Genomic DNA, 57,671 nt, shown 5'->3' with positions numbered 1-57,671 from the left:
TTAGGCAACCATTGGCTCAGTCTATTATTGCTATTTTCACTATGAAGCTTCGCTTGCATTGCGGATAAAGACTCTGCTGACATTCTTGAAACATAGGCAGGAATAAAAATAATCGTGGCAATAAATGCCAGTAAAATACCGCTTCCCACAAAAATACCAAAAACTTGCACTGGCGGAATGGGAGTTAAAGCCAATGAGAAAAAGCCCGCCGCAGAGGTCACCGATGTAAACAGCATCGGTGTAAATAACCGAAGCGTTACCTGTTTAATCACTTTTTTAGCTTGGCTACCCGCTTTAAACTCGTCGGCAAATTCACTCATTAAATGCACCGAATCTACAACCGCAATTGGCATTAAAAATATCGGAATCATTGAGCTCATAATATGAACGGTAAAACCCATACCAATCATACTGCCCATAATGATTATCACTGTGGCCATTGCTACTATCATTGGCGCAGTCACTAGCGCGGCACTTCGAAAAAAGTACAACATTAAAAGGTAAATAACTAAAGCAGCTAAAGGTGCAGAAATTCCCATTTGAATAAACATTTCTACCCCAAAGGTATCTTCCGCAACAGGTAACCCAGTAATATGGTACTGGTTAACTAGACTTAGTTCGCTAGTTGCCGCTCTAATTTCATTGGCAATACGATAACTTTCATCTTTGTCGAGTATAGGAACGTAAATTGTTGCCGCTTTTTCATCACCAGACACTAAACTATTGACAACAAAAGGTAATCGCCTTGTTTTTTGTTTAAGGGTATTGGCTTGTGATTGCTGCGTCGGCGCACTCGCCATCATCCACTCGAAACGTATTGCCCCTTCTCCGGCTTGTTCAATATTATCTATGGTTGATAAACTATTGACATCGGCTTTTACAACGCCGTTAATATTTAAAATGTGATCGCTTAGCTTTTTAATATCTCGTAAAGATTGCGGATTAAAAATGCTTTCATTTTGAGCAACAACACCAACTACGATGATGTCATTCAGTGAAAACTCTTGCTTTATTTGATTATGATAAACTCTGGCAGGCGCAGCTTTATCCAACATGTTTTCGGGATCGGTATCAACCTGAATTTGAGTAATAAACCCGCCGCATATCAGCGTTAAAGTTAAAAACAAGGCGTAAACCCACAACGGGCGTTGTAACGAAAACTGAATTATCGGTTGACCCATATTAGAAATACCACTTAATGATTGAGTTAAAGCTTTAATTGGCAGCCATTCTATGTCAGAATCACAATATTAGCAACATCTAATATAAAGAGTGTATATTTAACCGAGGTGAATATGAAAAGTCCGATAGACCTAGTCAAACAAGCAAAACAGCAGATTAACGAATGCTCGGCGAGCGAGCTTAAACAAGCATTAAACCCAAATACAATATTAATTGATGTGAGAGAGCCTAATGAATATGCTCAATCGCAAATCCCGCACGCAATTAATATTCCCCGAGGATTACTCGAGTTTACTATTTTACAACACCCGCAAGTAACACAAAAAGCTGGAGAATCTTTAGCAGATACTCGCATATATGTTTATTGCAAGTCTGGTGGACGATCAGCGCTGGCTGCACAGTCGCTACAAAACTTGGGCTTTAACAATGTTCAGTCATTAAATGGCGGTATTGATGAATGGCAAAAGCACTACCCCGGTTAATTAACCATAGCAAATTGGTTGTAAAGGCTTTTGCTACGCTTATGATAATTAAAGTATTAATTCCTTTTTAGTCTTTTTACTGGCAAGCTTGGCACAATTTAAAAATTGAGTGGTAAATAAGGCTGTTATGGGTGCTGGAGAGATTTACGCATTAGCAAGTGCTGTAGTATGGGCATTTGCTGTAATCATGTACACTCGCATTGGCGATCACATGCCAGCGTTTGAGCTTAACTTAGCGAAAAACACTTTAGGTTTGGTGTTAGTAACGCTAACCGCCCTAGCTTTTGAGTGGATGCAGCTTCCGGCAATGCCCGCTCAAGACTGGTTTATTATTATTTTTAGTGGCGTGATAGGTATTGCAATAGCCGACACACTCTATATGAAAGCGCTTAACACCATTGGTGCGGCAAGTACCGGAATAATTGCTGCGCTTTACAGCCCATTCGTTATTTTATTATCAATTATTTATTTAAACGAAACTTTAAACTTTATTCAAATACTCGGCTTATTACTTGTTTTTGGCGGCGTTATTTTAGTTAGTTTAGTTAAGCACTTTAAAGTCATACCAGCGGCTCTAAAATTTAAAGGCATTGGTTACGGTGTACTCTCGGTTTTTCTCACCGCTCTGGGCGTTGTAATTGTTAAACCAGTACTAGAACAACAGCCCTTTTTTTGGACCACGGCAACCCGAATTTTAGCCGGCGTAGTAGCAATGATTGTTTATGCCAATATTATTGGCGCTTGGCAAAAAACCATTGCCGAATATAAAAAGCCCCACAACTGGTTCGCGATTGGAATTGCGAGTTTTCTTGGCGCTTACTTAGCAATGTCACTTTGGCTAGCTGGATATAAATATGCAGATGCTTCAATCGCGGCAATTTTAAATGAAACTACCTCGATTTTTATCGTATTATTGGCGTGGCTTATTTTGAAAGAACCGCTAAACGCAAAAAAGATTTTGGGTATTATTTTGGCGCTTAGCGGAGTTACTTTAGTAGTGCTTAATTAGCTACTGACTTGCATGGCTTGTTATAAAGTATTAAAACGAATCACCTGGAATGAGTACCCACCCTTCCATTAAAACTCTTGCGCTGCGGCTCATTACAACCTTTTCTACTTGCCAGTCGCTGTTATGTTTAATTGCTTTTGCGCCCACTTTTAAAGTACCAGAAGGATGGCCAAAAACTACCTGGCTTCTTTCACCACCGCCAGCAGCAATATTCACTAAGGTTCCTGGAATTGCCGCTGCGGTTCCTATAGCGACGGCCGCGGTTCCCATCATCGCATGGTGTAATTTTCCCATCGATAAAGCTCTAACATTTATATCAATGCAATCACCAGCAATAGCCTTACCGCTCGAAGCGACATAATCTTTTGGCTCAGCAACAATAGCAACTTTGGGCGTGTGTTGGCGCCCAACAGCGTCCGATACACTTTCAATTAATCCCATTTTTACCGCACCATGCGCGCGAATGATCTCGAAGCGCTCTAACGCGGCTTCATCATTATTAATGTCATCTTGTAACTCAGTTCCAGCATAACCCAAAGCTTTTGCGTGCATGAAAATAGTCGGAATGCCTGCATTAATTAAGGTGACTTCAAAGCGCCCAACATTGGGCACATCTAACTCATCAATTAAGTTTCCAGTTGGGAACATCGCAGAATCGCCGTCGGCAGGATTTATAAATTCAACTTGAACCTCAGCCGCTGGAAAGGTCACGCCGTCTAGTTCAAAGTCGCCTATTTCTTGCACTTCGCCATTTATCATAGGAACTTTTGCGACAATCGTTTTTTGTATATTGGCTTGCCAAATTTTAACTTCTGCAATGCCATTTTGGGGAATTTTAGCTGAGTCAACAATACCATTTGATATTGCGAATGAACCTACTGCGGCAGTTAAATTCCCACAATTACCGCTCCAATCAACAAATGCTTTATCTATTGCGACTTGACCAAACAAATAGTCTACGTCGTGGTCTGGCTTTTCACTCTTAGACAAAATAACGGTCTTACTAGTACTTGAAGTTGCTCCCCCCATTCCATCGGTTTGTTTAGCATAAGGGTCGGGACTACCAATAACTCTCAACAATAATGCGTCTCTTGCCGCACCGGGTTGTTGTGCGCTAGCAGGCAAATCCTTTAGGTTAAAGAATACCCCTTTACTCGTACCGCCACGCATATAAGTGGCGGCAATTTTAATTTGCGGTACATAAGTCATAATTTAAAGTTGACCTTTATTATCAATTGAGTGATGTGTTTATTCGCGTTGCATTACCAAAAAATCACAAAAAATATTTACTGCTTTGATTCTAAAAAATCTTGCGCAAAACGTTGTAAAACTCCGCCAGCAGTATAAATAGAAACCTCTTCCGCTGTATCTAAACGACATTTAACCGAAACTTGGGTTGTTGCACCGTCGGCTTTTTTAATTACTAAGGTTAAACTAGCACCAGGTGCAGGCTCGCCAATTACATCGAAAGTTTCGGTTCCATCTATGCCATAGGTATGGCGCGTCTCACCATTGACAAATTCTAGTGGTAAAATTCCCATTCCAATTAAATTAGTACGATGAATTCTTTCGAAACCTTCCGCTACAATTACCTCAACACCTGCTAAACGCACCCCTTTGGCAGCCCAGTCACGTGATGACCCTTGTCCGTAATCTGCGCCCGCAATAATAATTAATGGTTGCTTGCGCTGCATATAAGTTTCAATCGCTTCCCACATTCTTACGACTTGACCTTCTGGCTCTATCCTAGCTAACGATCCCTGTTTAACCTGGCCATTTTCTAAAACCATTTCATTTAAAAGTTTAGGGTTTGCGAAAGTGGCTCGCTGTGCGGTTAAGTGATCGCCTCGGTGAGTCGCATAGGAGTTAAAGTCTTCTTCTGGTAAGCCCATTTTAGCTAAGTATTCTCCCGCTGCACTACTCGCTTGAATGGCATTTGATGGAGACAAGTGATCGGTGGTTATATTATCGCCTAGCACCGCTAAAGGTCGCATTCCTTGCATTGTTCGCTTACTTGCTAATGCGCCTTCCCAATAAGGCGGGCGACGAATATAAGTACTCTTTTCTCGCCAATTGTAAAGCGGATTAATTTTTTCAGCATAGTCGACTTTAATATCAAACATTGGGTTATAAACTGAAGTAAATTGTTCAGGCTTAACGCTTTGTTTAATAACTGCGTCTATTTCTTCATCACTTGGCCATATATCTTTTAAAGTAATTGGAGTGCCATGTTCGTCAAAGCCTAAAGTGTCTTTTTCAATGTCAAAACGAATAGTACCCGCAATCGCATAAGCAACAACTAATGGTGGCGATGCTAAAAATGCTTGGTCAGCATTAGGATGAATGCGACCGTCAAAGTTTCTATTGCCCGACAATACTGCCGTGGAATACAACTTACGTTCTTCAATTTCTTGTTTTATTACTGGGTCTAATGCACCACTCATACCATTACATGAAGTACAAGCAAAACCAACGACTCCAAAACCTAAGGCTTCTAATTCCGGTAGTAGCTTTGCTTCTTCTAGGTATAGTTTTACGGCTTTAGAGCCCGGTGCTAATGAGGTTTTTACCCAAGGCTTACGTTGCAGCCCTAACTTATTCGCGTTTCGTGCTATTAACCCAGCGGCAATCATATTACGAGGATTACTGGTGTTTGTGCAGCTTGTGATAGCAGCAATAATACAAGCCCCGTCTGGCATTTTGCCGGGCTCATTTTCAACCACGCCACTTATTCCTTTACTGGCTAAATCACTCGTTGCAACTCGGTTATGCGGATTAGATGGCCCAGCGATATTTCTCACGACACTAGATAAATCGAAACTTAATACTCGTTCATATTCTGCATTTACCATAGCGTCTGCCCACAACCCCGTTTGCTTGGCGTAGGTTTCAACTAATTTAACTTGCTCAGCTTCGCGGCCAGTTAGGGTTAAATAATCTATCGTTTGCTGATCAATATAAAACATTGCAGCAGTCGCTCCAAACTCAGGAGTCATATTTGAAATTGTTGCTCTATCACCGAGTGTTAAATGCGAAGCGCCTTCACCGTAAAACTCGAGATAACTAGACACTACTTTAGCGTTTCTTAAAAACTCAGTTATGGCTAAAACAATGTCCGTACTGGTAATACCCGGTTGCGGTTTACCGGTAAGCTCAACACCAATAATATCCGGTAAACGCATATAAGAAGCGCGCCCTAACATAACACTTTCTGCTTCTAGCCCACCAACGCCAACAGCAATCACTCCTAACGCGTCAACCATTGGTGTATGGCTATCTGTGCCGACCAAAGTATCCGGAAATGCAACCCCCTCTCTGGCTTGAATAACCGGTGACATTCGCTCTAAATTAATTTGATGCATAATGCCGTTACCCGGTGGAATTACATCAACATTTTTAAATGCTTTTTTAGTCCAGTTAATAAAGTGAAATCTATCTTCATTACGACGATCTTCTATCGCTCTATTCTTTTCAAAGGCATCTTTATCATAGCCACCATGTTCTACCGCAAGCGAGTGATCGACAATTAGTTGTGTTGGTACAACCGGATTAATTTGTGCAGGATCACCGCCTTTTTCGGCAATCGCATCGCGCAGACCGGCTAAGTCTACTAATGCGGTTTGCCCCAAAATATCATGACAAACAACTCTTGCTGGATACCAAGGAAAATCAAGCTCGCGTTTTCGTTGAATAATTTGTAACAAAGCATCATTTAAATCACTCGGCGCACAGCGTCTTACCAGGTTTTCTGCAAGCACTTTAGCGGTGTAAGGAAGTTTTGCGTAAGCGCCACTTTGCAAAATTTCAACTGCTTGTTCGGTATCAAAATAGTCAAGTTGAGTTCCGGCTAATGGCTTTCGAAATTGAGTGTTCATTTAAAGATTCCAAATTGGTGTGGGTTTAAAAGTAATCATTAATGTCATGTTAAAGCAAAAACTAAACCTATCAGTTAATTTTTAATTCAGTCGAGTTCAAGCTTTTGTTGTAAGTTAATTCGCGTATATTGAATATGACGCCTCATCAGCATTTCAGCTAACTCTGGGTCTCTATTAGCAATCGCATTGACAATATTTTTGTGTTCATCAAAAGCAGTCGTCACTCTTGGCCCTGCCATTCCTAGTTGAACGCGATACATTCTAACTAAATGATATAGGCCATCGACTAGCATTCTAATTAGGTGAGCGTTTTTACTCCCCTGAATAATTCGATAATGAAAATCAACATCACCAGCTTCTTGATAATAGCTATCTCCGCCTTTAATCGTGTGAAAATGGCTATTGAGTAAGCTTTTTAAATCAGCGATTTCGGCGTCACTCATGTTTTCAGCGGCAAGCCGCACGGCCATTCCCTCTAAAGACTCGCGAACTTGATATAATTGCTCTAGACCGACCGCTGTTAGCGCAACCACTCTAGCGCCTACATTGGCCTTACGCTCGACTAAGTGACAAGATTCCAACCGGTTAATCGATTCTCTAATCACCGCACGGCTTACGCCGTATTTTGCTGCAAGCTCGGTTTCACTTAGCTTTGAGCCAGCTTGGATATGACCTTCAACGATATCTTGGCGCATTTGCACAAAAGTTTTATCGGTCGCAGTAATCGGTTTTTGAATACTAATCGCTTGCATAATACTCTATTGTAAAACACGCCAATACGGGTGCAAAAAATCAAATAACGTCAAATATTGTCGACAATACTAGCACCTCTCTCTAAATAATCAAATGAATTGGCTTAAATTGTCGACATTTTTAAAGCTATGAGTTCAGGGGGATTGCAACCAGAAAATCAATAAAATCTACTACCTTTGCACACATCACAAAAATACTGCTAAAAATCATTTACAATTTGCTACTTTCCCTAGGCCGTGCAACTCGGTATGGTATAGCCCTAAAAAAACAATAGACAAATATAAAAATTTAGCCAACGGAGACTTCATCCAATATGAAAACCACAAAAAACCCCAGTTTTAAATTATTGACCTCTTCCCTTTTAGTTTCGAGTTTACTGTTAGGTTGTGGAGAATCAAAAGAAGCCGCACCACAACCAGAAAATGCTGCCGTCTCTAAACCTGCCCCGGCCGCACCCGTTAAAGCGGCAGAGCAAAATACCCTATTGCAAGAGTGGACTGGGCCTTACCAAGGCGTACCAGCTTTCGACAAAGCCAAACTTGAAGATTTAAAACCAGCGCTAGAAATTGCAATGCAAAAAAACCTTGCTGAAGTAGAAGAAATCGCTAATAACCCAGCCGATCCTACATTTGAAAACACCATTGTGGCGATGGAAAAAGCCGGTAAAGAATTAAGCCGCATATTTACTTACTGGGGAATTTGGAGTGCCAATAAATCCACGCCAGAATTTAGAGCAATCCAAGGCGAAATGGCACCGAAGTTATCGGCTTTCTTCTCGAAAATAAACCAAAACGAAGCCTTATTTAATCGCATTAAAGCTATCTATATGAGTGACGAAATGAAGTCGCTCAGTGCCGATGAAAAACGCATGGTAGAACTTCGTTATCAAGGCTTCGTTAGAAACGGCGCAACCTTAGAAGGTAAAGCTAAAGAGCGATATGCAGAAATTAACCAAGAGCTAGCCAAACTCCATACACAATTTGGAAATAACGTACTACATGATGAAGAAAATTACGTTACTTACATTAATAAAGACCAGCTAGCTGGATTACCAGAGTCATCAATTAAAGCCGCTGCCGCAGCCGCCAAAGAACGCGGGAAAGAAGGTGAGTTTGCAATTACGAATACACGTTCTTCTATGGATCCATTCTTAACCTATTCTGAAGAAAGAGAGCTACGTAAGAAAGTTTGGGAAACCTACTACAATCGCGGCGATAACGGCGATGAGTACGATAATAATGAAATTATCACTAAAATCTTAAAGCTTCGCGACGAGCGTGTAAAACTTCTAGGCTATAAAAACTATGCTTCTTGGCGCTTAGAAGATCGTATGGCGAAAAAGCCAGAGAATGCGGTCAACTTAATGGAATCAGTTTGGCCGGCAGCAATTGCTAGAGTTAAGCAAGAAGTAGAAGATATGCAAGCGATTGCCGACAAAGAAGGCCTTAATGACAAAATCAAACCTTGGGACTATCGTTTTTATGCCGAAAAAGTAAGACAAGCTAAGTACGATTTAGACTCTAATGAAGTTAAGCAGTATTTACAGCTTGATAAGCTTAGAGATGCCATGTTTTACGTTGCCGGGCGATTATTTAACTTTAAGTTCACCCCTATCACCGATGGTAGTGTACCTGTTTTTCACGAAGACGTTAAAGTTTGGGAAGTTACCGATAAAACCAGCGGCAAAAATATTGGTTTATGGTATTTAGACCCATTTGCCAGACAAGGCAAACGTTCCGGCGCTTGGGCAACAAGCTACCGTAGCCATAGTACTTTCGACGGCAATAAAAATGTGCTTTCGTCAAATAACTCAAACTTTATGAAAGGTGCACCTGGAGAGCCTGTTTTAATCTCTTGGGATGATGCAACCACCTACTTCCACGAATTTGGTCACGCATTGCACGCGTTATCTTCAAAAGTAAAATACCCAAGCCAAAATGGCGGCGTGAGAGACTACACTGAATTTCAATCTCAGTTGTTAGAGCGCTGGTTGTCTACCGACGAAGTTATTGATCAATTCTTAGTTCACCACGAAACCGGTAAACCTATGCCTAAATCGTTAGTCGCTAAAATTAAAAATGCGGCAACTTTTAATCAAGGGTTTAAAACGACCGAGTATCTGGCGTCAGCAATCATCGATATTAAGTTACATATGACTGATCCTACCGATCTAGATCCAGACGCCTTTGAGCGCGAGACATTAGAGAAGTTAGGTATGCCTTCTGAGCTAGTTATGCGCCATCGCACCCCACACTTTGGACACATTTTTAGCGGCGAAGGATACTCTTCAGGCTACTATGGTTATATGTGGGCAGAAGTTTTAACTTCTGACGCAGCAGAAGCGTTTGCAGAAGCGCCCGGCGGTTTTTACGATAAAGAAGTTGCGGATAAATTAGTGAAGCACTTATTTAGCGTTAGAAATGCAATAGACCCAGCCGAAGCTTACCGTTTATTTAGAGGAAGAGACGCCAATGTCGACGCCCTAATGAGAGATCGCGGTTTTCCTGTGACTAAGTAAACTTAAGCAATCATTAAGCGAAACATTCAGTTTCGCGCACAAAAAAAGCGACTTAAATGTCGCTTTTTTTGTGTTTAAATTTTAAGACTATTTAAATCTTGAAATACTGCGTTTAGTTGCATTAATGGTCTTCCAACCATATGCTTTACCGGTAATGCCAAATGGTTGACCACCAACACTCCAGTTAGGGTTAGCAAAATAGTCATACTGAGTTGCACTTCCAAATACATGTGGATACGCCATGATACTCGCAAACGAGTTTTGTACGCCATGCCCCATGCCATCGACATAGACTCCACCACTCGTATCACCTTGCTTTCTAGAGTGTGCATTACCTTGGTTATGCCCTAGCTCATGAACAAAAGTAGTGGCTCCACAGTCAACTGCAGTAATACTATACATTTTACCATTTTGCGAAGAGTATAAGTTTCCATTTGCACCTTGACCAACCCAAGCAATACCGCAAGAAATTAATCCAGGTTGACCCGCAGATTGGCCTACCCCCAGCACTGCAACCATGTCAGCACGCCAATCATTTCTCATTCCTTGTACCCAAGAGCTGTTGGTGACAGAGTTAAGCCAAGAGCTAGACGGTGTAATTGTGTAGTTACCTAAGTTTTTTGTCCCAACTAAGCGCAAAGTAATATTAATACCGTTTTGACTATACACTTGGTTACTAAAAGAAATTAACTGGTTTATTTTTGTATTAATGTTTCCAGTTTTAGCAACCGCGCTATTATCATACATAATACCGATATCAATCGTTTCCGCTTGAGCTCCAAAAGCACCACTCGCTAATGCCAATATACTCGCGGCTTTTATTAATTTTTTCATTGTTATTCTCCTAATTATAATGGTGTGTCACTCGCCTGAGCAGGCTCTGGCTCTATGACGATTAGCTCATCCGCAGGAACTGGGACAGCCTCCGATTCGATATGGCTTTGATAAAGGTCGCGTTTTGCTGCGATCCACCCATACTGCTCCTTAGTTTCAAATACATAATTCCCTGATGGCGCGGTAAGTTGACCATAAAGTGCATCGGCCCCAACGGTTAGAACGGTAGTGTGTAACACACCATCGGAACCCACTAACCGACCAAAAACACTTTTGTCACCATTGTCGAATATTGTGGTATTAGTCACTTCCGCAGAAAAAGTTTCTGATGTTTGCGGAATATCTAAATTAAAAGTATCGCCTATCTCAAGCGCTCTTAAAGCCTGTAAGTCAAATTCTACGTAAGCTTCACCATTTAAATCTTGCGGTAATACACCAGCAGCTTCTAGGTATGCTTTTGCTTCAGTAGAAGTTCGCGAAATTCCTGAAAAGGCTGCTTGACTGTTTGTTTCTTGGACTAATTCGCGAGGCGTTTCAGCTTGCTCGTTTTCAGTTATTTTTACGGTTAAATCTTGATGCTCAATTGGCTCGTTAGAATCGACTGGAGTAATTAATTGGGATGAACTTTGTAACAGCTCACGAGGAATTTCGGTGGTTTCGTTTTCACTTAAATAGATATAAGCAAATAGCAATAAAGCGGCACTAATAGCGATAATTATTTTTGTTTTCATTGTTACCTCTAACTTGTTATTTTTTTAGGTCGTGGCTTAATGGCATACAATAATTTAGGTTTTAAGAAATCCTAAGCAATTACCTGTTCATTTTTCGAACAACGAGGCTATGCCTAATATTTTTAAGATGCAATAGTAAAAAGTGTGAAAATTAACAATATCTCAAAAATGATTTTTTAAAACACTGAGACAAGAATTATTTTATAAAATATTGGTAAAACCACAGCCAAAATTCACCAATAAAAGCTGTATATACAAGGACTTAGCCTTATCATGAAAAATTATAAATAGGTTAGCTTTTTGGTTTTTTTAAGGTGATTTTTTTCTAACTGAAGTGATAAAAACGGCTATTAGAATTAATTATAATGGTGAAAAATTTTGTATTACCTGCAATAACCAAGAAACTGTTTTGTATACTAACGGCTACCTAAAATAAGTTAATAAAAGTAGCCAAAAGGATTTTTTCTAGACGAAAAAAAACCTTACGAAAGTAAGGCTCTTTAATTTGGTACCAGAGGCCGGACTCGAACCGGCACACTATCACTAGCGGGGGATTTTGAATCCCCTGTGTCTACCAATTTCACCACTCTGGCATCAATTTGAGGGGCAATTATAACTGATGTTTGGCCTATTGCAATCAATCAAACCTGATTTTTAAGATTAATTCTGGTTTAGTATAAATATTAACCTGAGCTAAAATTTACAGTGACTCAAAATCTTCTGGAGAGCCCCCTCCCCGACGTTTTATTACTGGGTAACCATCTAACATATCAATCACTGTTGTCGGCACATCACTTACCCAGCCGCCGTTAATGACCATATCAACTTTGCCTTGTAATACGTCAAAAATATCTTCGGGATCTGCTAATGGAATTTCTTGATCTGGCATAATTAAGCTTGTTGTCATTAAAGGCTCACCTAAAGCTTCTAACAATGCCAATGCAATTGGATGTTCAGGCACCCGAATACCAATTGTTTTCTTTTTAGGGTGCTGCAAGCGGTTAGGCACTTCAGGAGATGCTCTTAAAATAAAGGTATAGGGGCCTGGAGTATGGTTTTTTAAAACTCTAAAGGAAGTATTATCCACTCGCGCAAAAATGGCGAGTTCTGAAAGATCACGACAAACTAAAGTAAAGTTATGAGACTTATCTAATTTTCTTATTTTACGGATTCTATCAAGTGCTTTTTTATCGCCAATATGACAACCGAGTGCATATCCTGAATCAGTAGGATAAACAATTAAGCCGCCATTACGAATACAGGCAACCGCTTGAGTAATAAGCCGAGCCTGTGGATTTTGAGCATGTACTTCTAATAATTGAGTCATTAATTGACGGCTCCTGAGCAATTATCCTTGTATGACCATGGATCAGTTTTTTATGTGAAATACTAAAAGCTGCAGTATATAAAATTTTCCAACAACCTATCAGCTTTTATTTGAGTTAATCTGTGATAATCGACAAACTAATTCAACAGTATTTCTTTCACATGAGAAATTTCACTATCTAAATATGGAAAGCGCCCTAAATCAGTCCATTTTAAATTAGGGTAATGAAAGTCTGAACCAGAAGAAGCTAACAACTGGTTTTCGTTTAGTTGAATTTTTAACCAATTCATTTTATCTGGCGTTAAGCTTGGATAAGCTAGCTCTATTGCGTCTCCGCCTGCCTGACTAAATGCTTTAATAAGATAACTCAATTTCCTATTTGATAAAGGGTAGCGCGTTGGGTGAGCCAAAACTGAAACTCCGCCAGCTTGCTTAATCAAATGAATGGCATCTTCTAAACTCATCCACTGCTTGGGAATTTTTATTCTGGCTTGCTTTCCAATATATTTTTTAAAAGCTTGCTGCCTATCTTTAACAAAGTTTAACTCTACCATAATTTGAGCTATGTGGCTGCGGGTGACTACTTGTTTGACCGATGCTTTACACGCCTCAAGAACACCTGTAACTCCGGCTTTAACTAAGCGCTCTTCAATAAGCGCTGCCCGTTGCCAGCGTTCATTTTGTTGAAGTTTAAGCGCTTCGTTTAACACGGTATTGCTGGGGTTGATTTTTAAACCAACAATATGAACTTCACCAAACTCAGTAAGTGCCGATATTTCTACGCCTGCAATAATTTGAATGGGTCTATCACTTTTTTCCGCTGCAGCGAGTGCTTCATCGATGCCAGAAACCGAGTCATGATCAGTTAAAGCCAAATAATCGATTTCTCTAGCAACGGCATACTGGACTAAATCGGTCGGAGTTAAAGCACCATCTGAAAAGTTGCTATGGCAATGAAAGTCAAATCGTTTATTCAATTAGAGTCCTAGGCGTGCGCTGTTACGGGCTATTGGGGTAAATTATAACAAACCCTCAGCTAAAATAATTTTTATTCCTGCAGTTTAAAGTCAACACAACTAAAAAATGAGCGTTAATCTGGATTAAATATTTTACTTTTATTAAAAATACGCCTGAATCACCCGATACGGATTATTTAGATAAGCCTAATTGAGCTAGCTTCATACTCTTAAACTCGCTAATATAACCGCATATTTTTTAATAAGGTTTGAATAGATGAAACTCTTTTTTGACTACTTGCCGATCATTGCTTTTGTCGGTATTTATTTTTATATCGACTCAGATACGCCTTTATATCCAGCAGTTCAAGGATTAATGGTTGCTTCGGTAATACAAACCATTGGTGCGAGACTTATCACCGGCAAGTTTGAAAAGCTCCATTTATGGATGCTAGTTGTAACTTTGGTTTTCGGCGCTTTGACTTTAGCTTTTAGAGCACCCGAGTTTGTACAGTGGAAAGCGAGCATTGTAGTTTGGATAATGGCGGCGGTTTTCTTATTCCGTCAACTTGTACAAAAAAAATATTTAATTAAAGACTTATTAAAAGCAGCTCTCGATGAAGGCCTTAGTGTCCCTGAAAAGGTTTGGCGTCAAACTAACTTAATATGGCCTATTGGTTACTTTTTATTTGGTTTTCTCAACTTGTATATTGCATTCAACTTTTCTGAAGCATTTTGGGTAAAGTTTAAGCTTTTCGGGTTGATGGGTTTAACTTTCGCTTTAATGGCGTTCACCATTTACAAACTCTTTCCTTATTTTGCGATTGAAGATTCACCTCAGAGCCCTAACAAAGACAGCCAACAGTTAGATGATAAAAGCCACACAGAAAATTAGTAAAAGAAATCCACGGAGCCCACTTGAATATGTTTTACGCTATTATTTCAGAAGATATAGAAAACAGTTTGTCTAAAAGACAAGCTAGCCGACCTGCTCATTTAGAAAGATTACAAAATTTACAAGCCGAAGGACGCTTGTTATTAGCCGGACCTCATCCGGCAATCGACTCTGATGACCCTGGCCCTGCGGGCTTTACCGGTAGCTTAATAGTTGCTGAGTTTGAAAGCCTAGAAGCTGCAAAAAGCTGGGCAGACTGCGACCCTTATCTGTTGGCAGGTGTTTACCAAAAGGTAACAGTTAAGCCCTTTAAGAAAGTACTTCCTTAAATATAAAAACAGACTTTTAAAATAAACTTTAAAAATTTATCAGCGGAAAAAATTAATCTATGAATCAAGCAAGAATCAATAAAATGCAGTTGTTGTTAGAGCAGGCTTTCCAACCGTCGGTCTTAAACATCAACGATGACAGCCATTTGCACGCTGGGCATGCTGGCGCACAAAGCGGAAAAGGACATTTTAGCTTAGAAATTAAAAGCAAGGCTTTTGAAGGGCTACGTCCAATAAAACAGCATCAACTGATTTACGCAGCGTTAGGTGAAATGATGCAAACCGACATTCACGCTCTGGCCATAAAAGTCTTAAACTAACTTCACAGCGTGTTTTTAAAGAAATTTAAACGAAAAAAAAGCGCGTAATACGCGCTTTTTAGATTTAGCATTAAGCTACACATTAAAGATACTAGAAAGGCTTAACCCTTGACGTTCTAACATAAAGCGTAGTCTTCTTAATGCTTCAACTTGAATTTGGCGTACTCTTTCTCGTGTTAAGCCAATTTCCATTCCAACGTCTTCTAAAGTCGCAGCTTCATAATTCAATAAGCCAAAACGTCGCGCTAATACTTCTTTTTGCTTTTCACCCAGTTGATCTAACCAAAACTCAATGCTTTGCTTTAAATCTTCTTCTTGTAAGCGTTTAGACGGACCGCACTCACGTTCATCAGCAATAGTATCGAGTAAAGGCTTGTCGTTGTCGGCACCAATAGGGCAATCAACCGATGAAATTCGTTCGTTTAAGCCTAGCATTCTTGCCACTGTTTCAACTGGCTTGCCTAACTTTTTGGCAATGTCTTCGGCAGTTGGCTCATGATCGAGCTTTTGAGCTAATTCGCGCGAAGCACGTAAATAAACATTTAATTCTTTTACTACATGAATTGGCAGGCGAATTGTACGCGTCTGATTCATTATGGCGCGCTCTATGGTTTGTCGTATCCACCATGTCGCATAAGTAGAGAACCTGAAACCACGCTCTGGATCAAACTTTTCAACAGCTCGAATTAACCCTAAATTACCTTCTTCAATTAAATCAAGCAAAGCAAGACCGCGATTATTGTAACGGCGAGCAATTTTCACTACGAGTCTTAAGTTACTTTCAATCATGCGCTTACGAGACGCTTCACAGCCTTTTAAGGCTTTACGAGCGAAATAGACTTCTTCTTCTGCGGAGAGTAACGGCGAGGCACCAATTTCGCCTAAATACATTTGAGTGGCGTCAAAACCGCCTTCTCTTTTACTAGCGGTATCTACTTTAAACTTCTCTTGAACTTCAATTTCTTCTAAATGGGCACTTTCTGGCTCGGCTAAATCTAAATCACTAGCCACTATCTTAGCTTTCTTAGTGTTTTGTTTTGGCATTCTTTTGCTCTCCACCTTAAGGACGGCTGTCCTAGAATATCAAAGTCAGAGTACGTTGCATAACTGACTCGCTTCACTGCTGCCTGACTGCTTTTAATTGGCTGATAAATAAGCCTAATTAAGCGGTTCTTCATAGCTATATTAAGTTTATCGACACTATTTAATATAACTTTAGGTTTTTAAAAAATATTTTTAATTTTTCTCAGGTAAATAGTTTAATGGGTCAACTGGCTTACCTTTATAACGAATTTCAAAGTGCAATTTATCACTTTGAGTTCCGCTACTACCTACATCAGCTATTCTTTGTCCAGCGTTTACAAATTCATTTTCAGACACATGGATTTTTTCGTTATGAGCATAAGCACTTAGGTAATTGTTATCGTGTTTAATGATAACTAAGTTACCGTAACCTTTTAGTCCATTGCCCTTATAGACAACTTGACCAGGTGCTGTTGCTCTTACCGGCTGACCTTTTTTAGCAGCAATGTCCAAACCTCTATTTGCATTCAAGCGGCTTGAAAACTTACCTACTATTTGTCCGTCAGTCGGCCAAATCCAATTTATTGACGCATTAGCGCGCACTTGTTGCGATTTCGCTAAGGCTTTTGTTTGTTTTGATTGTTTGCCATGCTGAGACTTTCTCGCATGACTCACAGCCAATTTTTGTTGCGGTCCCTTTCGGGAAGAACCTTTATGCTGCTTATTCGCATAAATGTTTTTTGTATTCGATAAATTTATATTACTCTTTTTTGATCCAGTTGCAAGCTCTCTGGCAGAATTTTTGCGAGTTTTTCCCGGATTTTCATTTAGGTTTATTGGGTGCTGCAATATTTCTTGATTTAAAGCCGCAATAAGCGATTGATGATCATAGAGTTTTTCATCAACGGCTCTTTCAAATTGAAGTTTTTGTCCAGGGTAGATCAGGTTATTTTTGAGTTGATTAATAGCAATTAGCTCATCCACATCAATCGCATTTTCCCACGCGATTGAAAACAAGGTATCGCCAGGCACTACCGTATATTCATTAGGACGCACGCTTATAGTTTCTAAGTGAGAAACGGCTTGAGAGATGTTTTGTTTAGATTCCAGTGCCGAGTCGCTAGCATACAAATCATACACAGGCGCAGGCGCATGTGTACCACACCCTGCCAAAACAGCGGCGAAGAGTACAGAAGTCTTGTGGTACCTAAATAGCAATGACCGACTCACGCAAATTCCTGAAATTACGGTTAGACTTAAAGTCTGAACAAACTTGTCAAAGAACAAAACTAATCTAAGAACTGAAATTGTCTACGAAACTACATAGGCGCCAGAATGATCGATTAGTTAACCGAGCGATTAGTTAATAAATTAATTTAACTATCACCCTTAAATAACTGTTTTTCAACACTTTAAATATATTTGTACAACAAATAACCGCAAATAGCAAGAATCACAATGGACCAACCGATATAATCTACAATTTGGTGTAGCTTTTTCTCCATTTTCTCACCGCCTAGCTTCATTAAGCCTGCCACTAAATAAAAACGACCGGCTCGACCAAACAAAGAAGCGATAATAAAAGGAATGAGTGCCATATTTAAGGCACCGGCTGAAATCGTAAACACTTTGTAAGGTATTGGCGCAAAACCCACAATAAAAACCACCCAAACACCATACTCAGCAAACCAAATTACTGATTTAGCATAGGTGTCCATATAGTTAAATTGAATTAATAAAGGCTCAATTAGGCTATCGAAAAAGTAAAGCCCCAAAAAGTAACCGAAAACACCGCCTAAAACGCTGGTCACGGTTGCGACTAATGCGTAATGCCATACACGGTCAAGCCGCGCTAAACACATAGGCGCCAGCATAACATCGACAGGTATAGGAAATATAATTGACTCGGCAAAGCTCATTACCCCGAGATAATAAACAGCGTAACGATGCTTAGCCCACGCCAGACAGGCTTCATACATGCGAGTAAAAATTTTCACTGAATAGTCCCCCCAAGCAAGGGTACAAACTTTACTTCTTCTACGATCATGGAAGAGATCCCTTCTTCGTCTTTTTCTAATAAATGTAATTGTTGATCACCATTTTTCATAGTAACCGGTATAACCATTCTGCCGCCGACCGCTAATTGATCGATTAGGGCTTGAGGAACTTGGTCTGGCGCTGCTGTGACGATAATTGCGTCAAACGGAGATTGATCTTCCCAGCCTAAATAACCATCTCCGTGACGATGAGTGACATTGTGTAAGTTCAACAGTTTAAAACGCTCAATCGCTTGCTTTTGAAGGGGTAAAATTCTTTCAATTGTGTAAACTCTTCGCGAAACACCAGACAAAACGCTGGTTTGATAGCCGCAACCAGTGCCAATTTCTAGTACATCATTCATTTTGCCGCTCATAACTAATAGCTCTGTCATTCGCGCGACAATATAGGGCTGAGAAATTGTTTGCCCCATGCCTATAGGAAGAGAGGTATCTTCGTATGCTCGATGCGACATTGCTTCATCAATAAATATATGGCGTGGAATAGTTTCCATTACTCGCAATACTTTTTCTTCGACAATGCCTTTATCTCTAAGTCGCTGAATAAGACGACTGCGTGTTCTTTGTGACGTCATGCCGATGCCGGCAAGGTTTTTTGTTATCATAATTCTGACATCCACTCTTTTACTGAGTTAAAGCTTTGGTAAGCAGTAACATCGACTACAATTGGTGTGATAGACACAAACCCTTGATTAACCGCGTTAAAATCGGTCCCCTCTCCAATATCTTGCGGCTCACTAGGCGGCCCTAACCAATAGATGTCACGGCCTTTAGGATCTTGCGCAGGCACTATAGTATCAGCTCTATGCCGACTTCCCAAACGAGTAAGTTGAAATCCTTTAATTTTTTCTAACGGCAAATCGGGAACATTAACGTTTAACACAATATTAGACTCTAAGCTTGAGCCAGCTAACTTTAACATTAAGGTTTGAACAATTTGAGCCGCGGTGTGATAGTGCTGACACTGTTTGCTGGCTAAAGACACTGCGATAGCCGGAAAACCTAAACTTCGACCTTCCATCGCTGCAGCCACTGTACCAGAGTAAAGCACATCATCGCCTAGATTAGCCCCGCGATTAATTCCAGCGATAACGATATCAGGGGGTGATTGCATTAATCGATGAGAGCCTAAATGGACACAATCACATGGGGTTCCGGTAACAGAAAACTGTTGCTCTCCAATATGATTAACCCGAAGGGGCCTATCTAAAGTTAGCGCGTTGCTAGAAGCACTTCGGTCGCGATCAGGTGCAACCAATGTGACAGCATAAGTCGCCCCTAACTGTTTAAATAGTGTTTGAATACCTGGAGCATCAGCACCGTCATCATTACTTAGTAGGATGTTTATCATTTAATTTCAGCTATTTGCTGTCTCCTAGAGCTCATATTTAAACACTTTTAATGTCAGTAAATTGAGCTAATTCCCTCAAAAAACTGGTTGCAAAAGAACCACTGGGTAAACTAAAACTAAACTTTAATATCGTGTCTGCTGGCTTTGTAAGCTCTATATTATCTGCAAAAGCTCGCATAGAGCGTCGTGCTGAGTCAACTCGTTTGCTAACTAAACCATCAATCATAAACTGAAAGTCTGCTATGGCTTCTAACTCTAAAAGTGCAGCTTGAGCGCTCGCTTGAGAGCTTACTTTTCCCGGGAGCCACCCACTAATGTGAATATCTGCTGCGTTGAGTCTATCTTGAATTTCATCCTTAACCTGGGCTTCGTGAAAATAGGAATGTGAGCCGTTTAAGTGAAAGCAGTCGCCATCTAATGCGGTTAACCAATTGCTTCTCTCAAGTCTTTTGGCGACTTGTAAATTAAACAGAAAAGCTCGCGCAGCACTCAGTAACATGCCTTTTTTATCGCGCGATTTTATTTTAATTTCGCCCTTTAAAAATTGCTCAGCTTGAATAAGATTATTGGCGCAATGTCCGAAGCGCTGATAACCAAAGTAATTGGGGAAACCTGAGGATTTAATATTTTCAAGGGTGACCTCAGAAATGCTACCTTGGACTTCACGCATCACAATCTCAAAATGATTTGAAGCAATACTGCCCTTCCTCAGTTTCTTAGCATGTAAACACTTTGCTACCACCTTAAAGCTTTCATTTTCTGCTGGTAAAGGATGATCTTTTAAACCAGGTAAATGACAACTAAACCATTGAGTGGAAACGCTATGCCTATCTTTTTTACCGGCATAACCAATGTCTTGAGAGCGCAACCCATAAAATTTTTGTAACTGCTTTGCAACCCATTCTGTATTGCAGCCACGCTTTTCAATGCGCAAAAATAAGTGCTCCCCTGCTCCGCTGGGTTCGAAAGATAGCGTCTCATTAACAATAAAATCTTCTAACTTTTGACGAATCACCCCTGTTACCTTTGGCATGGCATTAAAGCGAGGTAGGCTGCTTGAGTGTTCGCGATATTGCGCTGAAAAGTCATCCATTAGGAGTATTCATCAGCGGTCGATTCAATTAACGCGACGCAATGAACCGCTATTCCTTCTTTTCTTCCCACAAAGCCTAGTTTTTCAGTTGTTGTGGCTTTAACATTGACTTGTTCAATTGACACTTGTAAATCGGTCATCAATACTTTGCGGATGGCCTCAATAGAATCTAGCATCTTTGGGGTTTGCGCGACAACAGTGACATCGATATTACCAACTCGATATTGTTTTGCTTGGATTAGCTTAATAACGGTACGTAACAGTACTCGGCTATCAGCACCGGCAAACTCTTTTTCTGTATCGGGAAAATGCCGACCAATGTCGCCCAGCGCAGCAGCACCTAAAAGCGCATCGCAAACCGCATGCAACAATACATCTCCATCTGAGTGCGCAACTAATCCTTGATGGTCTGGAAATTTAACGCCGCCCAGAATTAATGGGCTAGTTCCACCAAATGCGTGCACATCATATCCGTGACCAACTCTTATCATTGTTGCCTCTTTGCAAATAATAGCTTTTTCAGCTATTTATAACTCTTAAAAACTGCATTTTAGTCTTTCATCAACAGCTATTCAATCAGACATTCGCGCTAACCCGAGTCGCTGTGAAAATATAATTGCCTGTACTATTAGCATTTAACACATTTATTTAATTTTAAAATAGAACTTTTTGTTAGTGGATGTGATAAACCCCCTAACATTACTGGCAAAACTAGCGCGTTACAGAGTACAATTAGCGTCAATAAAAGTAGTCGCACTTTGCGACTTTTTAACCAAATATAATAGCAAAACGGAGTTACTTAATGTTTGACCAACTTAGCGCGTTACCAGCCGATCCGTTACTTGGACTCATTGGGCTATATAGAGACGACCCAAACCCTAACAAAGTGGATTTAGGTGTGGGGGTTTATAGAGACGAATCTGGTCATACGGCGATAATGACCGCCATAGAAAAAGCAGCGCAAGAACACTTAGCAACCGAAGATAGCAAAACATATATTGGCCCAGGTGGCGTAGTTGGCTTTGTTGAAGGAATACAATCCCTCGTGTTAGGTCAGTCATCTAGCGTACTTAACGACCAGCGTGTAGCTGGCTTACAAACACCAGGGGGCTGTGGTGCACTTAGAGTCGGTGCAGAGCTATTAATGCGCTTAAAGCAAGACTTAACTGTTTGGGTAAGTGAGCCGACTTGGGCAAACCATATTCCACTAATTAAGTCTGCAGGATTATCAATTAAAACTTACCCTTACTTTGACAGTAAAACTGGCGCAGTTAATTTTGATGCTATGGATGCTCAGCTGGCTCAACTAGGACCAAATGATGTGGTTTTACTACACGGTTGCTGCCATAACCCAACTGGCGCAGACTTGGCATTTGAACACTGGAAAAAAATTGCAGAGCGAGCGGTAAACCAAGGCTTTATTCCTTTTGTTGATATCGCATACCAAGGTCTAGGCGACGGTTTAGAAGAAGACGTTAAAGGCGTCAGGTATCTTTCTGAGCAAGTCGAAGAAATGATTATAGCAACCTCGTGCTCTAAAAACTTTGGACTATACCGAGAAAGAGCCGGAACTTTATTAGTACAAACTAAAAACCAAGCTCAAGCGCACGCAATACAAACCCAAACCCAAGATATTGCCAGAGCAATATATTCTATGTCTCCTGCCTACGGTGGCTTTTTAGTAGACAAAGTACTGTCTAGCCCTACTTTACGAAGTGAATGGGAAACTGAACTAAACGCAATGGCCACCCGTATTAAGGCTTTACGCAGCGGTCTTTTAAATGAGCTTGAACAGCGCGGCGTTGGCGACAACTTTCAGTTTATTACCCAACAAAAAGGAATGTTTACTTACTTAGGTATAAACCAAGAACAAGTTGCTAAACTGCGTGCGGAGTACAGTATTTACATGGCAGACTCTAGTAGAATTAATGTTGCCGGTCTAAATACTCAGTGTTTAAGCTACGTAGCTGATGCCCTTAAAGCAGTATTATAAAAAGCAATTTGCCGTAATTTTTTAGCGGAAGTTACGGCAAATATTGATTTAAAATAACAATAAAAGTATGACAATAATAATCTAACCTTTTTAACTTAAATGAATTTGGGAAAATAAAATGATCTTAATTAATCATTTACCACTATCTAAAAAAATCCTGAGTAGCATCATTGCGGTCAGCTTGATAGGCGCATGTAGCCAACAAGACGCCCCCGCAGAATCAAACAACACCAGTCCTCAAGAAGTCCAACAAACCGTTGCTCAAAAAAGTCCACAACAACAGCTACAAGATTTATATATAAAGGCCAACCAAACATTATTTCAGGCGCGAGTTTTTTCTGCGACCTTGTTCGGTTTAAGTGCAGAACAGGTTGGAAAGAATTTCTTTAATAGCACTGAAGATTACTCGCCAAAAAATGAACAGCAATTACGCGCCGATCTTTTAGCTATTTCACAGCAGATAGCCAAAGTTAAATTACCACCTTCAGCGACTCCAAGTGATCATGAAAACCAGCAAGTGATGGCAAGCATTACTCGATATTTTGCCGGAAACCCCAAATTTAATGTTGGCTTTATACATACTTGGATGGGGTTATCGCCGTTTATTGTCAACCAAATAAATGGGCCCTTACTTGATATTCCGCGAATAATGCAAGGTGATCAACCGTTACTGGATGAAAATCATGCTCAAAACTATATAACACGTTTATCAAAGTTTGCGGCGTTAATCGATAGTATACAAGCAAAACAGAAACACGATATGGAGCAAGGTTGGATACCACCCAAAGTAATTTTAAAAGGAGCGCTGCGTTATTTTGACAAGTTCCTGGCTGAGTCACCGGAAAACCACCCGTTAATGACCAACTTTGAAGAAAAAGTTAATCTCATTGACTCGCTCAGCGAAAACCGCAAGAAAGAACTCATTGGTGAAGCACTAACTCAAATAAAGCAAACAGTTTACCCTGCATACCAAAAAATCGCCGAGCAAACGACAGCTTTAGTTAGTAAAGCAAAAGATGAATCTGGAATTTGGGCACAGCCAAACGGAGCGGCATATTATCAAGACGCTATTAAACAATTAGGCGATAGTGAATTAACTGCTGAGCAAATTCACCAAATAGGTCTTAATGAAGTAGCACGCATTTCAGCACAAATGGACAAACTGTTAACAGCTGCAGGATACACTCAAGGCAGCGTTGGCCAAAGAATGGTTGAACTTACCGAAGATCCTCAGTTTTTATATCCAGATTCTGAACAAGGCAGAGCTGAGCTACTGCAAGATCTAAACGGTTACATTGAAGAAATGAATGAAGCAATGGAGCCGCTATTTAAGTCAAAACCAAAATATGCGGTAGAAGTGCGAGCTTTTCCAAAAGAAATTCAGGATGGTGCACCTGGCGGCCAATATTCTCCGCCCTCTCTCGATGGTAGCAAACCAGGTGTTTATTGGATCAATTTGCGCGATATGAAAGCCAATCCAAAATTTAGTTTAAAAACTTTAACCTATCACGAAGCCAATCCTGGTCATCATTGGCAGATAGCACTCAATCTAGAACAAACATCACTACCATTTTTGCGGCGTATTGCACCTTACAATGCCTACATTGAAGGTTGGGCGCTTTACTCAGAACAAGTTGCCGCAGAAATGGGAATGTATAAAAACGATCCGCTTAGCGATCTTGGTAGGCTCCAAGCCGAATTATTTAGAGCGGTTCGCTTAGTCGTAGATACTGGATTACACCATAAGCGCTGGACACGCGAACAAGCTATAGCCTATATGGCTGAAACGACTGGCTCAGTTGAGTCAGATGTTATTTCAGAAATTGAACGCTATATGGCATGGCCAGGGCAAGCACTTGGTTATAAGCTTGGTATGCTTAAAATTTTAGAGCTACGTGAAACAGCGAAAGCCGCTTTAGGAGAAAATTTTGATTTAGCAAAATTCCACGATTTAGTGTTACTCGGTGGAGCAGTACCCATGGCCGTACTAAGTGATAAAGTCAACGCGTGGATAGAAAGCCAAAAAGAAATCCAAACCGAAACAAGTCAAGCTACTCCTAGCCAATCCTAACAGTCATTAATTAATGACTCTCAAAAGGCTATTTTAAATTGCCCTTGCCGAATAACGATTAATCAATCGTTTTTCGGTTAGGGTTTGTAAATATCAAGTCCTTAAAATCTATCGGCTTTGGTGTGATTCCAGCTTAATCCTTTTTAGGTTTTACACTTAATACGTCACGCTTTTTAGTCGCATTAGGGTTATGATAAACCACTTTGTTCGATGCTTTTGCTGGTTTGTGATTTGAGGCCGCTTTATTTTTATTGGGTTTACTTAAGTTTTGCTCTTTATCTTTACTGGTAATATATTTTGCAGGCCTGGTAACAAAAAATTTTAGCTCAACCCCTTTTATAAAGTTGCGCAAAAACTGATCATGGCACGGGCGGTAGTTTTTGTGATCCCGTTTACGGAAAAAAGCGCTGAGCTCAGCCTTATTAATCGGCAGATTAGTTTCACGCATTAAATCAACAATATCTTCTGCTTTTAAATTAAGGGCAATTTTTAATTTGGTAAGAATAATATTATTATTTAAACGCTTTTCTGGCGTAGGCTGTTGCCCTTCTCTTTTACCGCGTCTTTCATTAATTAAACCATTCAAAAAGATAGCAAGTTGAGTGTCGATACACTCCTCAAATAGTGGATCTTCATCTTTTTTTAACCATGCTATCACTTGCTTTGGTGTTACTTTAAGACCGCCCGACTCAAAAATATCCGCCATTTTGGCGTCATTAAAGTTAAAGGTGTAGCGCAGCCGTCTTAAAATATCGTTGTTGGTCAATCTCTTCTCCGCTTAATCTATCGTTGCCGTATTTATCCGGCTTAGCTTTGTTAACAATCTATTAATCACAATTTATATACTCCTCATTTAGGCTAAGCCTTGCGGCAAGCCATGAGAACTTATATTTGAGACTAATTATTGAGTAAATAATGTTGCGCTAATGCAAGATCTTCATTTAAGGTAATTTTAATGTTACTCGCGCTACCACTAACTAGATTTACTTGGTGACCGCTATAACTCAACGCAGAAACTTCGTCGGTTACAAAAACTCCATCTTCCCTGGCTTTTTTCAATGCATTTTTTAAATCAATAAAACTGGCCATTTGAGGTGTAAAGGCTTTTACAATATGACTTCGATCGAGACGTTTAACCACCTGTCCCACGTCATTAACTTGTTGAAGTGTATCATTCACCGCAGCACCTAAAAAGCAAGGCGCTTGATGCTGCTTAAAGTAGTCGATTAATTTATCAAGATCGGCCGTTAAAATGCAGGGACGCGCAGCGTCATGAACCAAAACAGGTGTATCGTCCGGTAAACCATTGTCGTACAAAAACTTAAGCGCGTTAAACACGGAATTGACTCTTTGCTCTCCGCCTTCTATCACTTCGATTTTATCGTTATTTAATGACTTTAAATTGGTATAGTGCTGGTCTTGTGCAGAAATGACTAAAACAACCTTGGCAACGTCTGCTCGGCTTAAAAACTTATTTAGCGTAATATCTAATATAAATTCGCCATTTATCTGTAGGTACTGCTTTGGCACTTGGGAGTTCATACGAGAACCAATACCGGCTGCCGGAATTATCACAACGTTGTTGGTCACTTCAGAAAAATCGACTGGCATAAGATCTCTTTTTTATTTATTGCTTTTCAGCTTCACTGGGAATTACTCGATAAAAAGTTTCATTTGGTTTAACTAAGCCAAGCTTTTCTCGGGCAATTTCTTCTAGTAATTCAGGGTTTTGACGTAACCGCTTTATCTCTTGCTTTAACTGAGTATTTTGCTCAAGAAGTAGGTCATTCTGCTGCTTTTGCTCAGTAATTCGACTTTCTAACTGGTTAATTTTATGCACACTGCCCTCTCCTAACCAAATTCGATATTGGAGGACAATAATTATAATGCAAAAAACTAAACCAAGAATTTTCATAAAAAAGGCTTTATCGCCTATAGTCACAAATCATGAAATCTAAATAAAACACTATTCAAATAAAAAAGGCAAGCTATCGCTTGCCTTTAAACCTTTCTAAACCTATAAACAGTTAAAGGCTTTCTTACCTGGATAAATCGCTTTATCGCCTAGTTGCTGCTCAATTCTTAACAATTGATTGTATTTGGCGACGCGATCGCTACGGCACAATGAACCAGTTTTAATCTGACCAGCATTGGTAGCAACAGCTAAATCAGCAATAGTGGTGTCTTCTGTTTCACCGCTTCGGTGTGACACAACAGCCGTGTAGCCCGCTTTGTGCGCCATTTCAATGGCAGCAATAGTTTCAGTTAGCGTTCCAATTTGATTAACTTTAATCAAAATAGAATTAGCAATGCTTTTTTCAATACCTTCCGCTAAAATTTTGGTGTTAGTAACAAACAAGTCATCGCCAACTAATTGAACTCTGTTACCTAACTTTTCAGTTAAAATTTTCCAACCGTCCCAGTCACCTTCATCCATGCCATCTTCAATTGAAATAATAGGATAGCGATTAACCCAATCTTCCAGATAACAAGCGAACTCTTCTGAAGTTAACGACTTTCCTTCGCTCTCTAAATGATATTTTCCATCTTTATAAAACTCAGAACTGGCTACGTCTAAACCAAGATAAATGTCTTCACCTAATTTATAGCCCGCTAGCTCTACTGCTTCAACAATAGCTTGTACGGCTTCTTCGTTAGAGCTTAAGTTGGGTGCAAAACCACCTTCGTCACCAACAGAAGTACTTAATCCTTTTGCTTTTAAAACTTGCTTAAGCGCATGAAATATTTCTGTTCCATAGCGTAATGCTTCTGCAAACGAAGGAGCGCCAACTGGCAAAATCATAAACTCTTGAATGTCGACATTGTTATCTGCATGAGCGCCGCCGTTAATGATATTCATCATTGGAACTGGCAGCATGACACCGTCGCCCATTTGTTTAAATAAAGGTTGTTTATTTTCTGCGGCGGCGGCTTTTGCAGCAGCTAAAGAAACCGCAAGAATTGAATTAGCGCCTAATGTCGCCTTATTCTCGGTTGCGTCAAGATCCAGCATTACTTGATCTATTTCTGCTTGCGCAGAAACGTCCATACCCAATAACTTAGGCTTAATTAGCTTGTTGATATTGTCGACCGCTTTTAACACGCCCTTGCCTAAATAGCGTGACTTATCGCCATCACGTAACTCTAAAGCTTCACGAGATCCGGTAGATGCGCCACTTGGAGAGCAAGCAATACCTAGCATGCCACTTTCTAAAACTACTTCAGCTTCTACCGTAGGATTACCACGTGAATCTAAAACTTCCCTGCCAATAATATCGACAATCTTCGTCATGTCTAACAACCTCAATTTATAAAATTTAATGCGAAACTATTTTAAATACTTTACTCTGCTTGAATACTTTACTCTGCTTGAATACTTTACTCTGCTTGAACACTTCGGCTAGCTATTTTTGAAGCGCCATTTCGGCAAAACCATTTGCCTTAACCACCTGGTCAATTTCTTTAAGCGTTTTTAACAAAGACTCAATCTCATACATAGGCCAAGAGTTAGGTCCATCACTTTTGGCTTTCGCAGGATCTGGGTGAGTTTCCATAAACAACCCTGCAATACCTGCTGCCATAGCGGCTCTAGCTAAAACCGGAACATGCTGACGCTGCCCGCCAGATGAAGCCCCTTGTCCACCCGGTAATTGAACAGAGTGAGTGGCATCATAAACCACTGGTGCAAGCGTGTTACGCATTTCAGCCAAGCTACGCATATCTGAGACTAAATTATTATATCCAAAAGATGCGCCACGCTCACAAACCATAATATTTTGGTTACCAGTAGCACGAGCTTTGTTGACAACATGCTGCATATCCCAAGGCGCTAAAAATTGGCCTTTTTTAATATTTACCGGTATTCCTGGCTCACAGACTTTCTGGATAAAATTAGTTTGACGACATAAAAATGCCGGCGTTTGCATGACATCAACAACCGCAGCAACTTCATGCATGGGGGTGTCTTCATGAACATCAGTTAACACTGGTACGCCAATTTGGCGTTTTACGTTTTCTAGAATCTTTAAACCATTTTCTAGGCCAGGACCTCTAAAACTATCATGAGAAGAACGGTTTGCTTTGTCGAAAGATGATTTATAAATATAAGGAATACCTAAACGGTCGGTCACTTCTTTCATATAACCGGCAGTATCGAGTGCTAACTGTTCGCTTTCAATTACACAAGGTCCTGCGATTAAAAAAAACGGTTTATCAATACCTACTTCAAATCCACAAATTTGCATACCTTATGCCTCCTCGCGTTCTCTAAATTCACGCGCAGCGTTAATAAAAGACGTAAACAATGGATGCCCGTCTCTGGGTGTAGAAGTAAACTCAGGATGAAACTGTACCGCTACAAACCAAGGATGGTCGGCTAACTCTACCGTTTCAACTAAGTTGTTTAGACTAGAACGCCCTGAAATAATCAAACCGCTTTTTTCTAGCTGAGGCACAAAGTTTTCATTTACTTCGTAACGATGGCGGTGACGTTCATTGATTTCTTGTGCATCATAAATAGCTGCTAGTTTTGAGTCTTTAACCAAATAAGCAGGCTGAGCGCCTAAACGCATGGTACCGCCCAAATCAGAAGCTTCCGAACGCTGCTCTACCGAACCATCTTTATTCACCCACTCGGTAATTAATCCAACCACAGGATTAGGCGTGTTTTTGGCAAATTCAGTACTATGCGCATCGCTAAGTTTTGCCACATTGCGCGCAAACTCAATCACGGCAACTTGCATGCCCAAACAAATGCCTAAGTAAGGAACATTATTTTCCCGCGCATATTGCACAGTTTGTATTTTACCTTCAACGCCACGTTCACCAAAACCGCCAGGAACTAGAATCGCGTCGGCGCTGTCTAGTAAGCCAACGCCTTTCTTTTCAATATCTTCAGCATCAACGTAATCAATATTAATCGTTAAGCGATTCTGCAGGCCGGCGTGCTTTAACGACTCAATTAAAGATTTGTAAGCTTCAGTTAAGTCCATATATTTGCCTACCATAGCGATATTCACTTCACCGTTAGGGTTGGCTTCAGCATAAAGCACTTGCTCCCATTCCGTTAAGTCAACTTCTTGCTTAGGGAGCTCAAACCTTTCGCTAATTAGCTTTTCAAGACCTTGTGCGTTAAGAATTGCTGGAATTTTATAGATACTATCCACATCTTTTAGTGAAATAACGGCTTTTTCATCAACGTTTGTGAACAAAGCAATTTTAGCTTTCTCTGACGCAGGCAAAGTTCGGTCTGAACGACAAATTAAAATATCAGGCTGAATACCAATCGATCGTAACTCTTTGACTGAGTGTTGCGTTGGTTTGGTTTTTAGTTCTCCAGCCACCGCAATATAAGGCAGCAAGGTTAAATGCATAAACAAAGCTCTTTCTCTGCCTAACTCGTATCCTAGCTGGCGAATGGCTTCTAAGAAAGGTAAAGACTCAATATCGCCTACGGTACCGCCAATCTCAACCATAGCAACATCGGCATCACCGGCACCTTGGTAGACTTTTTGTTTAATTTCGTCGGTAATATGCGGAATAACTTGAACGGTTCCACCTAAGTACTCGCCTTTACGCTCTTTTCTTAAAACATCGGCGTAAACTCGACCGGTGGTAAAGTTATTTGATTGCTTCATGCGGGTCCGAACAAAACGCTCGTAATGCCCTAAATCGAGATCGGTTTCTGCACCATCATCGGTCACAAATACTTCACCATGTTGAAATGGGCTCATTGTCCCTGGATCAACGTTTATATAAGGGTCTAGCTTTAATAATGTTACCTTTAGGCCACGCGACTCTAAAAGTGCAGCAAGAGAAGCAGCTGCAATGCCTTTACCGAGAGAAGAGACAACTCCGCCCGTCACAAAAATAAACTTAGTCATGTAATTTCGCCAAAATCAGTAATACACATTATTAGATAATAGCTCCTCGGCAGTGCTTAATATTAGAAATATTAATCGCTCTAGCGATTTTTCTTCAAAATTAACCGCAAAGTACACTTTTCAACACTTTATCGTTAATTCTAGCGCCTCAAAATCATTAGAAATTGAGCAAAAGAATTCAATGAATTGTGTCGATTTTAAGTAATTATGCTGCAATTGAGAACAAAACTACTGCCAACTGGGAGCAATCAGGACGGGGCGATATTGTAACAAAAAATTGTTGCTGAAGCACAGCTTTAAGTTATCAATTAGAGAAATTTCGCGATTATTTTTATATCCAACGCTAACACAAGCTAAATCAATCGACTATCAGCTTAGCTTGTTGCCATAATGCTTCTAATTCTTCAATGGTTTTGCCATTTAAATCACCATTTGAGTCGCTTTCTACTTGCCTAAAACGTTTTTCAAATTTTTGCGTGGCGCGTTTTAAAGCAACTTCGGAATCTACACCATAATGGCGAGTTAAATTAACCACTGCAAACATCAAATCACCTAATTCTTCCTCTAAATGGGCTTTATCACCTGACAGCGCTGCCGCTAAAACTTCGTCGCTTTCTTCGGCGACTTTACCCCAAACCTGCTCGACGCTACTCCAGTCGAACCCAACCTGAGCGGCCCGCTTTTGAATTTTATCGGCACGACTTAATGCGGGTAATGCCTTGGGCACGTCGGCTAACACGCTGTTATCTTGCACAGTAGAGCGCCCTAAAGCCTGCTTGGCGCTGCGCTCTTGTTGCTTTATTTGATCCCAAGCTTGCTTTAATTCGTCATCATTGGCATAGCAAACATTGGCAAATACATGCGGGTGACGTCGAACTAATTTCTCACAGATGACATCCACTACATCAAAAAACTCAAACCGGCCTTCTTCGGCGGCTATTTGCGCATAAAACACCACTTGAAAAAGCAAATCTCCTAGCTCTTCTTTTAAACTATCGAAGTCATTTTCTTCAATCGCCCCGGCAACTTCATAAGCTTCCTCTAGAGTAAAAGGAACCAAGCTCGAGTAGGTTTGAGCTAAATCCCAATCACAACCACCCTGAGGATCACGCAGCGCCTGCATAAGCTTGAGTATTTTATTAATGCCAGTCGCATTATTAACCTGATTCAGTAATCGCTCAGCATGGGGGTTTTTAGTGTCTTTGGGCGTCATAGTTTTATTGATAGCTTGATTTATTGATGAGTGAATCTGTTATAGATTAAAAAGAGGCAGCACGACCAAAAACTAGCTGGCGCGCTGCACACTAACCACTGTAGGCAACTGTTCTACTTTCGTCATTATTTTAGAAACCGTTGCAATACTCGGTACTTCAATTTGAATTTTAATAACAACCATAAGTCGCTGTTTGTTTACGTGCGTATTTAAAGAAGTCACACTAACCTTCTCTTCTGACATAAGCAATGTAATATCGCTGAGCAGCCCTTTGCGATCATAAGCTTTTATATTTAAGTCAATTAAATAGCTATCATTAACCGAGCTAGTCCACTCAACATTGAGTACTTTTTCTGGTGACGTCTGACGCGATGCCATCAAATACCGACAATCCTCTCTATGGACCATTATGCCTCGGCTTTGCGTGACATAACCGGATATTTCGTCGCCTGGGACAGGCTTACAGCATCCAGCCATACGGGTAAGTAAGTTACCAACGCCCTCCACTAACACATCACTAGAAGCACTTCTTTTGGCAACCGACGCGCGTTTTTTGATTACGGTATTTCTGTTAATTGGTTCAGGTTGATTGGTTAAAGTTCGCACCACATTGAGTACTTGATGAAGTCCTTTATCGCCTACCCCAATTCCTGCATACAACTCTTCTTCTTTGTTGTAGTTAAAGTGCTGTGCGGTTTTTAATATATCTGCCTGCTTAATGTTATGTTTAATTAGCTCTTTTTCTAGTAAAGCTTTACCTGCGGCAATATTTTTATCTTTATCTTGGTGTCTAAACCATTGGTTAATTTTGCTACGCGCTCGACTCGATCTTACATATCCTTGATGCTCGCTTAGCCAGTCTCTACTTGGCCCACCAGTTTTGCTAGTTAAAACCTCGACCTTTTGACCAGTCACCAAGGCTTGGGTTAACGGAATAATTCGACCATTCACTTTCGCACCACGACAGCGGTGGCCTACATCTGTATGTACTCGGTAGGCAAAGTCCAGCGCAGTCGAGCCTTTAGGTAAGTCAATTAACTTACCTCTTGGCGTAAACACATAAACTCTTTCTTCAAGAACTTGGTTGCGAAACTCTTCAACGATTTCGGCACTTTCAGTCACCTCGTCTTGCCATTCCAGTAATTGTCTTAGCCAAGCAATTTTTGCTTCGTAACCATCTGCGGCCGCTGCGTTGCCTTCTTTATATTTCCAGTGTGCAGCAACCCCCAACTCAGATTCTTGGTGCATATCGAAAGTGCGAATTTGAATTTCTAACGTTTTGCCTTCTGGACCAATTACTGCGGTATGTAAAGAGCGATAGCCATTCTCTTTAGGGGTGGCAATATAGTCATCAAATTCTTTGGGAATATGCTTCCATAAACCATGCACCACACCAAGTACCGAGTAGCAATCTTGAATTTCTGGAACTAAAACCCGCACCGCTCTTACGTCATATATTTCGTCGAAGCCAACTTGTTTACGCTGCATCTTTTTCCAAATGCTATAAATATGCTTGGCTCGGCCTTGTAAATCTGCAGTCACATTGATTTTGGCTAAAGCCGACCCTATAACTTCTAACACAGATCCCACATAGGTTTCTCGCGCAACTCGTTTTTCGTCTAGGCTTTTTGCAATTTGCTTGTATTCTTCACGGTGAATTAAACGAAAAGCGAGATCTTCCATTTCCCATTTAATTTGCCCTACACCTAAGCGATTAGCTAGCGGAGCGTAAACATGGCTAATTTCGTTGGCAAGTTTCAGCTGGTAAGCGTGCGAATGTCGATCAGCGACGCGTAATAAATAAAGTCGCTCAGCGAGTTTAATTAAAACGACTTTGACATCGTCAACCATCGCCAATAACATTTTGCGTAAATTATCAATTTGTGAAGCATCAGAGTCATCGACAAAATCATCTTGAAGCCCACGAATCGCGTCCATTGTAGTCACACCTTCGAGCAAGTTTGCTACACTCTTAGACACTTTAAGCGCGATTTTTTCTAAATCAATTAAACCTGAGTCAAGTAGCGGATATAAAATAGCCGCAATTAACCCTTTGCTATTTACATTTAGCGAGCTAAGTATATTGGCCATTTCAAAACATTGATGAAACAGCTCTCGTCGCTGCTCTATATGATTAAACTTAACCTGCTTAATCAAAGCCTCAGCGTCTTCCCATAACTTCTGGTTGTTTGCTTCATTTTCAGGGAGCAGAGACCGAGACCAACTCACGAAGCGTTGATCTTCTATATCTTTTGGCGTTTCTATTTGGTGTACTTTTACCATCAGCTTTCCGAATTTAATTCATTCTTAATGACTAAGCGACAAAACTAACAAACAATTAACCAATATTAAAATAACTAAACAATGCTAAAGCCAACTGACTAATTGAGTAAGTTAGCTAATTAAATTGAGCGCATTTATCCAAACTTAACGCTTTTCAAATAAGGCAATTGACTCAACATGAGTCGTTTGAGGAAACATATCCATGACTCCAGCTTTCACCAAAGTATAGCCTGACTTTACTAACTCACCGGTATCTCTGGCTAACGTTGCCGGATTACAACTAACGTAAACTATTTTCTCAGCCCCAAACTTCACGATATTATTAATGACTTCTAATGCTCCACTGCGTGCTGGATCAATTAATATCTTATTATAGTGGGCCTGGTTCCAGGCTTCGTTAGATAAATCCGTCGTTAAATCAGCCTGATAAAACTCAACGTTATTTAGCTTGTTGTGTTGCGCATTAAGCTTGCCACGCTCGACCATCTCTGGCACGCCTTCAATCCCTACAACATGCGCAGCTTTAGTCGCTAACGGGATAGTAAAGTTTCCTAAACCACAAAATAAATCTAAAACACGGTCATCTGGCTGGACATCGAGCAGTTGAATAGCGAAAGGCACCATTTTTTGGTTGATACTGGCATTGACTTGGGCAAAATCAAGCGGCTCTTGTAGTAGCTCCACGCCAAAAGCGTCTAATTTATAGCTTAATTGAGCGTCAGTTGTGTTAAGAGGCCAAATGCGATGCACCGTTGTTGGTCCTTTAGGCTGTAAATAAATAACCAAATCATGCTGCTCACCAAACTCAACCCATAACTGCTGATCTGACTCACTTAATGGTTTTAAATGACGGACTATCATAGCAATTTTAGCGTCTCCGCTAGCCACTTCTATTTGTGGAATGGAAAGACGCCCCTGCATTTGATCAATTAATTGACTCATTGGCATTAATAAGTCAGAGACTTTTTTGCGTAGTACTTGGCAAGATTTAATGTCAGCTAAAAAGTTAGAATGTTTTTCTCTAAAGCCTATTAATGTGCGTCCTTTTTTACTCACATATCGAACCCCCAGCCTCGCCTTACGACGATAAGCAAACAAGTCGGCTTGCAAAGGTTCAAGCCATTGTTTAGGCTCGGTTTGTGCAAAGTGAGTTAATTGTTCTTGTAAAATTGACTGTTTATGAGTGATTTGCGCCTCATGTGAAAGATGCTGCATACTGCACCCCCCACACACACCAAAATATTCACACTTAGGCTCAACTCGCAAAGGGCTTGCCTCTAAAACTTCAAGCACTTTACCTTCGTCAAACTTGCCTCGTTGAAAGGTGTATTGCATGACGACTTTTTCACCTGCTAGCGCACCATCGACAAAAGTCGTCTTGCCATCAATTCGGCCTACACCACGCCCTTCGTGAGATAAACTTTCGATATTAATTTCTACCGGTTCACTAGGAACTTTTTTGTATCTGCGCTGCTTTCTAGCCATTTATTTGTCCAATCTTACTGAGTTTACTAACTTAACTACGATAAATTTTAGTTTGCCAATACAACACTGCTGCGAGTACACAGTGTGTCAGGTACCAATATGCTGCGCATTATACTGCTTTTTAAGAAGATTATTTAATTTAAATAGGTTGTTAACTAAATCTTGTCACTAATTTACCAGAATCTTTAATAAGTGATTGATATTTATACTTATTATTGCTAAAAAAGGAGTGCATTATCAGGCTGCTTTATTTGCACTAGCTAATCAGGTTAAAATCAAACGCAGTAACCAGTAATTGCTGTGGGTATTCCATTCTGTAAGCCGGTTGCTAAGCTAGTATTTTCGCTCAGTTACTAAGTTTTGCATGTTGCCTGCTTTTTGAGCTGGCTTTTATCACTATACAACACACTAAACATTATTCACTTTTGAGTATTTTGGTTTCACTAATTTATGGTAGCAATGCGGCAACAAAAGCTAAAAATCTTGGCACTATTGCAAAACAATAGGCTGTGCTACTTTTGGCTACGCCAACTTATCTGCTTTACGGGTTTAGTCATGTTGGCCTGCAACAGCTTCGCTCGTGAGTCGAGCCAGTTATACCAACAACCTTCACAAGCTAACGACTTAATGTCGCTAAACCAAGCAGAGCGCGCTATTTTACCCGTATTTTATCAAGGCTCTCAGCCAGAACTATTAACCCTAGTTAAATCAATAGAACCTCAACTTAAACTTAAATTAACAGGCCACCAAGTTAAGCTAATTAATATAAAAGAGCTGACTAAAAAAGAAATTGAATCCTTATTTAATGGCGTCAATGATTGCGCAGTGACTATCGGCCCAATTGCAACTCAAAAGATTGCCTCTATTCGTAATAAAACGCCTTTATTTAGCTTGTTAGTCTCAAAAACTCAGTTAGATCAATTGCACCATGTCTATGCTCGACTCGGCGTTCCCATTAGTGGGATTTATCACGAACAACCGCCACTAAGGCAACTACTTTTAGCAAAAACCATCACTCCCGATTTAAACAAGGTCGCATTGTTTTTTGATCAAGCCGATAAATATCAACTCGCAAACCTTAAAAATATCGCCAGCCAATTGAATCTCGACTTAGCTTTTCAAATACTCTTTTCTTCTGATCCGCCGGAAAAGTTTTTGTCAAAAATTGTAGCTGACGAAGGTGTCTTGCTTATATCAAATAACCGCGATATTTATACCGAGTCTAAATTAGCTGCGGTGGTGTTATCTGCTTATTATCGCAATATAAAACTCATAGGAAACATATTTGAGCATTCTGAAATAGGTGCTTTAGCAAGTATTTACACGGCAACCACGGCGCTAAGTATTGAAGCGAGTAATCAGATCAGTGAAGAATGTCAGCTAAACCAGTTTTCGCCGCCACGGTACGCGAATAGTTTTAGTGTTGTTATCAACCATAAAATAGCAGAAAGTTTACGCCTTAAAAACAACAATGAAAACGAAATAAGTCGTCAAATCGCCACGGCGGAACTCAGGGAATTAAGTCATGAATGAATGGGGAATACGCGCCCGAGTAATTTTACTCGCACTAATACCAACCAGTTTGGTGGCAATTGTAATGGGTGCTTACTTTATTGCAACTCGAGTTCATGATTTAAATATTGCCTTAGAAGACAGAGGCCACACGCTAGTAAGTTATATCGCACAAACCGCAGAGTATCCTGTACTCGCCTCAAATACCAATACACTTCAACGCTTAGTTAACAGCGCCCGCAATGGCGACGAAGATATTTTAGCTTTGGCAATCTACGACAAAAATAGCCTTTTGTTTGCTAGCTCAGGGACACCCAAATTAGTTAGCCAACTGGCTACATCCGATAACATTTTACCAAGGCAAACCACGGTAGAACGATTAGCTGAAGGGATTATCGTTAGAACGCCAATTTATACCCAGCCCGATCCAAGCGACAGCCTGCATTTTAATCAGTCTCGGCAACAGCCTATATTAGGCTATGTTTCGGTTTATTTAACGATTAAAAATGCAACCTTGCGCCAATATCAAACAATCGCGACGGCGTTAATTATACTGGTCATTGGTTTAGGCCTAGGCGGTGCTTTAGCGCAAGGCATGGCTCGCTCAATCACTCTGCCTATTATTCAACTTGCAACAGCTGTAAAGCGTATAAAAGAAGGCCAACTAAAAGCCACCATAAAATCACAAGCAAGCGGCGAATTGAAAACGCTTGTAGATGGCTTTAACGATATGAGCCAAGCAATTTACGAAGCAAGAGAAGAAATGCAAGCAGCGGTAGAGCAAGCCACCTCTGACTTACACGAAACTAACGAAGCATTAGAGTTACAAAATGTTGAACTGGATATGGCGCGCAAACAAGCTGTAGAAGCTAGCCGGGTAAAATCTGAATTTTTAGCAAATATGAGTCACGAAATTAGAACCCCTATGAATGGTGTCATTGGGTTTACTAACTTATTGCTGCGAACCGAGCTTGGGCCAAAACAAATTGACCATTTAAATACCATTAAAAAATCTGCGACCGGCCTGCTTTCAATTATTGATGACATTTTAGACTTTTCAAAAATTGAAGCAGGCAAAATGGATTTAGAAAAAAGGCCGCTAAACATTAACGATTGCGTTGATGAAGTGCTCAATTTATTAGGACCGACCGCACGCGATAAAAATGTTGAATTAATTGGCATAGTCTACCAAGACGTCCCAGAGTATCTACTCGGTGATTCAGTTAGAATTTGTCAAATATTAACCAACTTAACCAACAATGCTATTAAGTTTACCCAACAAGGTAACGTACAAATCAGAGTTCTTTTAGAGGATGAGTCTCCTCAGTCTGTAAAGCTAAAAATTAACGTAATTGACACAGGCATAGGACTTTCAGAAGAAAAGCAAAAAGTTTTATTTAACGCATTCACTCAAGCAGACACAACAACAACTCGCCGCTTTGGCGGAACGGGTTTAGGCCTTGTAATATCCAAAAAACTCATCGAGTCTATGAGTGGGCAAATTGGTTTGCAAAGCGAAGAAAATGTAGGTTCAACTTTTTGGTTTACTTTAGAACTCGATAAGAATCCCGACGAAAACAAACAAGTGGACTTTGGCTTTCCTGGTCGCAAAGTTTTGTTACATGACTCAAGCCAAGTATCACAACTAGCGACCCAACATATTCTCACGCGATGGAATAGCGAAGTCACAAGCTTTAAGAGTTTAACCGAACTGATCGACATGGCTAAACTTTTCTCACAACAAAATAAAGATATTCACTTAATCATTGTTGGTGGCTATCATAGTTATGAATACCAGTCAGAGTTTAATCAGTTGGTTTCTATTGGCCAACAGTTAAACTGCCCTATTGCAGTCTTACTTAATACCAATGATGAAGCCGTCGTAAAACAATTTGCCGATATAGGCATATACTACCATTTAAGCAAGCCAGTTATTCGTAAGGGGTTATATAACGCTTTGTTTGACTGGTTCGAAATTGGAAAAGCGCCAGAAGAAGCTTCAAGCAAAAGCTTGCTCCCGCTTGAAGCCGGGCAACTTAAAATACTTTGTGTTGACGACAACTCTGCAAACTTAAAATTAATTGCAGAGCTACTCTCCGAATTTAGATTAGAAGTTAACTTGGCCACCAATGGTAAAGAAGCCGTTAACGCGTGCGAACAAAATCAGTACGACATTATTTTTATGGATATTCAAATGCCAGAAATGGACGGTGTGGAAGCAACCCGGCACATTCGAAAAATGAAAAATAATAGAGCTAGAACACCAATTATTGCGTTAACCGCCCACGCAATGAAAGGTGAACGCGAAAAACTTTTAAATGAAGGTATGGACGATTATCTAACAAAGCCAATCTCTCAAAGTAAACTAGAAGAAACCATTCGACAGTGGACCAGAAAAGAGCTAGTGACTATAAAACAATTAGCACAAGATGCAGTTCAAAATAAAAAACAAAACCAACGAGACAAGAGTAACAACTACTCCAACCGAGCTCGTACCATCGAAGGCGAAGCAAAAGAAATAAAAGAAAGTGGTGCAAGCTATAACGCAAGTCAAAATGCCGTAGACTGGGCGCTGAGTTTAAAGGCGGCTAACAATAAAGAAGACCTAGCCAAAGATATGCTAAGTATGTTGGTTGAAAGCTTTGACGAAGCAAAACCCTTAATTAACAAATATTACAAAGAATCAGATCTAAACGAGTTATTAAAACAGGTGCATAAACTGCACGGCGCTACCGCTTATTGCGGTGTTCCTAAGCTTAAAAAGCTCGCAAATGACTACGAGACTTATTTAAAAGAACATGGTATTAGCCAAGGCTTAGGTGAAATTCATGATGCTTTTATTCTCGCTATTGACGAAGTGCGCGAAGAATCTCAGGCATTTGTGTAGCCCTGGTAAGTTGGGGGGTAGCACGCCCCAAATTCACGTTAGCTGTGGCATACCATAAAAATAACCAATCGGTTTATTTATCAACCATCCACACCCAATAGTATCATCACTTAATTCAAGCATTGCTGTTGGGTTATCACCCTTTCCTACCGGGGTTTGTTGATTTCTTATTTATTTAATTTTTTATTTACAGCTGTACCTCTGACGGAATTTTATAGAGTCGTTTCCAGCGCCGTATAACGTTGGCCTCACTCCAGCCTTTGGCTTTGTCGTCATCGACTCTAAGCACAAGGTGATCGTGGTTTGACATAATGGCGTAACTCGCGACTTCAATGGCGAATGAATCTAATTGATAGGCTATTCGCTCGACAATCCAGCTTCTTCGATGCTCAAAATTCTTTCCAGAGAATTTATCTTCGCCACATAAAAATGCGCGCCTAACACAACGAGAGATACAGTGATAATAAGTGGTTGAAGCTAAATCAATTATTGAATTGCGAGCGCGAGTCATCGTTGAAATCCCTTCTAGTTTGATATCCTTTTAAACCAAACTAATAAAAACTCGCGCTGCCGTCAAATTTATCTTGAGATGTTTTTTTTAAAAGTTATGGGTGTCCCTTTTTTTCTCACTTTTTTTCTCAGTGGTAATAAGTGGTTGAAGCTAAATCAATTATTGAATTGCGAGCGCGAGTCATCGTTGAAATCCCTTCTAGTTCGATATCCTTTAAACCAAACTAATAAAAACTCGCGCCGCCGTCAAATTTATCTTGAGATGGTTTTTGAAAAAGTTGTGGGTGTCCTTTTTTCTAGTCCAACAACAAATTCAACAGCTAAGTAGTTTGCCAAAAGCGAAACAGCGATTTGTCAGCGATATGTTAGATACCGTTCTGCATCAAGCTAACGGTTAAATATTAAAATAAAATAGGAATTTTTATGACTTATAAAATGTTTAAAATAAATCAAGATGTTGAAGCCGTAGATATTGTAACAATGGCTGATATGTCAATGGATGACTATAAGCGTTACTTAGAATCAGATCTGCTATTAGTAGATACTCATGATGTTTTAAGATCACAACCAGCAGGATATCCACTAGCAACTAATGCAGAGCAAGTTGATACTCTAATAAACTACCTTAATAGTATTCGTTCAAAGGTTGGTTCAGCTTAAACAAGCCACTAAAAATTAGCTTCTAAAAATAAAAAAGCTCTGCCATTTCTGACAGAGCTTTTGGTGCTTCTTTTTCTCTATTATTTAAGAATAAAAAAAATCAAATGCTACGACCCTTTTGATTAATTTTTTAGATTATCTGAAATTAAAATCTAAAATTCCAAACTGAACTGTTCAAGAAGCGAACAATTCTAGCTTGAAATTTGTTAGTTACCATCTAACGGACATGCGGACAGGACAACACCGCCAAATCATTAACGGCGGCACAAACAAAGCCTAGCTAAATAGCTAGGCTTTGTTTTGGTGCAAGTAGACTGGACTAAGTTACAGATAAATCCAGTGGTTTATCTGAATTTACGAACAACCTCATTCCGTTTGTAAACTTAACTAAAATCTCACCCTCTTCATTTCTTATACACTCAAACACCTCATTACCTTTGAGTAGTTTGGTTAGCTGAGAGGCTTGTTCATCAAGTTCATTTTCTGTCATTTTTTAAACTCCTGCTTTAGTCTGCCATCTTCCCAAACCGCCCTATTACGCTTACCTTTGTCATAATTCTTCTTATTTTTGTAAACTTCATAATGTGGCTGATTTGTGTGGAGTAAATCCTTTTCCCAGATCTCCCCGGTTTTAATGTTGCAATTAGCTTTGCAACCTCTAACACTTCTAAATAACTTAGGGTCAGTAAGCGGTGTTTTCTCAAGCTTCTTAATTAGCTTGGCAGCGGCACCTCCGACTCCTGGAAAATAACAAGGACACCCATTTTCATCTCTTTCTAATACTACAATACCTCCGCATCACTTAAAAGCGCCCCTCTCGGCTTTAGACATAAATTTTTTATATCGTCTTGACTAAGTTCTTAACGATTGATTGCAAGATTAATGAATTCGAAAAACACTAAGCCTCAGCCAAGCTGATTATTGTATTTAGAGTTGATAAGATATGATTTAGCTAAAGAAACAATCGCTGACTTGTAGAAAGCCCTTTGATTAATTTTCTTTCTGCTACATCCATAAAATGCGTAATCGCACTGGGAGAGCCAATGACACTGAGTTGCGATAAATCGTCTTTTTGTTTCATCAATGAAACAAACTCATCAGCATGGAGATTAAGACGGTTTAGTATTGTCGGTGTATCGTGTTCAATATAATCTCGTTTTGTGGGAAGTATCGCGCGGCCTAGCCAGTCGACTAGCTCGATATAGTCTTGCTGGGTTACGTTAATTGCATTTTTATGTTTTTGTTTTGATTGGGTAAGTTTAATTAAGGGAATTGGGGTTTGAACTTTGGCTTTTTGTTGTTGTTTAATCCGCTGTTGAATTGAAGTGAATTCAGATTTTTCTGGCGTCTTCGCCATTTTCGCTCGGATAGGATTTAAATCGACATAGCTCATTGCGGTGATTACTGCGGCTTCATCTAACAGTGGTTGAGATTTGAAGCGTCCTTCCCACAAATTGGTCTGGAACCAAATTTGAACATCGGAGGAACGACGATGGCCCGAAGGGTGAATGCCATGGAAGGCATTCATAAAATCGACCTTTACATTCATCTTCTTTATTCGCTTCTCTGGCCAGATACTCATTTAAACCACGCATAAACCAAGAGATATCCATCAGTCGCTCTCGCCATTTTTGAATCATACCTTGAGCTACTTCAGCGATACCTTGCGCCTTTGGATTTTTAATATACTGCTGTACCACAGGCGGAATTTTATAGAGTCGTTTCCAGCGCCGAATAACATTGGCCTCACTCCAACTCTTAGCTTTGTCGTCATCGACTCTAAGCACAAGATGGTAGTGGTTTGACATAATGGCGTAACTCGCCACTTCAATTGCGAACGAATCTAATTGATAGGCTATTCGTTCGACTATCCAGTGTCTGCGATGCTCAAAATTCTTTCCAGAAAACTTATCTTCGCCACATAAAAATGCGCGCCTAACACAACGAGAGATACAGTGGTAATAAGTGGTTGAAGCTAAATCAATTATTGAATTGCGAGCGCGAGTCATCGTTGAAATCCCTTCTGGTTTGATATCCTTTTAAACCAAACTAATAAAAACTCGCGTCGCCGTCAAATTTATCTTGAGATGTTTTTTGAAAAAGTTGTGGGTGTCCTCTTTTTTCAGGGAGAATTACTAAACGGGGAGATCGTTATCTTAGAACATTACTTATCCATGGTGCCAGAGCCGCGATTCGCTTTTCAAAAAAACAAACAGGATAAACTGAGCCTTTGGATGGCTAGCCTGGTGAAACGTATTGGTATGAATAAAGCGGTCGTTGCTGTTGCTCACAAACTGGCTCGATTACTTTGGATATTGCTACAAAAGCAGGAAAAATACTCGCCACAGTACGGCAACTAACAGATAGAAAATGCATTAGCTATTGGTAATAATATTTAGCCTTTCAACATAGGTTGATTGAATGATGACTAACGGTTTTTCCGACCGGCTCTAAGTCTGGAAAGGACACGGTACAATTGACAATTCGTTGATACCGTTTGGGTGTTGAAGACGAGTCGGTACGGAATTTATCAGGGGACGAGATTGATAATAATAATCTCACAAAGATCCCGAATATATGTCAGTACCTATTTCGCTAAAACCGGCATCAGTAGATATCAGCTAAATTTGAAAAGTTAAAAAATGGAGCAACACAAAACATCGTGGTTAATTTTAGCCATGGTAAGGATAACTACACCTTGACATTATGGAGGCGTCCATATATGTCCCTTTTTTTCTATGATATCCTTTTAAACCAAACTAATAAAAACTCGCGCCGCCGTCAAATTTATCTTGAGATGTTTTTTGAAAAAGTTGTGGGCGTCCCTTTTTTTGTGGATTTAAAGGAGTCTAGAAATCGACACTGACCCCGAATATATATAAAATAACAAGCTAATTTCAAAATTAGTCAGTTCTAACTTCGCTGACTTTTAAACTAACTATTGCGTAAGCAACAGAAAGAAAAAACTCATGAAAATATATGAACTCTTTGTAAACCTAGTGCCAAATGAAAATAATGAAACATTTAATGATAAAGCTGGTGCTTATGTTCATCTATATGTTACCGCAATAGATCTAGAGCTCTCTATTGAAAAAATGAAAAAATATGTAGAGCTTGATAATTTTTCGGTAAAAGACATAGAGCATGTAAGGGTAATCGATCTCGATGACTGGGATGAAGAAAGAGATGACGATAGCCCAACTGTTGAGCAATTATCTCAACTCATCCTCAATAACAACTTCATATATGGAGAGTTTCACAGTTACGAGTTTGAGTATGAACATTGAAACTCAACCTCAACAACTGTGAAAAAATCTATTGCTTTTATATTCCTTACTCTTTTTTCTCGCAGACTAAAATACCACCATCATGATTAATAATTAGAGCCAACCTTAACGGCTCAATTATTACGATGCCTTCCAAAATATAGATTTCGGAATTAATTATTTCTGACAGCATAACATCTTGAATGCAGGCGTTGTCGTGCCCTAATCTGATAACGACACATATTCTATCAAGCTGCTTCTGAATTGAACTCAAATTTGTTAGATTATATATATTATCTTCCCAATCTAATTTTTCTTCAGTCGATATAAAATCATCTTCCCAAAATTGCCAAGCAGATAACTCATTCCAAACTAATTCATCAAAAGAAGATAGAGCTTTCAACCAATTTGGCTTATGGCTTCCTTTCAAAAAGTTTTCAATAAAATTTTTAATATAAAACTTATGATGTCTATTTAGCATAGTCCCTAACTCTTATTGTCTTTATCAAAACTGTAATGCACATTAGGCTTATCCCGTTTATTATGATCATTATCATGATAGTGGTCTTTGCCTTTCTTATGTTTTTCTGGCCGAGCGGGCTTCCCTTTCTTTTTAAACAAGCCTTTCTTTTTGGCCGCTTTTTTAGCTTGTTTAGCAGATTTATACTCCTTATCCACTTGTTTTCGACCAGTAGAGTCACGCCAAGTTTTTTCCTTAACAGGCTCTCCATGTTTTGTTTTTTTACTACTCTGATTTTTCTTTGGTTTACCATTTTTCTTTAGATTTTTATCTTTACCATTAGACTGTTTTTTCTGCTTCTTTTGCTGCGTAGGTTGAGATTTTGGTTTCGTCTTCTTAGAAGGCTTTCTCATGCTTTTTTTAGCTGATTTTTTAGCTTCTTTTTTTACAACTTTTTTAACTACTTGTTTTACGACTGCCTTAATAATAGGAACAATGATATAACCACTCGGATCAGTTCCCGCAAGTGGATTATTCATAATATACGAATATGGATTGAGTGCTTGCGAGTTGCCAGGATCAAATATAAATGGGTCAACAGAAAGGAAACGCCCCAAATTGTAATCGTAGATTCGCCCGTTCATATGAATCAACTGCGCATCATCTAAGTGCTCATGATCAGTAAACCCTCGGCGTGTGGTGAGCAATATATCATCTGATGCCGCAATATACCCACTTTGAGAACTAATATCTTTTAGTGTGGGTGAGCTTGAAACTTCAAAAGTGCCTTTACGTGGTTTACCAAAAGGATCATAACTTTTGTTATCGATTACATTACCGTTTTCGTCAGTAATGGTTACTACAGAGCCTAAACGGTCTCTATGAACAAAACCAATATCGTATCCCGCGTTATTGCCACCAACGGTTTGGGTGATAATGGCATCGCCTACATAAGCTTTTAACTTAGTTACCCCACTTCGCTCAATCACTTCATAAGTTTTGTCTATGTAGTGAGTGATTTCTGTGCCCGTTGGAAGCCCTTTTTTAACTTGCTTATAGCGCATGTGATTTGCACCATAACTAAACTCACTGGTAATACCGTTTTTCTTGATGCTAGTCGGTTTATTAAACGCATTGTAGTTAATCGTACGACCATCACCGCTGATCATATTACCATTGTTATCATACTGGTATTGAACGACTTGCCCATTTAAATTAGTAATTTGCCTTACTGCATTAGGCCCCGCTTTACCACCAGCCGATTTACTCGCGTTACCATATAAATAACCATAGCCTGCAACATAATCACTTTTATAGGTGAAGTTACCGACGCTATCATAGCGATAATTAATGTCGCCTAAATTAACGCCGTCACTAACTCGTTTAGAGGTGATTAAACGATGAAGCTTGTCATAAATATAATTTTCTTGCGCTGCGATGTAGCGGCTACCGTTAAAAACTTCAACGTTTTGCTGAGTTAAATTGCCATAACCATCATTGTATTGATATACAATTCTATGCCGCTGAGAGCTAGTTGCTAGCCTACTTACCGCAGTAACTTTTAGCATAGCACCAGACACTAAGTCATAATCAAAGGTCTCTTCTATTACACCATTGGCTTTCGCCACTTCGGTTAGTTGGCCTTTAAAATTAGTCGCGGTGACTTCTTGGTAAACATATCCGCTCACAGGGTTAAGTACTTTACTTAAATACCCCAAATTGTTGTAGCGATTTTCTACCGTCAATTGGTTAGGGTAAGTGACCGCTTTAACTCGGCCGGTATTTTGGTCATACTGCTGGCTTGTGGTGTACTCTGCTGAATCTATTTTTGTGTTAGTTGCCACAGGGCGACATAAATAATCGTAATAATAAGTACGTTTGTAATGACTGCCCGTTCCCTTTATTTCTGCAGAAGGCATTCCATAGCAAATACCGCCACTACCCTGCGCTGATTGATCAAACAGAAACTCAGCATCAGGGCTGCCATTAATTTCACGCTTAACCAAGCGCCCTAAAGTGTCATAATCGTAATGATAAGCGGCATTATTGGCGTCAATTTCTTGCTCAACTTCACCATAGCCTGTGTAGCTAAATGTTTTGACTCCCATGTTAGGATCGTTAACCGATAGCTTTTGGCCTAGCGCATTATAACTTGCTGTAATAGCGACATTGTTGGCGTCTTGTAGAACGATAGGATTACCCATGGCGTCATAAGCATAACTGGTATGAGAGCCATTAGCATCAGTGGTTTTAATTAACTGACCATTGCCACTATAGTAACGATACATTGTTATTGGGATACCGCGTGAAGGCGTCACCTCGATTTTAGTTTCGCTCCGGTTATAAGCATACTTTACCTGCATATTTTCAATTGAGGTGGTGTCGGTTTTCTTCTCGAGTAAGCGCCCTAGTGGGTCATAGCTTGCATAGGAAGTTCCTTTAGTTTCTGCGGTATTGTCGGAAAGAATAGACTCAAAAGTTTTTCTACCCAGTGCGTCATAATCAACCATTTGATAAATTTTATCGCCGGTAAACCCTTGCGTAGAAGTGACTAGCGTACGGTTAAACTGATCTTTATATTGAATGCTTTGTGGCGCTCCGGCTTGTAACGAAATCACTTTGTAACGAATATTCGAGTTATAAACGCCATCGCAGCCCCCATCACACTTAGAAAAATAAGTGTAGGCTGTTTGGCCTAGGCCAGACTGCGGGGTAACGCTTTGTAAGCGGCCAAGCTCATCGTAACTATTCGTCATTAAAATATTATTCGCATCTTTAGTCCACAAAGCTTGACCATGCTTAGCAGAAGTAGAAGCTTGAGCTTCGTGACCTTTAGCGTTAATCACTTTATCAACAAAGTAGCCATCACTTGTATATTCAGTCCTGGTAGTTCTTGGCTCTTCGCCTGGACTAGAAAGCGTGACCGATGTTGGCAAACCATAATTATTATAAAGTGTACGAGTCGATACGGTTTTTCCACCACCGATGGTAGGCGTAACATTTACCTCACTCGGTTTTAGTGCTGCCGTCCAGTCGTATGTGGTTTCAATTTGTTTTTTGCCATCTAATTGCGCGTTGTATACCGTACTATGATTACTCAAGGTTTCAAATGTTTTGGTCGTTTTGCTTGGTTTTCCATATTGCTCATATTGAGGCTCAAAAGTAGTTTGCTGAGTTACTTTTACTTGACTATAGCCGTTGTCAACAATAGAAACTGACTCTTTAATGTTGCCATATAAATCATACGCCGAACTACTCACGCTAGGTGTTGTTGTGCCGTCGCCCGGATCAGTTAGCCCAACATAACTCTTGCTGCTAGACAATTGATCACTTCGATTCGCCACATCAAATTCTTGTTTGATAGTTAATGTTGGAAAAACCCACCAAGTATCATGATTAGATGTTTTAACCTCTTTATAATAAGTTTTAGTGGTTGATAGTGGCGTAGAACAACCACTTCCAGTATCTTCAATTAAGCAAGTTTCAATACTTTCGATACTTCCTGCTAAAGGAAACTTTTGATGAAAATGACTTATTGCGCGGATCCCTGAAGGTTGATCAACGATGATGCTTCTAAATCCTTGAAAGCCTCGTCCAAACGCATGATACACCGCGGCTTTATAAGCATATTGAGTTTCCGATAAACCGCCGACGCCGTCGCTCACTTTATAGGTTGAGACCACGTTCATGCTTGAGGTAAAGTGAAAATAACCATCCCCCATGTAACTAAAATCAGGTTCATAATGCGCGTGCTCGCTAGTACCACCTTCACTACTCGATAGCGGTAAAAAGTTCCACTCTGATCTAACATTCAAACCATCAGTCGCAGATTTCATTAAATCAGTTGCAGCATAACGTTCACCAGAGTCTGCCGAGCCTTTATTGCGGTTAATCCACAAACCGTATCGTTTACCAAAACTGGTACTGGTATCAACGCTATTGTGCTTGCCTTCAGAAGCGCCATAAACGGAACGACGTGGCCCAAAAGCAAAAACCATGTCTTGCAAACCATCACCAGTGGCATCCAAGCTCGCGACTTCACCTACTGTTCCATGGATTTGCGTAGGTACTCGTTTCGCTTGGTAAACGCCTTGAGAATTAAGCTCCCATTTAATGGCGTCAAACCGATAAACTGAGTCGTCAAATTTGCGCGGGTCGACAAGCATTGTTTCATTGCTATTCACATCGCTATGTTTAAAGTCTTTGTAAATTGCGTCTCCGCAGCGCTTAACCACATTAAAACTAAACCCAGAATTTTCATTCACATAGGTACAACCGACTACCACTCGCTCGGCAGGAACGAGTAACTCAGCTTTGCCATCGCCATCGACGTCCATAAAATTAGTGGGGTATTTGGGCTCGTATTGAACCGCGTTTTCTTCCGAATTAATTTTAAATGAGGTAACGTAACTTTTAGCCGCTAAATAAGAATCTGCACCTAGCCAATGTTTGGTTGAAGAAAAAGTACCATTACCTAAATTAAGCTGATAATTTAAAGTGTGGCGATTAGTCTCACCATCTTCCCAAGTGACTAAGTCAGCTAAACCGTCTGAGTTAATATCAATTAATGCTTGATAAAAGTGCATGTCATTGCCACCAAAAACAGCAGTTGGCGGCGGCGGAAAACTATAAGATGATGCACTTGTTAAACTATAGTTACCCTGTGTATCAACATCACTTAAAAAGGCCGCTTCATTAAACGAAGTACCGGTAACAAATGTACGTGACAGTATAAAATCGGGTAGCCCGTTGCCGTCTAGATCGCCCGCTAACACATAGCTAGGTGTTCTCACGCTAGCAGACTCAACGGTATTGGTTGAGCGCCGCCCCACTTCATAGCGATGAGTGACAGAGTAAGGCGCTTGCGTGTTTTTAGTATTAAAATAAACTTCAAATAACAGCTGTGAATTGTAAACTCGAGTTAAATAAATATCTGGCCAGCCATCACCATTAATATCGGCAATATTTTTAATGCCCTCGTACTTTGCCTGACCAAAAGTCACCGGTAAAACATTATAAACCCAGTTATTGTTTAACTTAATATCAACCAAGAATGCACCGGTTGGGTTTGCAGAGCTTACCTGGCGAAGCCTTATTGGATCGGTTGCGCCATCAATATTAAAGTCAGCAAATACGCAGTCATATTGATTGCTAACAACGTTAAAGTTACAGAAAGACTGCTCGGTATTGAGCACTTCGTCTAACTGACCTTCAGGCGTAATGGAATAGTCTTGCCAATCTCGAGTACCGTTACCATCGTGATCGGCATTTGGTATTAAGTTTTCGAACACAAAGTCATGACGGTTATAATCAGTGAAGGTGTAAATAGGAACAATGGAGCCTGACTCTTCATAACCCGCTTCTTCTAGCACATAAGTATGTGGCGCATCTTTCCATTTAAAACTTGTTTCTGGTAAACAGCGGCTAGGACCACACTCTTGCACACTATTTAATAAGGTTCTGTTAGTCGCGCGGCTTGTGCTGTTTTCAAACCGGTATTCCTTTACCAAACTGTTTGTGTTTACATAAGTATTAATGTGCGTTAGGCGCTGCGTAAACTCGGCTTTACCGCCTTTTAAGTAACTAAAAGATTGATCGGCTCTATCGCTATAAGAAAAACTCACTCTGCGATCACCCAAAGATGATGCTGAGTTTCCGGTGTAATAAATGTCTTTAATTAAATGCTCACCCGAGCCATATTTTTGGTAAACATAATGAATGTAATTATTGTTGGTTGCGTCGTGGCTGCGTTGAATTTGCCAAGTTAATGTTGCCGGAGCACCGATTGGTTTAACCCGCGAGTTAGTATCAGTACCAAAATAAGACGTTAAACCATTTTTATGCTCTACTTTAAACGAAGCATTGTAATCATTAATGTCACCAGTTTGCGTGACTTTAGCAAACGAGTCCATTTCTGTATGGTAAACCGCACCGTGGCTGCCGTAAGTCGCGCCGTTTGTAACGATTAAGCGCTGCCCGTTAAAGCACAAACGATCTTTTTGTTGTGAATACTGAACACTTAAGGCATAACCGTCTTGCTCGTAAGTAGCAGCACAGCGACTAATGGCCGAAGCTGCTGACAGTGACCAGCCTACTCCAAGTATTCCATTGCCCGCTTTAGAGGAATAATTGACCGAAACACTCGGCTGCATATTGGCCCGCCCAGGTGGTAATGTGATAGGAATGTTATAAACCGCAGCGCCACCCGACACCCCTGCTTCTGCTTTTACGGAGCCAACGTAATAAAGTTGATCATCTACAAAATTAAACGGCATAACATTCGCATCAGGGATCTGTGGTGTTCCTTTTGACGCATAACTTGGTGCTATATCTACCTCAACTGACTTAGGTTGACTATAAGTAGAGCATGACCAAGCGACTTTATTACAAGCTCTAACCCTATAATGAAAAAGACCGTTATTGGTTTCACTGATACTCAGTTGAGTTTCTGAATGATTACCGAGCGAGGTCCAACTTGCACTATTAAATTGGCGTTGAACTTCATAATAACTTGCTTCTAACTCATTACTCCAACTAAGTAGAAATTCGCCAGTTTCACTCGAGTCTAGGTTAGGAGCAACCATTGCAGGGACTAAGGGCACTCGCTTAACCTGGACAACACTTGAAAAAGCAGTGTAGGCAGAACAAGCCCAACTGAATTCATTACAGGCTCTTACTTGATAAGAATAATCTTCACTGGGTTTATCGCTTAAGGTAAGACTCAATGCGTTTAAGCCTTGAGCAACACTTTTTGTGCTACCCGCGCCTTGTTGATGCTCGCGGATATCATAATAAGACACGTTACCGGAAGGCTTACTCCAACTAACTGAAAAGTTTCCGTTAGTACTTTGGCTGATATTGGGGGTAACACCTGCAGGCGCGTTAGGTGCAAGCCTTACAATTATATTTTGCGACGCAGGACTAAAAGCTGAACATGACCATGCATATTTATTACATGCTCTTACGCGATACTGCCAATTACCATCACTACTAATATTGTCAAAAAAGTGAACCGAAGTGAATTGAGAAGCAGCTGCTACCCAACCGCCTGAATTAAACCGCTTTTGCACATCATAATAGGTCGCAAAATTGGCAATATTCCATTCTAAAGCAATTAGCCCTGTGGCTGTTGAAGGAACAATTGGAGCACTCGGGGTAACCGGTGTTTTATAAACTTTTACCAAATCACTTTCTTTAAATGAACTGCAACCACTCGAATTACATGCCCTAACTCTAAAGCGATAAGTTCCATCTATAAGAGATGTGATAGATTTTTGAGTACTGACACTGCCATTTTGAATACGACTCCAGTTTCCAGCGCTAAGTTGTTCTACTTGGTATTCACTTACACTTCCGCTTGCACCTGACCAACTAATGACAAAGTTACCATCGGTGTCAGTAGACGGCACATTAATGCTACTCGGCGCGGATGGTATATGAAGCACTTGAGTGCCTAAATTAACCGTAGAGTAGCCAGAACATGCCCACGAAAATTCATTACATGCTCTTACGCGGTAGTCGTAAATTCCATCCGTTTTATTTTGCACTAAAAAGGCGCTAGTAGTAAGTTTTGAGGCAATAGTAGAAAAGCTTCCGACTCTATTTTTGCGTTCAATTAAATCGTAATAGCTGACGTTTCCTGAAGGCTTTGACCAGCTGACAGTGTAGCTACCGTTGGCGTTTCCAGTTGGCGATATAACGCTTGCCGGAACGCTAGGTAGCGCTCGCCAAATAACGGATGAACCGCTCGAACTATAATTAGAGCAAGCCCATGAAAAAGAGTTACATGCCTGAACTCTAAACTGCCAACTACCATCACTAAAGCCGGAAATTGTTTTACTGCTAGCATTAACATTTAAAGCCGCATTACTCCAACTGCCCGTTCCTTTTCGCTTTTGAATATTGTAGAAAGTCGCAGAATTTACTCCTGCCCAGCTTACCGTAACACTACCTGTACTTTTATCGTTAGTTGGATTTGCGCTCGCGGGAGTGGCGGGAATGTTGCGCCATTCGACTAATGCTCCACCGCTACTATACCCGGAACAAGCCCATGAATAGGAATTACAAGCCTGTATTCTAAACTGCCAACTACCGTCAGAAAACCCGCTAAGCACTTTGCTGGTCGATGTAATATTGGAAGCTGCAAGCGTCCAACTTCCATTATTTTTTCGTTTTTGAATATTGTAGTAACTTGCTGAACTTACTGCGCCCCAGCTTAAACTTATACTACTAGTGCTTGTGGTTGTTGCAGGCGCCGCTGTAGCGGGAGTAGCGGGAATTTTACGCCATACAACCGAAGAGCCGTTTGTTCCCCAAGCTGAACAGGACCAAGAATAACTATTACACGCTTGAACTCTAAACTGCCAACTGCCATCACTTAGATTTGAAAACACCTTACTTGTTGCAGCTACATTTGAGGCTGCTGTCCCCCAAGCTCCACCATTTAGTCGCCGCTGAACGTTATAGTATGTCGCGTAGCTTACTGCGGGCCAGCTAACTGTAACTTGGTTAGAATCTGAACTTGTGGTTGGATTGGCCGCACCAGGTGTGGCGGGCTTTAGCCTAACATTAATTTGGTTTGGTAAACTATAGCTAGAGCATGCCCAGCTGTAGCTATTACAGGCCGCAACCCGGTATTCATAAGTTTTTTTATCTGACTTTCCTGTGCGACTTATCGAAGTTGAAGTATGGCTTGACGCAATCGTTGACCAACTACCTCCTGCCTCTCGTTCTTGCACGCTATAAAAATTTACAGTTCCGGCTGGCTTACTCCAAGATACCGTATATGCACTGGTAGACGCATTTGAACTGGCTGGTGCAGATGGATTTGTTGGACGATATTCCACTTTAACTTGACTAGCATTACTATAAACTGAACAAGACCACGAATAGCTATTACAAGCCTGTACTCGGTAATAATAGACGCTGTCATTTGCTCGAGATGTTCGGTTTAACGACGTAGAATTCGTATTAAATGCTACGGTAACCCAAGCACCGCTGCCATTTTTCTCTTGCACATTATAATGAGTTACATTCCCAGAGGGCCGAGACCAAGAAACAGTATAGCTTGAGCTAACGGAGTTTAAGGAACTGGGCGTAGCGACCTTTGCTGGCGGCTTTCTTACAATTGTTGCGGCACTTGCAGTTCGCCAACTTGAACATCCATCTGGATTACAGGCAATAACTCGATATTGATAGCTTCCATCAGCGCGACTAGCAACATTATAACTAGTTGTGCTACCAGAAACTGTCGCAATTTGTACAGCTGCAGCACCATTTTTAGACTCAGCAATTCTATATAAGCTTTGACTAGAGTTCATAAACTTTGCCGGTGACCAACTAACGGTAAAACTTCCAGTGGTCGAAGAACTCGGGCTTGACACAGAGGCTGGCGTTGTTGGCGGCTCTTTATAAGTATCACAACCTCCAAAAGAGCGATTTAAAGAGTCGCTATTTGCTGTAGATAGTTGTTTTTTATTGGTTAACTGATTTTGCTTAACTTCTGCAGCAAATGGCTGAGGACAGTTATAAGCAGCTATTTTTGAGCTATAAGCTAAAAAAAATAACCCAAATAGTAGGACGCTCTTCCCTAGTAAATTTTTCAATGCTTTTCCCTATAATGTTTTTTATTTTTCGAATTTATATTTTCAAATTTATAATTTATCGGTTTTATTTTATAACTTTTGGCTGATTGTGTTTCAATACTGGCTTTTATTGATGGCCAAAATTAAAATTTCGCGCATAGTAATAAAGTCGGTTTGAATAATCAATAAAGCATTAGATTAATCACATTTATATCTCAAAAGATGATAACCAGCTTCCAAAACAAAAAGCCAAAAGCAGCCAAAGCAATCGAGAGTAGATTAAGCCTTTATCAATAATTTAATCGATGCATTAATCGCAACAGTGCTTTCACAGCGACGCAATTCAGTCACGTAATTCACTGCAACACAAAGGCTAAGCTAATTAATTTCGAAAATAAATAAGAACAAAATAATGTTTTAAATTTTGATGAGATAGTCTCACTCACTTTTAAATGAGATATCACTAAGAGAGAATTTTCGTTCAATACACCGAAAATAAAGCAGCTAAATACGCCTGTTTATTTCGATAGCGCTTAAATAAATTTTGATAGGATATGCGCGTAATGCTTAGGTAACATTAGCATTACGCATTGATATAACGAGTTTAAAAATTTCAGTTAATTTAATTTCAGTTAATTTAATTTAATTTAATAAAATTCGCGACTCGTTTCTTACTACCGTTAACACCCCAATACCTTTAACAGAGGCTAACTCTTCAATACTTTTAAATTCTCCAAACTGATTTCTAAAAGCGACAATCGCTTGCGCTTTTTTAATACCAACGCCGGTTAAAGCTTCTGCAATTTGCTCTGCACCTGCGGTATTTAGGTTTACTTTAAGAGAGTCTTCAAATGATTGGTGTGAGTTTATTTTATGGATACTGGATTTAGCCAGCGAAATTTGAGAAAAGACATTGCTCACTAAAACAGCAATTAATAAGACAGCGAACTTAAAAGTATTCATTTTCATAGTGCCTCTCCTTAGGCTAAATGGTGTTTCCATACGCATCTTTAGGTGCAACTGGTCGTGTTATTTCAACCAGATATAACTTACCTGCAATAGGTTAACAGTCATAATCTAACTCAATTTAGAATAATTTTCTAGTGAGCCGTTAAACTTTCAGAGATATCGCACAAGGTTTTGAGCGGATCGGCCGATTGCGTGATAGGCCGACCAATAACAAGATAATCTGCCCCATTGGCGGTAGCTTTTTCAGGTGTCATTATTCTTGATTGATCACCTTGCTCACTACCTAAAGGCCTGATGCCAGGAGTGACCGTTAAAAACTCTTGATTGGTGTTTGCTTTTACTGACTTAGCTTCTAGCGCAGAGCAAACTACTCCGTCTAATCCTGACTGATGGGCTAACGCTGCTAAATGGGTTACTTGCGCGTCTATCGAACGCTGGTAGCCAATGCCGTCAAACTGCATTTGGTCCATACTTGTCAACACCGTCACTGCAGTTAACAAAGGTCTGTCTTGACCAAAAGACTCTAAGCCTTGCATTGCTTGGCTCATCATTTTTTCGCCACCACTAGCATGTAAGTTTACCATCCAAACACCTAATTCGGCAGCTGCCAAACATGCTTTGGTTACGGTGTTAGGTATATCGTGAAACTTAAGATCTAAAAAAACCTTAAAATCACCGCTGACTAAGTACTTTACCCAGTCTGGACCAAACAAGGTAAACATTTCTTTGCCTACTTTTAACTTGCACATCGTGGGATCGAGCTTTGCAACTAAAGACTTAGCGGCTTTTAAATTATCAAAATCTAACGCGACGATAACCTTAGAGTCGTTATCATTATTCATACTCACCGGCCTATTCCCCTTCTATGCCTTGAATCGGCTTTACACTTCCCCAGTTTTTACAACTAGGACACTGCCAAAATAAAGTCTTTGCATCAAAACCGCAGCTACCACAATGGTAGACAGGCTTATTGTCTAACAGCTTGTTTACAACTTGATGAAGCATTTGTAACGATGGCTTAGCACTTTCACTCGCGTGGACTAAGTGCAGCTCAATTAAGCTTAACAAGCCTTTTAGTGACGGATGAGTCGCCATTTGCATGGCGATATACTCGGCTGCGGCTCTATCTCCTTTCGCTAACTTAATCTGCTCCGAATAAGCTAAAATACAAGATATACCTGCGCCTTGCTCGATAGCATTTTGAAGAAAGATAGCAAAGCCTTTGGGATCATTAAGGTGCTTAAAGCAAATCTCAATTTTTAAAATTGCTTCTGGCAATATTTCAAGATCAGTTTTAACCAGTTCACGGTAGTTTTTTATCGCTTGTTTATACTTTCCTAAACTATACAAAATTTCGCCGTTAATAAGCATCGCTCGGGCGCTACTAGAGTCTGCCGCTAATGCTTTTTTTACGTAGCTAGTTGCAGTTTTGGGCTGGCGCTCTACAAACAGCATGTTTTCGGCTAATTCGCAGTAAAAATGGGCAATTTCTGTGTTTAAATTAGAGCGCGCGTCAACTTGAATTTTCTCTGCCACTGCAATTGCTTTGCTCCAGTCTTTAGTTTGTTGATAAATGACTAACAATTGCTTAAGACTCTTTTGCTTGTGAGATGAGTCTAGCACTAACTCTTTAAAAATATTTTCTGCTCTATCGAGTAGCCCAGCAGCCATATAGTCATAGCCTAGTTCTAACAGCGACATTTTTCGGTGACTATTGGTCAGTGACGGCCGCGCTATTAAATTTTGATGGATCCGAATAGCTCGGTCTACTTCGCCGCGCTTACGGAATAAATTGCCTAGCGCCAAATGAGTTTCTACCGTTTCTGAATCGATTTCTAGCATGCTAATAAAAGCATCAATTGCTTTATCTGACTCTTCATTTAATAGGTAATTAAGCCCAATAAAGTACTTTTTAGAAAAGCCAGACTGGTTAGATTTTGACTTTTTAGACGAGCGCTTTTTACCAGAGAAATAACCTAAAACCCAGGCCACTGGTAGCAACAGCGCAATAACTATGACTATTTCGAACATATGAGTGAGATTAAAATCCTTTAGTAATCGTCCTTAATTGGAAGCGCCCTCAAACTATTGAGTTCGCTTTCGAGTTTTCTCAACTTATTGTTGGCTTGCTTTAGCTGCAATTTAGTTTTTAATACACCGC

At 40.2% G+C, this 57,671-nt stretch carries 47 protein-coding genes, 1 tRNA gene and 1 pseudogene (2 of these 49 running past the window's edge); 14 read left to right on the top strand and 35 right to left on the bottom strand.

Features of this window, described 5'->3' with window-relative positions; genetic code table 11:
- Window positions 1-1,181, bottom strand: the 5' end (the start) of a protein-coding gene (locus tag ACUR5C_RS07420) for an efflux RND transporter permease subunit (protein ID WP_454467720.1). It extends 1,372 nt beyond the left edge of the window; 1,181 of the gene's 2,553 nt are visible here — the first part of the coding sequence; it begins with the start codon at window positions 1,179-1,181; the stop codon falls past the left edge of the window.
- 114 nt (window positions 1,182-1,295) lie between these two features.
- On the opposite strand from ACUR5C_RS07420, the gene ACUR5C_RS07415 reads away from it, so the two are divergent.
- Complete coding sequence (locus ACUR5C_RS07415; RefSeq protein ID WP_454467719.1) at window positions 1,296-1,664, top strand: rhodanese-like domain-containing protein; 369 nt, start codon at window positions 1,296-1,298, stop codon at window positions 1,662-1,664.
- 127 nt (window positions 1,665-1,791) lie between these two features.
- Entirely contained in the window at window positions 1,792-2,673 is an 882-nt protein-coding gene (locus ACUR5C_RS07410; RefSeq protein ID WP_454467718.1) for a DMT family transporter, read from the top strand.
- A gap of 30 nt (window positions 2,674-2,703) precedes the next feature.
- On the opposite strand, the gene prpF is transcribed toward ACUR5C_RS07410, so the two are convergent.
- From prpF to ACUR5C_RS07395, 3 genes are all read right to left on the bottom strand, one after another.
- A complete protein-coding gene (gene prpF, locus ACUR5C_RS07405) occupies window positions 2,704-3,882 on the bottom strand; it encodes a 2-methylaconitate cis-trans isomerase PrpF (RefSeq protein ID WP_454467717.1) in 1,179 nt (392 codons plus the stop codon).
- Window positions 3,883-3,959: 77 nt separating this feature from the next.
- Window positions 3,960-6,548: a Fe/S-dependent 2-methylisocitrate dehydratase AcnD gene (gene acnD / locus ACUR5C_RS07400; protein WP_454467716.1), complete on the bottom strand. Its 2,589-nt coding sequence runs from the start codon at window positions 6,546-6,548 to the stop codon at window positions 3,960-3,962.
- An 86-nt stretch (window positions 6,549-6,634) separates the two neighbouring features.
- Window positions 6,635-7,300, bottom strand: coding sequence for a GntR family transcriptional regulator (locus ACUR5C_RS07395; RefSeq protein WP_454467715.1), 666 nt, complete (start codon window positions 7,298-7,300; stop codon window positions 6,635-6,637).
- A gap of 314 nt (window positions 7,301-7,614) precedes the next feature.
- Here ACUR5C_RS07395 and ACUR5C_RS07390 point away from each other — a divergent pair, with 314 nt between their 5' ends.
- Entirely contained in the window at window positions 7,615-9,819 is a 2,205-nt protein-coding gene (locus ACUR5C_RS07390) for a M3 family metallopeptidase (protein ID WP_454467714.1), read from the top strand.
- Between the two features lie 87 nt (window positions 9,820-9,906).
- Here ACUR5C_RS07390 and ACUR5C_RS07385 read toward each other — a convergent pair whose 3' ends face one another.
- The 5 genes from ACUR5C_RS07385 to ACUR5C_RS07365 all read right to left on the bottom strand — a co-directional run bounded on the left by ACUR5C_RS07385 (window position 9,907) and on the right by ACUR5C_RS07365 (window position 13,688).
- Window positions 9,907-10,653, bottom strand: a complete 747-nt coding sequence (locus tag ACUR5C_RS07385; protein ID WP_454467713.1) for a reprolysin-like metallopeptidase — start codon at window positions 10,651-10,653, stop codon at window positions 9,907-9,909.
- A gap of 14 nt (window positions 10,654-10,667) precedes the next feature.
- Window positions 10,668-11,384 (bottom strand): protease inhibitor BamI-like protein, encoded by a 717-nt coding sequence (locus tag ACUR5C_RS07380; RefSeq protein WP_454467712.1) that lies wholly within the window; start codon window positions 11,382-11,384, stop codon window positions 10,668-10,670.
- A 506-nt stretch (window positions 11,385-11,890) separates the two neighbouring features.
- Window positions 11,891-11,977 (bottom strand) — tRNA-Leu (locus tag ACUR5C_RS07375).
- Window positions 11,978-12,084: 107 nt separating this feature from the next.
- Window positions 12,085-12,711: an L-threonylcarbamoyladenylate synthase gene (locus ACUR5C_RS07370; RefSeq protein ID WP_454467711.1), complete on the bottom strand. Its 627-nt coding sequence runs from the start codon at window positions 12,709-12,711 to the stop codon at window positions 12,085-12,087.
- A 137-nt stretch (window positions 12,712-12,848) separates the two neighbouring features.
- Window positions 12,849-13,688, bottom strand: coding sequence for a PHP domain-containing protein (locus ACUR5C_RS07365; RefSeq protein ID WP_454467710.1), 840 nt, complete (start codon window positions 13,686-13,688; stop codon window positions 12,849-12,851).
- A gap of 256 nt (window positions 13,689-13,944) precedes the next feature.
- On the opposite strand from ACUR5C_RS07365, the gene ACUR5C_RS07360 reads away from it, so the two are divergent.
- From ACUR5C_RS07360 to ACUR5C_RS07350, 3 genes are read left to right on the top strand one after another with little or no spacing between them, the layout of a single operon-like run.
- Window positions 13,945-14,562: an inner membrane-spanning protein YciB gene (locus tag ACUR5C_RS07360; RefSeq protein WP_454467709.1), complete on the top strand. Its 618-nt coding sequence runs from the start codon at window positions 13,945-13,947 to the stop codon at window positions 14,560-14,562.
- 29 nt (window positions 14,563-14,591) lie between these two features.
- The gene (locus tag ACUR5C_RS07355; protein WP_454467873.1) at window positions 14,592-14,891 is read left to right on the top strand and encodes a YciI family protein; all 300 of its coding nucleotides are present in this window, start codon (window positions 14,592-14,594) and stop codon (window positions 14,889-14,891) included.
- 59 nt (window positions 14,892-14,950) lie between these two features.
- Window positions 14,951-15,211, top strand: a complete 261-nt coding sequence (locus tag ACUR5C_RS07350; protein WP_454467708.1) for a BolA family protein — start codon at window positions 14,951-14,953, stop codon at window positions 15,209-15,211.
- A 75-nt stretch (window positions 15,212-15,286) separates the two neighbouring features.
- Here the strand turns inward: ACUR5C_RS07350 and rpoS are convergent, their stop codons facing one another.
- The 7 genes from rpoS to ispF form a co-directional block, all read right to left on the bottom strand.
- A complete protein-coding gene (gene rpoS / locus ACUR5C_RS07345) occupies window positions 15,287-16,255 on the bottom strand; it encodes an RNA polymerase sigma factor RpoS (protein ID WP_454467707.1) in 969 nt (322 codons plus the stop codon).
- 192 nt (window positions 16,256-16,447) lie between these two features.
- Complete coding sequence (locus ACUR5C_RS07340) at window positions 16,448-17,464, bottom strand: peptidoglycan DD-metalloendopeptidase family protein (RefSeq protein WP_454467706.1); 1,017 nt, start codon at window positions 17,462-17,464, stop codon at window positions 16,448-16,450.
- Between the two features lie 182 nt (window positions 17,465-17,646).
- Window positions 17,647-18,231 (bottom strand): YqaA family protein, encoded by a 585-nt coding sequence (locus ACUR5C_RS07335; protein ID WP_454467705.1) that lies wholly within the window; start codon window positions 18,229-18,231, stop codon window positions 17,647-17,649.
- Window positions 18,228-18,896: a protein-L-isoaspartate(D-aspartate) O-methyltransferase gene (locus ACUR5C_RS07330; RefSeq protein ID WP_454467704.1), complete on the bottom strand. Its 669-nt coding sequence runs from the start codon at window positions 18,894-18,896 to the stop codon at window positions 18,228-18,230. The genes ACUR5C_RS07335 and ACUR5C_RS07330 overlap by 4 nt, the downstream gene beginning before the upstream one ends.
- Window positions 18,893-19,642: a 5'/3'-nucleotidase SurE gene (gene surE, locus ACUR5C_RS07325; RefSeq protein ID WP_454467703.1), complete on the bottom strand. Its 750-nt coding sequence runs from the start codon at window positions 19,640-19,642 to the stop codon at window positions 18,893-18,895. Before surE ends, ACUR5C_RS07330 begins: the two co-directional genes overlap by 4 nt.
- A gap of 37 nt (window positions 19,643-19,679) precedes the next feature.
- Window positions 19,680-20,735 carry a tRNA pseudouridine(13) synthase TruD gene (gene truD, locus ACUR5C_RS07320; RefSeq protein WP_454467702.1) on the bottom strand — a complete coding sequence of 352 codons (1,056 nt, stop codon included), beginning with the start codon at window positions 20,733-20,735 and terminating at the stop codon, window positions 19,680-19,682.
- Entirely contained in the window at window positions 20,735-21,226 is a 492-nt protein-coding gene (gene ispF / locus ACUR5C_RS07315; protein WP_454467701.1) for a 2-C-methyl-D-erythritol 2,4-cyclodiphosphate synthase, read from the bottom strand. The genes truD and ispF overlap by 1 nt, the downstream gene beginning before the upstream one ends.
- A gap of 311 nt (window positions 21,227-21,537) precedes the next feature.
- Between ispF and ACUR5C_RS07310 the strand changes: the two genes are divergently transcribed.
- Both ACUR5C_RS07310 and ACUR5C_RS07305 read left to right on the top strand, forming a co-directional pair.
- Entirely contained in the window at window positions 21,538-22,728 is a 1,191-nt protein-coding gene (locus ACUR5C_RS07310; RefSeq protein ID WP_454467699.1) for an amino acid aminotransferase, read from the top strand.
- Window positions 22,729-22,846: 118 nt separating this feature from the next.
- Complete coding sequence (locus ACUR5C_RS07305) at window positions 22,847-24,799, top strand: DUF885 domain-containing protein (RefSeq protein ID WP_454467698.1); 1,953 nt, start codon at window positions 22,847-22,849, stop codon at window positions 24,797-24,799.
- 133 nt (window positions 24,800-24,932) lie between these two features.
- On the opposite strand, the gene ACUR5C_RS07300 is transcribed toward ACUR5C_RS07305, so the two are convergent.
- The 9 genes from ACUR5C_RS07300 to rlmD form a co-directional block, all read right to left on the bottom strand.
- The gene (locus tag ACUR5C_RS07300) at window positions 24,933-25,565 is read right to left on the bottom strand and encodes a YehS family protein (RefSeq protein ID WP_454467697.1); all 633 of its coding nucleotides are present in this window, start codon (window positions 25,563-25,565) and stop codon (window positions 24,933-24,935) included.
- A gap of 131 nt (window positions 25,566-25,696) precedes the next feature.
- A complete protein-coding gene (ispD, locus tag ACUR5C_RS07295) occupies window positions 25,697-26,410 on the bottom strand; it encodes a 2-C-methyl-D-erythritol 4-phosphate cytidylyltransferase (RefSeq protein ID WP_454467696.1) in 714 nt (237 codons plus the stop codon).
- 16 nt (window positions 26,411-26,426) lie between these two features.
- On the bottom strand, window positions 26,427-26,714 hold the full coding sequence (locus ACUR5C_RS07290) for an FtsB family cell division protein (RefSeq protein WP_454467695.1): 288 nt from the start codon (window positions 26,712-26,714) through the stop codon (window positions 26,427-26,429).
- Window positions 26,715-26,816: 102 nt separating this feature from the next.
- Entirely contained in the window at window positions 26,817-28,091 is a 1,275-nt protein-coding gene (gene eno, locus ACUR5C_RS07285; RefSeq protein WP_454467694.1) for a phosphopyruvate hydratase, read from the bottom strand.
- Window positions 28,092-28,203: 112 nt separating this feature from the next.
- Window positions 28,204-29,043 (bottom strand): 3-deoxy-8-phosphooctulonate synthase, encoded by an 840-nt coding sequence (gene kdsA / locus ACUR5C_RS07280; RefSeq protein ID WP_454467693.1) that lies wholly within the window; start codon window positions 29,041-29,043, stop codon window positions 28,204-28,206.
- 3 nt (window positions 29,044-29,046) lie between these two features.
- Window positions 29,047-30,681 (bottom strand): CTP synthase, encoded by a 1,635-nt coding sequence (pyrG, locus tag ACUR5C_RS07275; RefSeq protein WP_454467692.1) that lies wholly within the window; start codon window positions 30,679-30,681, stop codon window positions 29,047-29,049.
- Between the two features lie 358 nt (window positions 30,682-31,039).
- The gene (mazG, locus tag ACUR5C_RS07270) at window positions 31,040-31,894 is read right to left on the bottom strand and encodes a nucleoside triphosphate pyrophosphohydrolase (RefSeq protein ID WP_454467690.1); all 855 of its coding nucleotides are present in this window, start codon (window positions 31,892-31,894) and stop codon (window positions 31,040-31,042) included.
- 72 nt (window positions 31,895-31,966) lie between these two features.
- Window positions 31,967-34,177, bottom strand: coding sequence for a GTP diphosphokinase (gene relA / locus ACUR5C_RS07265; protein WP_454467689.1), 2,211 nt, complete (start codon window positions 34,175-34,177; stop codon window positions 31,967-31,969).
- Between the two features lie 144 nt (window positions 34,178-34,321).
- A complete protein-coding gene (rlmD, locus tag ACUR5C_RS07260) occupies window positions 34,322-35,662 on the bottom strand; it encodes a 23S rRNA (uracil(1939)-C(5))-methyltransferase RlmD (protein ID WP_454467688.1) in 1,341 nt (446 codons plus the stop codon).
- Between the two features lie 459 nt (window positions 35,663-36,121).
- On the opposite strand from rlmD, the gene ACUR5C_RS07255 reads away from it, so the two are divergent.
- Together ACUR5C_RS07255 and barA are read left to right on the top strand one after the other, a co-directional pair.
- Window positions 36,122-37,195 (top strand): hypothetical protein, encoded by a 1,074-nt coding sequence (locus ACUR5C_RS07255; protein WP_454467687.1) that lies wholly within the window; start codon window positions 36,122-36,124, stop codon window positions 37,193-37,195.
- Window positions 37,188-40,061 carry a two-component sensor histidine kinase BarA gene (gene barA / locus ACUR5C_RS07250; protein WP_454467686.1) on the top strand — a complete coding sequence of 958 codons (2,874 nt, stop codon included), beginning with the start codon at window positions 37,188-37,190 and terminating at the stop codon, window positions 40,059-40,061. The genes ACUR5C_RS07255 and barA overlap by 8 nt, the downstream gene beginning before the upstream one ends.
- A gap of 187 nt (window positions 40,062-40,248) precedes the next feature.
- Here the strand turns inward: barA and ACUR5C_RS07245 are convergent, their stop codons facing one another.
- Entirely contained in the window at window positions 40,249-40,572 is a 324-nt protein-coding gene (locus ACUR5C_RS07245; RefSeq protein ID WP_454467685.1) for a transposase, read from the bottom strand.
- 268 nt (window positions 40,573-40,840) lie between these two features.
- Here ACUR5C_RS07245 and ACUR5C_RS07240 point away from each other — a divergent pair, with 268 nt between their 5' ends.
- Window positions 40,841-40,969 carry a hypothetical protein gene (locus ACUR5C_RS07240; RefSeq protein ID WP_454467684.1) on the top strand — a complete coding sequence of 43 codons (129 nt, stop codon included), beginning with the start codon at window positions 40,841-40,843 and terminating at the stop codon, window positions 40,967-40,969.
- A 25-nt stretch (window positions 40,970-40,994) separates the two neighbouring features.
- Window positions 40,995-41,231, top strand: coding sequence for a hypothetical protein (locus tag ACUR5C_RS07235; protein ID WP_454467683.1), 237 nt, complete (start codon window positions 40,995-40,997; stop codon window positions 41,229-41,231).
- A 319-nt stretch (window positions 41,232-41,550) separates the two neighbouring features.
- Here ACUR5C_RS07235 and ACUR5C_RS07230 read toward each other — a convergent pair whose 3' ends face one another.
- The 3 genes from ACUR5C_RS07230 to ACUR5C_RS07220 all read right to left on the bottom strand — a co-directional run bounded on the left by ACUR5C_RS07230 (window position 41,551) and on the right by ACUR5C_RS07220 (window position 43,240).
- Window positions 41,551-41,721, bottom strand: coding sequence for a hypothetical protein (locus ACUR5C_RS07230; RefSeq protein WP_454467682.1), 171 nt, complete (start codon window positions 41,719-41,721; stop codon window positions 41,551-41,553).
- A gap of 462 nt (window positions 41,722-42,183) precedes the next feature.
- Complete coding sequence (locus ACUR5C_RS07225) at window positions 42,184-42,624, bottom strand: hypothetical protein (protein WP_454467681.1); 441 nt, start codon at window positions 42,622-42,624, stop codon at window positions 42,184-42,186.
- A 19-nt stretch (window positions 42,625-42,643) separates the two neighbouring features.
- Window positions 42,644-43,240 carry a hypothetical protein gene (locus ACUR5C_RS07220; RefSeq protein ID WP_454467680.1) on the bottom strand — a complete coding sequence of 199 codons (597 nt, stop codon included), beginning with the start codon at window positions 43,238-43,240 and terminating at the stop codon, window positions 42,644-42,646.
- 122 nt (window positions 43,241-43,362) lie between these two features.
- Here ACUR5C_RS07220 and ACUR5C_RS07215 point away from each other — a divergent pair.
- Both ACUR5C_RS07215 and ACUR5C_RS07210 read left to right on the top strand, forming a co-directional pair.
- Window positions 43,363-43,591, top strand: a pseudogene (locus ACUR5C_RS07215) (transposase); the annotation flags it as partial.
- Between the two features lie 609 nt (window positions 43,592-44,200).
- Window positions 44,201-44,518: a hypothetical protein gene (locus tag ACUR5C_RS07210; RefSeq protein WP_454467679.1), complete on the top strand. Its 318-nt coding sequence runs from the start codon at window positions 44,201-44,203 to the stop codon at window positions 44,516-44,518.
- A gap of 46 nt (window positions 44,519-44,564) precedes the next feature.
- On the opposite strand, the gene ACUR5C_RS07205 is transcribed toward ACUR5C_RS07210, so the two are convergent.
- The 6 genes from ACUR5C_RS07205 to ACUR5C_RS07180 all read right to left on the bottom strand — a co-directional run.
- Window positions 44,565-44,978: a hypothetical protein gene (locus ACUR5C_RS07205; protein WP_454467678.1), complete on the bottom strand. Its 414-nt coding sequence runs from the start codon at window positions 44,976-44,978 to the stop codon at window positions 44,565-44,567.
- Window positions 44,979-44,983: 5 nt separating this feature from the next.
- Window positions 44,984-54,562, bottom strand: a complete 9,579-nt coding sequence (locus ACUR5C_RS07200; protein ID WP_454467677.1) for a SpvB/TcaC N-terminal domain-containing protein — start codon at window positions 54,560-54,562, stop codon at window positions 44,984-44,986.
- Between the two features lie 621 nt (window positions 54,563-55,183).
- Window positions 55,184-55,510, bottom strand: a complete 327-nt coding sequence (locus tag ACUR5C_RS07195; RefSeq protein ID WP_454467676.1) for a ComEA family DNA-binding protein — start codon at window positions 55,508-55,510, stop codon at window positions 55,184-55,186.
- Between the two features lie 131 nt (window positions 55,511-55,641).
- Window positions 55,642-56,352 (bottom strand): orotidine-5'-phosphate decarboxylase, encoded by a 711-nt coding sequence (pyrF, locus tag ACUR5C_RS07190; protein ID WP_454467675.1) that lies wholly within the window; start codon window positions 56,350-56,352, stop codon window positions 55,642-55,644.
- Between the two features lie 10 nt (window positions 56,353-56,362).
- Window positions 56,363-57,541 (bottom strand): lipopolysaccharide assembly protein LapB, encoded by a 1,179-nt coding sequence (gene lapB / locus ACUR5C_RS07185; protein ID WP_454467674.1) that lies wholly within the window; start codon window positions 57,539-57,541, stop codon window positions 56,363-56,365.
- A gap of 20 nt (window positions 57,542-57,561) precedes the next feature.
- Window positions 57,562-57,671, bottom strand: partial view of a lipopolysaccharide assembly protein LapA domain-containing protein gene (locus tag ACUR5C_RS07180; RefSeq protein ID WP_454467673.1) — the 3' end only. Its footprint extends 184 nt past the window's final position; only the last 110 of its 294 coding nucleotides appear in the window; its start codon lies off the right edge, out of view; the stop codon is at window positions 57,562-57,564.

It is taken from the genome of Aliikangiella aequoris (assembly GCF_053709105.1).
The sequence above is the reverse complement of the archived record's forward strand: the minus strand, read 5'-3'. Positions and strand labels throughout refer to the sequence as shown.

Excerpts from the sequence above, each read along its gene's own strand:
- ACUR5C_RS07415 (WP_454467719.1), top strand. The coding sequence starts at position 1,296 with ATGAAAAGTCCGATAGACCTAGTCAAACAAGCAAAACAGCAGATTAAC.
- ACUR5C_RS07410 (WP_454467718.1), top strand. The coding sequence starts at position 1,792 with ATGGGTGCTGGAGAGATTTACGCATTAGCAAGTGCTGTAGTATGGGCA.
- prpF (WP_454467717.1), bottom strand. The coding sequence starts at position 3,882 with ATGACTTATGTACCGCAAATTAAAATTGCCGCCACTTATATGCGTGGC.
- acnD (WP_454467716.1), bottom strand. The coding sequence starts at position 6,548 with ATGAACACTCAATTTCGAAAGCCATTAGCCGGAACTCAACTTGACTAT.
- ACUR5C_RS07395 (WP_454467715.1), bottom strand. The coding sequence starts at position 7,300 with ATGCAAGCGATTAGTATTCAAAAACCGATTACTGCGACCGATAAAACT.
- ACUR5C_RS07390 (WP_454467714.1), top strand. The coding sequence starts at position 7,615 with ATGAAAACCACAAAAAACCCCAGTTTTAAATTATTGACCTCTTCCCTT.
- ACUR5C_RS07385 (WP_454467713.1), bottom strand. The coding sequence starts at position 10,653 with ATGAAAAAATTAATAAAAGCCGCGAGTATATTGGCATTAGCGAGTGGT.
- ACUR5C_RS07380 (WP_454467712.1), bottom strand. The coding sequence starts at position 11,384 with ATGAAAACAAAAATAATTATCGCTATTAGTGCCGCTTTATTGCTATTT.
- ACUR5C_RS07370 (WP_454467711.1), bottom strand. The coding sequence starts at position 12,711 with ATGACTCAATTATTAGAAGTACATGCTCAAAATCCACAGGCTCGGCTT.
- ACUR5C_RS07360 (WP_454467709.1), top strand. The coding sequence starts at position 13,945 with ATGAAACTCTTTTTTGACTACTTGCCGATCATTGCTTTTGTCGGTATT.
- ACUR5C_RS07355 (WP_454467873.1), top strand. The coding sequence starts at position 14,592 with ATGTTTTACGCTATTATTTCAGAAGATATAGAAAACAGTTTGTCTAAA.
- ACUR5C_RS07350 (WP_454467708.1), top strand. The coding sequence starts at position 14,951 with ATGAATCAAGCAAGAATCAATAAAATGCAGTTGTTGTTAGAGCAGGCT.
- rpoS (WP_454467707.1), bottom strand. The coding sequence starts at position 16,255 with ATGCCAAAACAAAACACTAAGAAAGCTAAGATAGTGGCTAGTGATTTA.
- ACUR5C_RS07330 (WP_454467704.1), bottom strand. The coding sequence starts at position 18,896 with ATGATAACAAAAAACCTTGCCGGCATCGGCATGACGTCACAAAGAACA.
- surE (WP_454467703.1), bottom strand. The coding sequence starts at position 19,642 with ATGATAAACATCCTACTAAGTAATGATGACGGTGCTGATGCTCCAGGT.
- truD (WP_454467702.1), bottom strand. The coding sequence starts at position 20,735 with ATGGATGACTTTTCAGCGCAATATCGCGAACACTCAAGCAGCCTACCT.
- ispF (WP_454467701.1), bottom strand. The coding sequence starts at position 21,226 with ATGATAAGAGTTGGTCACGGATATGATGTGCACGCATTTGGTGGAACT.
- ACUR5C_RS07310 (WP_454467699.1), top strand. The coding sequence starts at position 21,538 with ATGTTTGACCAACTTAGCGCGTTACCAGCCGATCCGTTACTTGGACTC.
- ACUR5C_RS07305 (WP_454467698.1), top strand. The coding sequence starts at position 22,847 with ATGATCTTAATTAATCATTTACCACTATCTAAAAAAATCCTGAGTAGC.
- ispD (WP_454467696.1), bottom strand. The coding sequence starts at position 26,410 with ATGCCAGTCGATTTTTCTGAAGTGACCAACAACGTTGTGATAATTCCG.
- ACUR5C_RS07290 (WP_454467695.1), bottom strand. The coding sequence starts at position 26,714 with ATGAAAATTCTTGGTTTAGTTTTTTGCATTATAATTATTGTCCTCCAA.
- eno (WP_454467694.1), bottom strand. The coding sequence starts at position 28,091 with ATGACGAAGATTGTCGATATTATTGGCAGGGAAGTTTTAGATTCACGT.
- kdsA (WP_454467693.1), bottom strand. The coding sequence starts at position 29,043 with ATGCAAATTTGTGGATTTGAAGTAGGTATTGATAAACCGTTTTTTTTA.
- pyrG (WP_454467692.1), bottom strand. The coding sequence starts at position 30,681 with ATGACTAAGTTTATTTTTGTGACGGGCGGAGTTGTCTCTTCTCTCGGT.
- mazG (WP_454467690.1), bottom strand. The coding sequence starts at position 31,894 with ATGACGCCCAAAGACACTAAAAACCCCCATGCTGAGCGATTACTGAAT.
- relA (WP_454467689.1), bottom strand. The coding sequence starts at position 34,177 with ATGGTAAAAGTACACCAAATAGAAACGCCAAAAGATATAGAAGATCAA.
- rlmD (WP_454467688.1), bottom strand. The coding sequence starts at position 35,662 with ATGGCTAGAAAGCAGCGCAGATACAAAAAAGTTCCTAGTGAACCGGTA.
- ACUR5C_RS07255 (WP_454467687.1), top strand. The coding sequence starts at position 36,122 with ATGCGGCAACAAAAGCTAAAAATCTTGGCACTATTGCAAAACAATAGG.
- barA (WP_454467686.1), top strand. The coding sequence starts at position 37,188 with ATGAATGAATGGGGAATACGCGCCCGAGTAATTTTACTCGCACTAATA.
- ACUR5C_RS07245 (WP_454467685.1), bottom strand. The coding sequence starts at position 40,572 with ATGACTCGCGCTCGCAATTCAATAATTGATTTAGCTTCAACCACTTAT.
- ACUR5C_RS07235 (WP_454467683.1), top strand. The coding sequence starts at position 40,995 with ATGACTTATAAAATGTTTAAAATAAATCAAGATGTTGAAGCCGTAGAT.
- ACUR5C_RS07230 (WP_454467682.1), bottom strand. The coding sequence starts at position 41,721 with ATGACAGAAAATGAACTTGATGAACAAGCCTCTCAGCTAACCAAACTA.
- ACUR5C_RS07225 (WP_454467681.1), bottom strand. The coding sequence starts at position 42,624 with ATGAGCTATGTCGATTTAAATCCTATCCGAGCGAAAATGGCGAAGACG.
- ACUR5C_RS07220 (WP_454467680.1), bottom strand. The coding sequence starts at position 43,240 with ATGACTCGCGCTCGCAATTCAATAATTGATTTAGCTTCAACCACTTAT.
- ACUR5C_RS07210 (WP_454467679.1), top strand. The coding sequence starts at position 44,201 with ATGAAAATATATGAACTCTTTGTAAACCTAGTGCCAAATGAAAATAAT.
- ACUR5C_RS07205 (WP_454467678.1), bottom strand. The coding sequence starts at position 44,978 with ATGCTAAATAGACATCATAAGTTTTATATTAAAAATTTTATTGAAAAC.
- ACUR5C_RS07195 (WP_454467676.1), bottom strand. The coding sequence starts at position 55,510 with ATGAAAATGAATACTTTTAAGTTCGCTGTCTTATTAATTGCTGTTTTA.
- pyrF (WP_454467675.1), bottom strand. The coding sequence starts at position 56,352 with ATGAATAATGATAACGACTCTAAGGTTATCGTCGCGTTAGATTTTGAT.
- lapB (WP_454467674.1), bottom strand. The coding sequence starts at position 57,541 with ATGTTCGAAATAGTCATAGTTATTGCGCTGTTGCTACCAGTGGCCTGG.